This window comes from Amycolatopsis pretoriensis, assembly GCF_900107925.1.
Taxonomy (GTDB): domain Bacteria; phylum Actinomycetota; class Actinomycetes; order Mycobacteriales; family Pseudonocardiaceae; genus Amycolatopsis; species Amycolatopsis pretoriensis.
In genome coordinates, this window is sequence record NZ_FNUJ01000004.1 from 448,586 (window position 1) to 504,309 (window position 55,724).

Here is a 55,724-nt window from a genome sequence, read left to right on the forward strand (position 1 = left end):
GTCGGTGACGTGCTGACCGGCACCACGTCCGGTCCGGTCGAGTACAGCAACTTCGGTGGCTACACGCTGTTCGCGAGCGTGCTGGGGACCGAAAAGGACAACGGGCTGCAGGCCGAGAGCACGCGCAAGCAGCGTTCCGGCGAGCTGGCCGTCGCGACCTACAACGTCGAGAACCTGGCGCCGAGCGACCCGCAGGCGAAGTACGACCGGCTCGGCGAGGCGATCGTGACGCACCTCGCGACGCCGGACATCGTGAACCTGGAAGAGATCCAGGACAACACGGGCGCGACCGACGACGGGACCGTCGCGGCGGACCAGACGCTGCAGAAGTTCACCGACGCGATCGTCGCCAAGGGTGGCCCGCGCTACCAGTGGCGTTCGATCGACCCGGTCAACGACCAGGACGGTGGCCAGCCGGGCGGCAACATCCGCGTGGCGTTCCTGTTCAACCCGGCACGGGTGTCCTTTGTGGACAAGCCGGGCGGGACGTCGACGACGGCCGTCGGCGTCACGAAGGACCACGGGAAGACGCACCTGACGGCGTCCCCGGGCCGCGTCGACCCGACGAACGAAGCCTGGGGAAGCAGCCGCAAGCCGCTCGCCGGCGAGTTCGTCTTCAAGGGCCGCACGGTGTTCGTCATCGCCAACCACTTCAACTCCAAGGGCGGCGACCAGCCGACGCACGGCCGGTTCCAGCCGCCGGTGCGCAGTTCCGAGCTGCAGCGGGCGAAGCAGGCGACGGTGCTGCGCGGGTTCGTCGATTCGTTGCTGGCGTCGGATCGCAACGCGAACATCGTGGTGGCCGGTGACTTGAACGACTACCCGTTCTCGCCCGCGGTCCAGACGCTCACCGCCGGTGGCGCGCTGAAGGACCTGATCGCGACGGTGCCGGAAGCCGAGCGGTACAGCTACGTGTTCGAGGGCCAGTCGCAGGTGCTGGACCACATCCTGGCGTCGAAGGCGCCGCGCGGGGTGGACTACGACGTCGTCCACATCAACGCGGAGTTCGCCGACCAGGCCAGCGACCACGACCCGCAGGTGATCCGGTTCCGGCCGGGTTCGGGCAACGCGATCCAGGACGCGCTCAACGACCTGCTCGACTACCTGGAGCAGCTGCTGGGCAAGTACTTCCCGTAAGTCTCGCTGTTCGAAGGCCACCACCGGGTGCGTGCCCGGTGGTGGCCTTTTTTCTGGTCCACTCCTTTGGGTGACTGTGAAACCGCGGAGCGTGCGCGGCCGTCTTTACTGGTGACGGACCACAGGGGAGGGGTGGCGTGGACGGGTACGCGGTGAAGGCCGGCGAGCTGGGCAAGCTCATCGGCGACCTCGAAACGGCGGCGAGCCGGATGGCCGACGCGAACGAGAAGCTGGGCGGCGGTGGGGCGTTCGGCTCGCTGGGGACGGCCGAGCTGGGCCGTGCGGGCGTCGAGTTCGAGGAGGCCTGGGGGTATGGCATCGGGCGGCTCGGGGACGCGGCTTCGGGGATCAGTGAGCGGCTGAAGCAGGCGAAGGGGAAGTACGAGCAGATCGAGGCGGAGTTCGGCGAGGGGCTGTCGAAGTTCGGCTCGGCTGTGCTGGGTGCGGGCGGTGGGTTGGTTTCACGCGCCGACCTGGGCGATCCCGGCGGCGGGATGGTCGGCGGTGGGGCCACCGGCGGCATCACCGACCTCCTGAACGGCGGCCTCGACCGATGAGCGCCCGCGACTTCCCGGCCCTGGGCTTCGACCCGGCGCCCGGCGACCTCGACGGCATCACCGACCTGGCCGGCAAGTACCGCGCGGTGAGCACCGACCTCACCGAGGCCGACGACTCACTCCGCCGGATCGTCCGCAAGCAGGGCATCTGGCAAGGCGAGGCGAGCGAGGCCTTCGCCCGGCGCATCGGCCCGCTGCCGCAGTACCTCGAAGGCGCCGCGCGTTCGATGGGCGAGGCCGCGGTTGCCCTGGAGAGCTGGTCCCACGACCTCGGTGACCTGCAGAAACGTGCGGCAGACTTGGAGGCCCGAGCCGAGACGGCGGCCAGGGCGGCTGAAGCGGCGAGGGCGAATCCGGACCTCGCGCTGGCCAACCGGACGTTCCCGGACCAGCAGTCGTTGCAGATCGCTCAGCGGCTGCTCGACAACGCGGGTCAGCAGCTCCAGACCGCGATCGATGGTTGCCAGAACGTCCAAGACGCCGCGAAGCAGCTTCAGCAGGAGCACACGGAGGCGGCGGGCAGGGTCGCGGAGGCGCTGCGGAAGGCGAAGGAGCTGGCGCCTGAGGAGCCGGACGTCCTCGACAAGCTGAGCGACGCCGTCGGCGGGGCATTTGTCGACTTGTCGAACAGCATCGCCGATGGCGTGGATCAAGCTTGGGACTTCGTCCAGGACCACGCCGAGCTGATCAGCAAGGTCTCGGACGTGGTCGGTGACGTGGGCAACGTCCTCGGCGTGGTCGGGGACTGCTTCCCGGATCCGGCGGGGACGGTCGTCGGCGCGGTCGGGGCCGAGCTGGGGTTCGCCGCGCTGACCGGGCATGCCGTCGCGGCGGCGGCGGGGGCCGATGTCGCGCCCGAGACGCTGACCTTCGACGCGGCCGGGATCGCCTCCACCCTGATCGGCCTCGCACCCGGCATCCCGGACTGGGCGGTCAAGGTCGGCACCTACGGCTTGGTCCACGAGCAGGCCGTCGGCGAGCTGTTCGCCGGTGACGGCTTCGAAAGCCCCTTGGACGACTTCAAGAACTACTGGCTGCCGAAGAACGCCGAGCAGCTGGCCTTGGCCGGGGTGTCGTGGGCGGGTGTCGCCGTCCACAACGCCGCGGACGCCGGGACTCAGGCCGACAACACGCCGGAGCGCCGGCGCGCGCGGGCGGAAGACGAGGTGTGGAACTGATGCCTCTCCAGATCGACCTGCCGCCCGGGTTCGCGGGCCTGCCGGTGGGCGCCGACGACAGGATGAACCGCGGGCACGCCTGGACCATCGCCGGGAACGTGGCGTCCGGGACGTCCGTCGAGGAGTTCGGCAGCTACCTGATGGCCTTGGTCCCGGCCATGCGGGCCAATGGCATCCGCGTGTTCGGCAAGTTCGCGGTCGGCCGCCGGAAGGGTGACGTCGCCACGTTGACGCTCGGGGTGGCGCAGTGGCCGGACGCCGCGCCCGGGAACCGCGATGCCCTGGTGGCGGCGCTGGCCGAGCAGTACCGCGGCCGGCACAAGCACGCGGTGGTCCAGCCGGTACGGCTGCCGATCGGCCCAGCTCTCGTCGCGATCAGCGGGGGCGGGTTCCACCTGCCCGAACGCGATGTGCGCACGGAGATCAAGGCGGAGTACCAGATTCCCCTGCCGGACGACCGGTCCGTGGTGATCCTCTCCGTGGTCGCGGAGTCCGAGGACGCCTGGCCGGCGGTCGCGGAAGCGACAGCGAAGGTCGCCTGGAGCCTTCGCGCCGAGGAGGTCCGGTGACCAGCATCGTCGCGCACGTCTTCACCTACGTCTTCTTCGGCGGCCTGCTGGCCGCCGGGATGACGATGACCATCATTCGGTTCGTGCGGTCGACGAAATCGCGGGAACGGCAGATGGCGCGGGTGGCCGGCCTGCTCGACGGCCGGCGGCAGGTCTACATCGGCAAGATGGAGCTCTCGCTGGCCTTGGAAGACCTCGCGCGGGTCGCGTACAGCCGCGGCTATTCGGTGATCGACCACCGGTTCGGGAAGTACTACGAATTCGTCTACACGCCGTACCAGCCGGGGAGGGTGGCATGAGTGACAACGCGCAGCTGATCGAGGAAATGCGCTGGCAGCTCAAGCGAATCGAAGACCGCAGGGCCGAAAACCAGCGTCTCCTCACCGAAATCGACGAGAGCACGACCGTCACCGTGCTCACCGGGCCAGGTGGGGTCGTCAGCGAAGTGCGACTCGCGCCCGAAGCCATGCGGCTCGACGCCGGCACGCTCGGCCGCGCGATCACGGCCGCCATCAGGCAAGCCGGACGAAGGACCGCGCCGCCTCCCGCCGATGATGACGAGCCCTACGACACCGTCTACGACGTCTAGACCGGCGGCTGCTCCCCCCGTTTCGACGCCGCTCGCTTGGCGCGCCACCCCAACGCGAGCACCGCCTGCACCAGCTCCTGGTAACTCGGCTTGACCTCTTCGAGGTACCGGTCCAGATAAGCCGGACGCGCCGTCGTCACCGGGCGCGGCTCGTCGCCCGGGTCCAGCCACAGCAGGCCCTGGATGTTGTGCAGTGCCATCTTCCACCAGCGCGTTGCCCGCTCGGCCGCTCGCGCCTCGCGTTCGGCTGCCGCTTCGATTGCGGCCTGGGCCGCCTCGATCTCCGCTTCCAACGCCTCCGCGCGCTGGAGTTCCCAGTCGCGGAGGTTCTCCGCCGAGCCGCGGGACAGGGCGATGGTTTCCTTGTACCGCATGGCCGCGGTGGCGCCGTCGTCGGTCACTGTACGTTCTCCGGGCGCTGGAACGGGATGATCACTTCGGGAGCGCCGTGGGTCGTGCGGTCGAAGAACAACGCGCGGCCCGGGCGGGGGGACCAGTGCACCACCTGGCCCGCCGCGAACGGCGCCAGCTCGTTGCCCTGGACGTCGAGCGCCGCCCACGTGCCGATGTCGTCGGTGCCGGCGAACCCCAGCGTGTCCTTCAACCTCGCGATGCTGCGCCACCAGCCGATCGTGTGGATGCCGTGGCCCGGCCCCTGTTTCAGCACCATCCGCAGGTGGTCCAGACCGCTCTTCAGCTGGCCGACGGCCTTCGCCTCCAACGTCGGCAGCGCCGCGTCGACCCCGTACAGCAGCAGGATCTTCGCGCCGCCCGCCATCCCGCCCGTCATCGACTCCAGTACGCCGGTCAGGTCGTCGACCAGCGTCGCCGCGTGGCCGTCCGTGCGCAGGCGTTCGGTCAGCTCCAGCGCCGCCGGGGCGCACGCCTCGATCGGGCAGCTCAGCACGAACTCGACCTCGCCGGGTTCGTACTGCTTGGACAGCGACCGCGCCGCCGAGTCCATGATGGACAGTGCTTCGGCCGTCGCCGAGCCGAGCACCGCGACGTTTCGGCCCGGCGCCCGCGGCAGGTCCACCCCGCACGCCGTCTCGGTCACGTCGATCGACTGGCCGAGCAACGCCCGCGGCTTCGAGTTCGTCTTGAGGTCGAGGTACGCCGGGAACTGTTCCAGGATCGGCGAATGCGCGCCGTCGAACAGGCGCGGGCGCGGGAAGTACCCCGCGTACGACTCCCAGAGCCGGTGCTGCAGCCGGACGAACACGTTCTTGCTGCTCGCGTCCGGGATGTGCGCCAGCTGGTTGCCGTGCGCGACGCCGGAGTCGTGGTTGATCACCGCGTGCCACTTCGGGGCCGACACCGCCGCGTTGTTCGTCTCGGCCAGCACGCGCCGGGCCTTCGGCATCGCGATCCGCAGCGTGCACTGCTCGAACACCGCCGGCTTGCCCCAGAACGCCTCGATGCCGGCGACGTCCTGGCTGGCCAGCACCAGGTGGATGCCCTGGGACCGGCCGCGCCGCGCGATGTCCTCCAGCAGCTGGGTCGCCGCCGCCGTCACCTGGTCGCGGCCCGCGAACAGGTACTGGAACTCGTCGATCACCGCGACGATCCGCGGCCAGTGCCCGCCCGGGTCGGCTTCGCGCAGGTCGGCGAGGTTGGTGACCTCGTGCTCCTTCGCGGCCGCGGACCGGCGCCGCAGCTCGTCGGCCAGGAACCGCAGCAGCGCCAGGCCGAACTCGCGGTCGGTGTTGACGTTGACGCCGACGAGCCGCGCGTGCGGCAGCCAGCTCGCGTCCTTGCGCCCCGGCGCCAGCCCGGCGAACGAGACGCCTTCCTTGAAGTCCAGCAGGTACAACGCCAGCTCGTCCGGGGTGTACCGCGCGGCGAGGCTCCCCAACAGCGCGTAGAGGAAGTTCGTCTTGCCCGAACCGGACGGTCCGCCGATCAGGACGTGCGGGCTCGGGTCGCCGATGACGACCTCGACCGGCTCGCCTTCGAAGAACCCGACCGGCGCCCGCAGTTCCCGCGCGGAACTTTCGTGGCCCAGTTCGGCCGGGAGGAGGTCGTCGAACGACCGCGGCCCGCCCTGCTTGGCGATCAGCGCTTCCGCGATCTTGGCGACGGCGCGGATCACCTGCCCCGACGGCATCGCGGGGTCGAGGGCGACGGTCAGGTCGGTCCCGGTCATGCTGCTGATCGCGTGGCGGTCGTCGATGAGGCTCAGCGTCTCGACCGGCGCGCTCACCGCCGTCGGCACGTCGACCATGATCAGGCAGATGCCCGCGGCCAGCGCGCCGCTCGCGACGCGCTTGAGGTCGCGGGCGCGTTCCGGTTCGAGGGTTTCGCCGTTGCCGTACAGCACGACGACGCGGTACGGCTCGCCCCGCTGCCCGGTCTTCGCCCGCATTTCCCGCAGCGACGTGAACCCGGCGGACATGCAGCTGGCGTGGATGCGGCGGATGTGCCCGGCCAGCTCGTCGAGGAGGTCCTCGAGCCGGCCCGGGTCGTACAGCGAAAGCGCGCTCGTGCGGCTCAGCGGGTAGAGGTCGGGCAGGATCGCGGTCAGCTGCCCGACGTCCCACAGGTGCACGCGCACCGCGCCGGCTTCGAACGTCGAAAGCACGCGGAGCAGCAGGTTCTGCACGATGCCGTCGATGACGGGCCGCGTCTTCGGCGCCGACGTGATCGCCAGGTGCGACTCGTCGAGCAGCGGGACGGCGACGTCGAAGTTGCGGCTGGGGTCATTGCCCGCGGCCGTCGCCGAGCCGACGCGCCACAGACCCGGTGACGTGAGGCCGGCGTTGTGGCCGACACGCCCCAGCCAGTCGCCCGGTGGCAGCCCGGCCGGGCCCGGCGCGTTCTGCGCGACCAGCTCGCGCAGCGTCGACGGACCTTGGCTCCAGCCGGTGTAGAAAGCGCTTCGCGCGTTGCTCAGCGCACCGAACACCTCGTGTGCGGCGGGGTGTTTGGCCCATTCGTTCTGCTGCTCGGTGCTCGCGTGGTTCATGCCGACGCGGACGATGTCCCGCTCCAGCTCGAGCTTCGCGAGGTCGGCCTCCGCGGCTTGGCGCGCACCGGCCGCCGCGCCCAGCACCAGTCCGATCTGGTGGCGTACGCGGTCGAGCGCGGTTTCGACGCGGTTGCGTTGTTCGGCTGCCCTGTTGGCCATCGGCGTCCCCAAAAACGGTGTCCCCTGCAAGGATTACAAACGCGACCGGTATCCGCTCACCAGATCTTCCGCGGAAGCCAGGCGGCCGAGGAGCTGGTCCAGCCCCTCGCCGGCCTGTGCGTACTGCGAAGGGAGCCAGGGATCGGCCTTGGCCTGGGCGTCCACGAGAGCCTGTCGAGCTTCTCCGAGCAGGCTGGTGGCGCGCTCGGAGTGGGCGCGCGCGTCGGCGAGCCCGGTGACGACAGCGGTGAGCAGCTGGTGGAGTTCGGCTAGCGTCATCCCGCTAGAGACGCGCCGAGTAGGAGTCGGCGGAGGAAATGCTCGCTTGGACGGTGCTCTGCAGACCGTTGATGCCCTGCAGGGCTTCCGCGAGCAGACCGTGGGCCTGGCTCACTTCGTGCTGGCTGCTGCCTTGCGTCGCCTGCGACAGCGACTGCTGCGCTTCTTCGAGAGACTGCGCTGCCTGTTGCAGGGCGGCGATGCTCGCGGACGCCTTTTCGTTGGCGAGTGCGATGCCAGCGCGGATCTCTTCGACTCCGGCCATCGGGCCTCATACTCCTCGGAATCGGGGTGGTTGAGAGGGGGACTTCCATTGAAACAGATCCAACGACTGAGCGTGATCATCTGATTGTGCGGAGTGATCGCGATTGCGAAATCGACAAGGCCCCGGACGTGGGAACGTCCGGGGCCAGGCCGATCACGGTGTGTGCTGGGGGTGGCCCGGCGGCACGACCGCACGCGAAACGTCGTTGGCCAGCGCTGTCGCAGGTCAGAGCGGTTTTCGTGCCACTGCTGGCCTTTCTGGAAGCGTCGGGCTTGGTTCGGGGTGAGACTAGCGCGACCGGAGCAGCGGCCTGCGATCAGCCCCGCTCGTAACTCCCTGTGGGCGCAAGAATTTGTCCGTCAGTCTGTCGAAGACATTTCACCTTCCGGACCGGCGGCTTGCTCCGGTTGGCCGCACGGGCACTGGGCAGTTCGCCCCGGAACGACGAAACGCCGGGCGCGAGGCCCGGCGTTTCGACTGTTCAACGGCGGAGGATACAGGATTCGAACCTGCGAGGGCGTGAACCCAACACGCTTTCCAAGCGTGCGCCTTAGGCCGCTCGGCCAATCCTCCGCGGGAGACGATACCGGATGGCTCCGGCGTCTCCCGCACGTGGGTCAGCTCGTGACGTCGGCCACCACGCAGGTGATGTTGTCCGGGCCGCCGCCTTCGTTGGCCAGGCGGATCAGCTCCGGGATCGCGTCCGCCGGGTCGGGGATCGAATCCAGGACGTCGCGCAGGGTCGCTTCGGTAACCGGGCCGCTCAGGCCGTCGGAACACAGCAGGTACCGGTCGCGCGGCTTCGCCTTGAACGTCCAGATGTCGGGATCGCCGGAGCCCGTGGTCTGCAACGCTTTCATCAGCAGCGAACGCCGCGGGTGGGTCGCCGCGTCTTCGGCCGCGACCCGGCCGTCCTCGACCAGTGCCTGCACCAACGTGTGGTCGCGGGTCAGCCGGCGCAGGTCGCCCCCGCGCAGCAGGTAGCCGCGGGAGTCGCCGATGTGGGCCGCCGCGAACTCGGCGCCGTCGAACATCAGCGTCGTCAGCGTCGTGCCCATGCCTTCGGTCGCCGGCTCGTTCGAAGCGACCTCCGCGAGCCGCTCGCGGATCGACTTGACCACGCCGGTCAGCGTCGCCGCCAGGTCGACGCCCGTGAGGTCCATCCTTCGGAGGTCGACGTCGAGCTCGCGCAGCACGTCGACCGCGGTCGCGCTGGCGACTTCGCCGTGCGGCTGGCCGCCGATGCCGTCGGCGACGGCGAGCAGGCGGGAACTCGCGTACAGCGAGTCCTCGTTGACCTTGCGGCGCCTGCCGACGTCCGACCCCGCGGCGTACCGGAGGACGTACCGATCGTGTGTCATGCCACCCATGAAAGCATTGGTTGACTGAGTTCACAAGCAACTCGGCTGATTGGAGTACTCTCCGATAGAGTGCCCGCCATGGACGACGACGCCACGGTCAGCGCGGCCGACATCGCGCGACTCGCCGGGGTCGGGCGGGCCGCGGTGAGCAACTGGCGCCGTCGCTACCCGGACTTCCCGGCGCCCGTCGGCGGCACGGCGTCCAGCCCGTTGTTCGGCCTGTCCGCCGTCGCCGGCTGGTTCCGGGCCCGCGGCAAGAAGTTCGAGCTGTCCGCCGGCGAACGCGCGTGGCAGCGCCTGCGCGCGCTGGGCGACGACCTCGACCTCGCCGAGCGCGTGAACCGCGCCGGCGTCTTCTTCGCCTTCCAAGCCGGGCTCCTCGACAGCTTCGACAGCAAGCTCGACGACCCCGAGCTGATCACGCTGCTCAGCGAGATGACGCACCGGGCCGGCCCGCTCGAGTCGTTCGAGTTGTTGTGCCACCGGTACTTCGAGGCGCATTCGCGGCGGCTGTCGGCCACGCCGGAGCCGGTCGCCGAGCTGATGGCCCGGCTCGCCGGTCCGGTGGCCACGATCCTCGACCCCGCCTGCGGCTTCGGCGCGCTCGCGCTGGCGAGCGGCGCGAAAACCGTGCTGGGGCAGGACAGCGACCCGATGACGGCCTCGATCGCGACGCTGCGGCTGCGGTTGCGCGGCATCGAGGCCGAGGTCCACGCGGTCGACGCGCTGCGCGAAGACGCTTTCGCCGGCCGGACCGCCGAAGCCGTGCTCTGCGATCCGCCGTTCAACGAACGGGCGTGGGGGCACGACGAGCTCGTCGGCGACGCGCGCTGGGAGTACGGCCTGCCGCCGCGCGGCGAACCCGAGCTCGCCTGGGTTCAGCACTGCCTCGCGCACGTCGAACCCGGTGGCACGGTGGTGATCCTGATGCCGGGCGCGGCGGCCGGGCGGCGCAGCGGCAAGCGCATCCGCGGCAACCTGCTGCGCGCGGGCGCGGTCCGCGCGGTGATCACCCTGACCGGCTCCGACCTCTGGCTCCTGCGGCGGCCGGTGCCCGGGCAGCGCCCGCCGTCCACCGTGCTGCTCGCCGAGGCCGGCGACGATCCGTCCACAGTGGACGAGATGTGGCGGGAGTTCGGCGAGCGTCCCGAATCCGGCGTCCGGATCATCGACCTGCTCGACGACGACGTCGACCTCACGCCGGCCCGGCGCCGCGGCCGGGACGAGGACCTCGGCCGGGCTTTCCAGGCCGTGCACGGCCGGTTCGCCGAGCTGACGCCGCAGCTGCCGCCGCTCGAAGCGGCCGACGGCGAACCCGCGTTCACGACGATCGGCGAGCTGGTCAAGGCGGGGGTCGTCGAGGTCAAGCACGCCGCGCGCACCGACGGCGAGCACCCGATCGCCGAAGGCGGCGACGTCGTCGCGTCCGTGACCGGGATCGCCTACGTCCACAGTGGACCGCCGGCGCCGGTCGGTGCCGGGCTCACCGTGTACCGCGTCGACTCCGACCGGCTGGACGCGGACTTCCTGGCCGGCTGCCTGCGCGCGGCCGACCTGCCCGCCGCGTCGGCCTCGACGCGGATCGACGGCCGGCGCGTGCGGATCCCGCGGGTGGCGATCGACGTCCAGCGCGAGTACGGCCAGGTCTTCCGGCGCCTGGCCGAGTTCGACACCGTCCTGCGCCAGACGGCGGAAACGGGCCGCGAGCTGGTCCGGCTAGGCTTCGCGGGACTTGTCGAAGGACGGCTCAGGCCGGGCCGTTAGGGGAACGGATGCTGATCGCCGACCGCTACGAGCTCGACGAGCTGCCGCTCGGGCGCGGCGGGATGGGCGCGGTGCACGGCGGGCACGACCGCCGGCTGGGCCGGCGCGTGGCGATCAAGCTGCTCAGGCTGCCGGGTCGCGACGAAGAGCTCGAAGCCCGCTTCGCCCGCGAAGCGCGGATCCTGGCGACGCTCGACCACCCCGGCGTCCCGACGCTGTACGACTACGGCACCCACGACGACCGGTTGTTCCAGGTCATGCAGTTCGTCGACGGCGTGACGGTGGCCGACCTGCTCGCCGAGCACGGGCCGCTGCCGGTGCCGTGGGCCGCGGCGATCGCGGCGCAGGCGTGCGCGGTGCTCGCCGCCGCGCACGCGCTCGCGGTGTGCCACCGGGACCTCAAGCCGTCCAACCTGATGCTCGGGCCGGACGGCGACGTCAAGGTGATGGACTTCGGGCTCGCGGTGCTGCGCGAGGCGGACGCCGCGCAGTTCACGCGGGCCGGCCAGCTGCTGGGGACGCCGTCGTACATGGCGCCCGAGCAGATCCAGCGCGGCGGCGCCGAACCGCGCAGCGACCTCTACGCGCTCGGCTGCGTGCTGCACGAGATGCTCACCGGGCGGCGGCTCTTCGACGGGCCCACCGCGTACGCCGTGTTCGAGCGGCAGGTCAAGGAGCTGCCGCCGCCGGTGCCCGGGGTGCCGAAGCCGCTCAACGCGCTGCTCGCCGAGACGCTGGCGAAGGACCCGGAAGCACGGCCGCCGGGCGCGGCCGTGCTGTACGAGCGGCTGGGCGCGTTCGTCGGCGCGCTGCCGCCGCTGCCGGGGTTCCTGGTGCCGCCGTCGGTGCCCAGCCCGGGCCGGATGTACGCGCGGATGCTGGGACGCGTCAACGGCTGAGCGCCGCCGGCCGCTGGTCGGCGAGCGGCAGGCCCCGCCGCTGGATGCGGAGGTACGTCGTCGCGTTCTGCACCGCGATGCTGACGCCGAGGGTGAGCGCGATCGACGCCGTGGTCAGCGGGCCGGCGACCCCGAGCGCGGTGCCGAGCGCGGCCAGGCCGACGCGCACGGCGATCGTGAGCACCCAGAGCCCGATCGTGATGGCCGAGCCCTTCTGGAAGGTCGTGCCGTCGCGCGGGGTGAGCGTGGTGGTGGTGCTGCGCAGGACCCCGAGCCCGGCGAGGAGGACGAGGTCGGCGGCCAGCAGGCCCAGTTCGCCGGCTGAGGACCCGGGCAGCGCTTTCGCGGCGAGGTAGCCCCCGACGGCGACCAGGATCAGCGGCATGACCGTCAGCGTCCGGCGGTTGAGCAGCGTGCCGCGGACCTGCTTGTAGACGACCCGGTAGAAGACGTAGGCGGCGATGGCCACGTAGAGCAGGACGTTCGCGGCGCTGGGCATTTCGGGCTCCTCGGTTCGGTCGGTGCGCCCAGCTTCGGTGAACGGCCGCCCGGTTTCGTCGGCGTGGGGATCGGGGCGGGGTTGATCCCGGGGTCAACCCACGGGTGGAGGCTGACCGAATCGTGACCTTCGCGGACGAACCTCGACCGGGTGAACGCCGTCTTTACGGGTGTCCACAAGCGATGATCGAGCAGCTGGGGGTTACGGATCGTGAAGAGGCTTTTGGCGGGAGCGGCCGCACTGGCCACCGCGTTCGTGCTGGCCGCCTGCTCCGGGGGCGGGGCGGCGACGCCGAACGCGGGCGGCGGGGCCGTCGCCGCGGCCGGTACCGGGGGCGGGACGCCCACGACGTCGAGCACCACCGCGGCCCCCACGACGACCAGCGCCACCCCGACGCCGTCGACCACCAAGCCGGCGCCGGCCACCACCACGAGCAAGCCGAAGCCGAAGCCCACGCCGAAGCCGAAGCCCGCCGCTCCGGCGAGCGACCCCGGCGTCCCGTGCGCCGCCGCGGCGGCCGCGTCGGGCACCGCCGCCTGCGTCGACATCTCCGCGCACAAGGCGTGGATCCTGCAGGGCGGCAAGGTCGTCTACGGGCCGGTGCCGATGCTGCCGGGCCGCAAGGGCTACGCGACCCCGACCGGCACGTTCCACGTGCTGTCGAAGGAGAAGGTGCACCTGTCGAAGGAGTTCGACAACGCGCCGATGCCGAACTCGGTGTTCTTCTACCCGGGCGACGCCTTCCACACCGGCAGCCTGTCGGTCTACTCGCACGGCTGCATCCACCTGTCGGCGAGCGCGTCCCTGAAGTTCTTCAACACTTTGCACATCGGTGACGTCGTCCAGGTTGTCCCGTAATCACGCACTGACCAACACGGACAGTAGGTCACAAACAGATAAAATCACTCGGCCGAATGCAACTGGCCCCCCTGTTCAGGCGATAAGTGATCGCTTGGGAAGGGGGGCCAAATGGCCTTGGGAAAGCTCAGAGCAGTACGCCACGCCTTCGTGGCGGCAGTGCTGACCGGCGCGCTACTGCCCGTCGTGTCCACTGGGGAAGCGGCAGCGGCGACGACGCTGCCGGCAGGGTTCGTCCTGCGAGACACCAACACCGGAACGGGGCAGTACCAGCTCACCGACTTCGCGTACCTGCCGGACCAGTCCGTTCTCGCCACGGCGAAGAACGGCCGCGTCCAGTGGGTCCCGACCAGCGGGACGCCGCGGACCATCGCGACGCTGCCGACCCGCGAGATCAGTGACATCGGACTGGTCGGGCTGGCTGTCGCACCGGACTACGCGACGTCGCACGCCATCTACATCACCCGCTCGATCAACGTCACCGGCGGCTTCGTCTTCCGCCTTTCGAGGTTCACCGTGGGCCTGGACGCGGCCGGCGCGCCCGCGTCGCTGGGTGGTGAGCAGTCGCTGTTCGAGGTGCCGGGCATCTCCGAAGTCCACGCCATCAACGGCGTCATCCCCGCCGCCGACGGGACGCTGTGGCTGTCCATCGGGGACAACGGCGACTTCACGAAGGTGGACCCGGGCGCGCTGCGCTCGCAGGACATCAACCAGCCGTATGGCAAGATCTTCCACCTGGCCGCCGACGGCAAGGGCGTGCCGGCCAACCCGTACTACGACGCCGCCAACCCGGCGTCGACCGCCAGCAAGGTTTTCGCGCGCGGGTTCCGCAACCCGTTCCGGATGACCATCGACGCGAACTCCGGGCTGCCGGTCGTGGGTGACGTCGGCTGGAACACCTGGGAAGAGGTCGACGTCGTCCAGCGCGGGTCCAACCAGGGCTGGCCGTGCTGGGAAGGCAACCACGCGACCCCGGGCTACAGCACGCTCGCGGGCTGCGCCGGCGTGCCGAACCAGGCGCCGATCTTCGAGTACCAGCACGGGACCGGCCCCATGCAGGGCAACAGCGTCACCGGCGGGATCGTCTACAACGGATCCAGCTACCCGGCGGCCTACCGCGGCTCGTACTTCTTCGGCGACTACGTGACCAACAAGATCTGGACGTTGCGCTACGACGACCAGGGCAGGCTCACGCAGGCCCCGGAAAACCCGCCGGTCTTCACCGGCGTCGGCGGCCCGGTCAAGTTCGCGGCTGCGCCGAACGGTGACATCGTCTACGCCGACATCCTCAGCGGCAACCTGCGCCGGCTGAGCTACTCGGCGGGCAACACGGCGCCGGTCGCCAAGGCCACGACGACCACCGACCCGGACACCCGCACGGTGTCCTTCGACGGCTCGGCGTCGGTCGACTACGACAACGACCTGCTGAAGTACGACTGGGACTTCGGTGACGGGGCCACGGCGGCCGACGCCGGGCCCACCACCAGCCACCAGTACGCGGCGGGCACCGAGTCGTTCACCGCGAAACTGACGGTCCGGGACCCGCTCGGGCTCACCGGCACGGCCACCATCGCGGTCGCGCCCGGCAACCACACCCCGCAGCTCACGCTGACCACGCCCGGCGACACCGCGAAGTTCGCGGTCAACCAGCAGGTCGGCCTGAGCGCCACGGCGACCGACACCGAGGACGGCCCGCTCACGGTCACCTGGACCAGCGCGGTCCGGCACTGCCCGAGCGAGGCGACCTGCCACTCGCACCCCGGCGCCGGCGGCACCGGGGCGAGCTTCGCGCAGCCGTTCACCGAGCACCCGGACTCCCGGATGGAGTTCACCGCGGCGGTGACCGACAGCGCGGGCGTCACGACGTCCAAGACGTACACGGCGTGGCCGCGCCAGCACCGGATCACCCTGCTCAGCACGCAGCCCGCGGCGCTGAGCATCCCGGTCGAGGGCGGCGTGAACACCGCGCTGGTGACCGAGGGCGCCAGCTTCGACGTCGAGGCCTCGCCGCTGGGCACCGACGGCGTCTCGAAGTTCACCGGCTGGCAGGGCGGCCCCACGGACACGACGTGGGTCGTCACGGTCGGCACGAGCGACCTGACGCTGACGGCGAACTACGACACCCCGATCGACCAGCGCTACAACGGCGACGCCGCGTTGCGCACGACCCTGGGTGCGCCGACGGCGGCCGAGGTCACCGACGGCGCGGTCCACTACCGGGCGTACGCCAACGGCCGCCTGTACTGGAGTGCGGTGGGCGGTACGAAGTTCATCACCGGCCCGGTGCTGGACAAGTACGTCGCCATGGGCGGGCTCACCAAGCTCGGCCCGCCGACGAGCGACACGGCGTCCACTTCGGACGGTGCGCAGTTCAATGACTTCAACAACGGCGGCAACGTGGGCTCGATCTACTACACCGCCGCCACGGGTGCGCACGCGATCTACGGTGAGATCCGGAAGAAGTGGGCGGCGCTCGGCTACGGCGCGATCATCGGGTACCCGACGAACGACGAAGACGGGACGCCCGACGGCATCGGCCGGTTCAACCACTTCATCAAGGGCAACAACGTCGGTTCGATCTACTTCACGCCCTCGACGGGTGCGCACGCGATCTACGGCGAGATCCGCAAGAAGTGGGCGGCGTACGGGTACGAGCGCGGCCTCGGCTACCCGACGAACGACGAGGACGGCACGCCGGACGGCGTCGGCCGGTTCAACCACTTCAGCCTCGGCCACTCGATCTACTTCACGAACGCCACCGGGGCGCACGTGATCAAGGGCGAGATCCGCAAGCGCTGGGCGGCGCTGGGCTGGGAGCGGTCGTACCTGCGCTACCCGACGACGGACGAGTACGTGACGGGATCGGTGTACCGCAGCGACTTCCAGGGCGGTTACATCACGTACACGCCGCAGACGGGAGCGGTCGACCGTCCTTGGTGACGGGCTTCCTTTAGTTTCGAACGAAAAGCGGGCCGTCTCCGGGATTCCGGAGGCGGCCCGCTGTCCTTTCAGGACCGGAGGTCGGCGGGGGTCGTGCCGGGCGACGTCAGCGGCAGCCCGAGCGCGACCCGCTCGGTGAGCCACGGGCTCGGCCGGTACCGCGGGTCCCCGGTCGCCGCCGTCAGGCCGCGCAGGATGCGCACCACGATCTCGCCGCCCACCAGGTCGCCCCACTCCAGCGGGCCGCGCGGGTAGCCGAGGCCCAGCCGGACCGCCGTGTCGATGTCCGACGGCGTCGCCAGGTGCTGGCCCGCGATGAAGCACGCCGTGTTGACGATCGAGGCCAGGAGGCGCTGGGCGATCGGGGCCGGCCCGTCGCGGACCACCGTCACCGGGCGGCCCGTCGCCGCCAGGGCGCCCCAAGCCGCGCGGCCCGCCGCCGCGTCCAGTCCCGGGTGGACGGACATCGTCAGGCGCCTTTCGTAGCCGCCCAAGGGATCCACGCCCGCGACGCGGTCCAGCGGCAGCCCCGCGCGGGTGGCCGCGTCCACTGTGGACTCGCCATACAGGGGCACGAGCAGGACCGCGTCCGGGTACGCGTCCGACACCACCTGCACGCCGGCCGCCGTCAGCACGCGGGCGAGGTGCTCGTCCGCCGTGAACACCGGGCTCGTCGGCTTCGGCGGCGCGGCCGGCTCGTCGGTGACCTGCTGCTTCCCGTCGGCGTAGGAGTAGAAGCCTTCGCCGTTCTTGCGGCCGAACAGGCCGGCGGCGACTCGCGGCCGCGTCAGCCACGACGGCCGCAGCCGCGGGTCGCCGTGGAAGCCGCTCCAGATGCTCTCCAGCACGGCGTGCGAAACGTCGAGCCCGGTCAGGTCGAGCAGCTCGAACGGGCCGAGCTTCAGGCCGAGGACGTCCCGCGCGACGCGGTCGACGTCGGCGGGCTCGGCCAGCGCCTCGGCGAGGATCTGCAGCGCCTCGGTGTTCAGGCCGCGGCCGGCGTGGTTGACCAGGAAGCCCGGCGCGTCCTTCGCCAGCACCGGTTCGTGACCCCAGCTCCGGACCAGGTCGAGCGCCTCGGCGGGCAGCCAGTTGTGCGTGCGCGTGCCCGGGACCACCTCGACCAGGCGCATCAGCGGCACCGGGTTGAAGAAGTGCAGGCCGATCAGGCGGCCGGGGTCGGCCAGCTCGGCGGCGATCTCGGTGACCGACAGCGAGCTCGTGTTCGTCGCGAAGATCGTCTCCTGTGGACAGACGCGCTCGAGGCCGGCGAACAGGGCGCGCTTGGTCGCCAGGTCTTCCCGCACGGCCTCGACGACGAGGTCGACGCCGTCCGCGGGCGCGTCGGGCGCGTCCACCGCGACCAGCCGGTCTTTGACCGCCTGCGGGTTGTCGAGCTTGCCCTTCGCGGCCAGCTTGTCGACCATCCCGCCGACGAATTCGATCGCCTCGGCGACGGCCTCGCGCCGGACGTCGGCCAGCTCGACGGTCACCCCCGCGGTCGCGGCCAGCTGGACGATCCCGCGGCCCATCACCCCGGTCCCGATCACCCGGATCCTGCCGACCTTCCCGGCCCACCCCGTCACGTCGTGCCGCCTTCCGCCGTTGGACTCCGCCCTCAGCCTAGAGGCCGACGAACTCCGCCATCCGCCTCGCCGAGTGGGCGAAGAACGCGTCGGCCGGGTCGACGCTGCCGACGTACTGGCCGAACAGGTCGAAGCTGATCGCGCCGAACAGCTGGGTCCACGCCATGAGCAGTCGGGCCACGGTCTCGGGGCCGGCGACGAGCCCGAGGGCCTTCGTGAGCGTCTCGGCCTGGGCGCGCAGTTCGGGCGGGACTTCGCCCTCGGCCCGCAGTTCGGTCTGCGTGAGCACCTTGACCAGGGCGAGCGCGACGCGGGCGGCCGGCACGACCGTGTCCTGGGGTGCCGCGTAGCCGGGGATCGGGGAGCCGTAGATCAGTGCGTACTCGTGGGGGTGTGCGCGGGCCCAGTCGCGGGTGCCCTGCCAGACGGCCAGCCAGCGCTCCCTCGGCTCGCCTTCTCCCGGGTCCGCCTTCTCGGCGGCTTCGCCGATGGCGTTGTAGGCGTCGACGATCAGGTCGGTCAGCAGCCGGTCGCGGCTCGGGAAGTACCGGTAGAGGGCGGACGACACCATGCCCAGTTCCCGTGCCACCGCGCGCAGCGACAGCCCGTGCGCGCCGACCTCGGCGAGCTGGCGGCGGGCCTCGTCCTTGATCTCCTGGGTGAGTTCGGCGCGGGCTCGTTCGCGCGCGGTGCGGGTCGCGGTCATGCGGATCAGTGTGCCACGACGAGAGCGCCGCACAAAACCGAGAGCACTGCTCTTGACAGCAGTGCTCTCGTGGGTGTTCACTGCTCTTAACCGAGAGCACTGCTCTCCCAAACTTCCGGAGGACACCATGACCGCCGCCCGCTACATCGAGCCGAAGAAGTCGACCAACGCGTTCAACGAGGCGGTCGCGAAGCTGACCCGGCTGGGCTTCAGCGTCTGGGGCAGCCGGGTGCTGACCGTGGTCGGGCGAAAGAGCGGCGAGCCGCGCTCGGTGCCGGTGAACTTGCTGACCGTCGATGGCGTCCGCTACCTCGTCGCCCCGCGGGGCGAGACGCAGTGGGTGCGCAACCTGCGCGCCGCCGGCGAAGGCACGCTTCGCGTCGGGAAGCGCGTCGAGGCGTTCACGTTCCGCGAGCTGGCCGACGACGAGAAGCCGGGCATCCTGCGCGCGTACCTCAAGCGCTGGAAGTTCGAGGTCGGCGTGTTCTTCGACGGCGTCGACGCGAAGGCATCGGAAGAGAAGCTGCGCGAGATCGCGCCGGGCTACCCGATCTTCGAGATCTTCACGAAGTAGGTTTGCGCCGCGTCAGGTTCGCCGCGACCAGGACGACGCCCACCAGGAACGCGACGAGCCCGATCAGGAACCACAGTTTCTGGCCGGTCATGAAGCTGCCGGTGATGACGCCGACGCCCTGCAGCACCCAGACGGCGCCGACCAGCACGAACACAACCCCGACCGCGAGGGTGATCCACCGCCTCATCGGCCCAGCTTAGGCGGGCGGAGAGCCCGGCACGACCCCAAGCGGCGGCGGCCGGCGCCGGCTCGGCCGGGTGGCTGCGGCAGGCGGGGCCGGCTTGGCCGGGGAGCTGCTGCACACGGAACCAGTTCAGCTGGGCGGCTGCGGCGCGCGGGACGGGCTCGGCCGGGCGGCTGCCGCCCGTGGACCCGGCTTGGCTGGGCAACTGCCCGCCCGCGGACCCGGCTCGGCGGGGAAGCTGCCGCACGTGGGGTCGGCTTGCCGGGCGACTGCCGTCTGCGGGCCCGGCTTGGCCGGGGAGCTGCTGCACACGGAACCAGCTCAGCTGGGCGGCTGCGGCGCGCGGGGTCGGCTCGGCTCGGCAGCCGCCGCGCATGGACCGGCTTGGTCGGGCGGCTGCCCCCTGCGGAACCGGCTTGGCCCGGCGGCCGCCGCGCATGGACGGGCTTGGCCGGGCAGCTGCCGCGCGTGGGGTCCGGCTTGCCGGGCGATTGCCGTCTGCGGGCCCGGCTTGGCCGGGGAGCTGCTACACACGGAACCAGCTCAGCTGGGCGGCTGCGGCGCGCGGGGTCGGCTCGGCTCGGCAGCCGCCGCGCATGGACCGGCTTGGTCGGGCGGCTGCCCCCTGCGGAACCGGCTTGGCCCGGCGGCCGCCGCGCATGGACGGGCTTGGCCGGGCAGCTGCCGCGCGTGGGGTCCGGCTTGCCGGGCGATTGCCGTCTGCGGGCCCGGCTTGGCCGGGGAGCTGCTACACACGGAACCAGCTCAGCTGGGCGGCTGCGGCGGGCGGCCGGCTCGGCCAGGCGGCTGCCGCCCGCGGACACGGCTTGGCCCGCGGCCGCCGCGCATGGACGGGCTCGGCCGGGCAGCTGCCGCGCGGGAGGTCGGCTCGCCGGGCGACTGCCGCCCGCGGAACCGGCTTGGCCGGGCAACCGCCGCGCGGGGAACCCGGGTCGTCGATGAGCCGGACCTCGTCGGCGCCCGCCCGCCAGGCCCCCAGCCGGCCGGGTTTCGGCTCGCAGATGGCCAACTCCACTCCCTCCGGCCGGCGCCTTCGGGCACAGTGGCAGCTGTGCACGACATCAGCGGCTCCCTGCGACGCCAGTCGCTGCTGGTCGCGCTCGTCTGTGTTGTTGCCGATGCCTCCCTCTTCGGGCTTCGCTCTCCCCTCGCCGACGTCGGCTGGCGGGCCTGGGTTGTCCTGCTCTGCGGGGTTGCCGTCAACGCCGCCCTCGCCGGGCCCGCCCGGTACTCCGGCTGGGTCGCCCTCGCGCACGCCGTCCTCTTCGCCGGGGCGCCTCTTCTGCTCTGCACCTGCAACGGCTATGTCGTCGGCAACAACGCCGGCATCCTCATCGCCGGCTACCGGGCCGGGGCCTGGCTGCGTCCGAAACCCGCCGTTCTCGCGCTCTTCGCCCTGCTCGCCGGGGTTGTCGCCGGGTGCATCGAAGGGGGCGGGCGCACCGCGTCCGACTGGCGGCTGATCGCCATCAGCGTCAGCGTCAGCGGCCTGCTGCCCTGGCTGGTCGGCCGGTACACGACCGCCCGCCGCGCCTACATCGCCGATCTCGAACGCGTCGCCGACGAACGCCGGCAGCACGAAGAAGAAGCCGTCAAACGGGCCGTCCTCGAGGAGCGCACCACCATCGCGCGCGACCTGCACGACGTCATCTCCCACCACGTCAGCGCCATCGGCGTGCACGCCGGCGCGGCCCGGCTCGGCCTGCCCGACGGGGACGGCCCGGTGCGCAAGTCCCTCGGCGCCGTCGAGTCCGCGAGCCGTTCGGCGATGGCCGACCTGCGCCGGCTCCTCGACCTCCTGCACGCCCAGCCCGACGCCGAACAACCCGGCCTCGACAACCTCGACGAGCTGGTCGAGACCGTCCGCGCGGCCGGCCTGCCGACCCGGCTGACCCTGCGCGGCGAACCCCGCGAGCTCCCCGGCTCGCTCGACGTCGCCCTGTACCGGATCGCGCAGGAAGCCCTGACCAACGCGCTGCGCCACGGCGAAGGCCCGGTCGAGGTCGAGCTGAACCACGGCCGCACCGAGGTCGTGCTCACAGTGACCAACGGCCTGCGCGCCGGTCGCCGCGAAGAAAAGGAGCACGCCCACCGCGGCCTGGCCGGCATCCGCCAGCGCGTCACCCTGTTCGGCGGCCAGGTCTCCTACGGCGAATCCGGCGACCGGTGGCAGCTGCGCACGACCTTCCCGGTGGAGAGCACATGATCCGCGTCCTGCTGGCCGACGACCACGCGATGTTCCGCTCCGGGATGCGCGCGCTCCTCGACACCCAGCCCGACTTCACCTGCGTCGGCGAAGCGTCCGACGGCCGCGAAGCCGTCGCCGAGACCGCGCGCCTGCGTCCGGACGTCGCCGTCCTCGACGTCCGGATGCCCCGCCTCGACGGCCTCGCCGCGACCGAAGCGATCCTCGCCGCGCCGGGCAACGACACCCGCGTCCTCGTGCTCACGACCTACGACGCGGACGAGTACGTCTACCGCGCGCTGCGTGCCGGGGCGAGCGGGTTCCTGCTGAAGAGCCTGGCGCCGGAGGAACTGGTCGCCGCGATGCGGGTCGCCGCGCGCGGGGACGCGCTGATCGACCCGTCCGTGACCCGGCGGCTGGTCGCGAAGTTCGCCGCGGTGCTCGAACCCGCGGCCGCCGAACCGCCCGAGCTGGCGAGGCTGACTTCCCGCGAACGCGAGGTCCTGCTCCTGATCGCCGGCGCCTGCAGCAACGCGGAGATCGCGCGGCAGCTGCACGTCGGCGAGGAAACGGTCAAGACGCACGTCTCCCGCGTGCTCAGCAAGCTCGGGCTCCCCGACCGCGTGCACGCCGTCGTCTACGCCTACCGCCACAAACTCGTGCCGGACGGCTGAGGTGGCGGGAACGCCCCGGTGCGGCGGGAGGGGGACGCGGCACCGGGACGTTCCCTGGCGGTGGGGGGCGGTGGCCGGCCCGTCAGTTGGTCGGGCGGGCCGAATAGTCCCCGCCGCGACGCTGGCCCCGTTGCCCCTGGCCCGGTTCGAACCCCTGGCCCAGCGAGGTCGCCGTGGCCGTGGTGCCCTCGACCTTCGCCACGACCGTCACGTTCGTGTCGCCCTGCTTCACATCGCCCGTCTTCTGCGTCGACGACCCGATCGTGTACGTCTGCTTGTAGCCGTCCTTGCTCGTCAACGTCACCGAGGTCGCGCTCAGCTCCGTCACGTCGCCCGTCTGCAGCCGCTCGGTCGTGTAGCCGCCGTTGCCGTTCGACACCACGAAATCACCGTGCAGTGCTTCGCGCAGGGCTGCCATTCCGCCGCCCATGCCTCCGCCCGGGAAGCCCTGGCCCTGGCCGCCGCGGGGGAACTGGCCGCCGCCGAAACCGCCCGGGCCCTGCTGGGCCGTGTTGTCCGCGCTGCTCGTTCCCGCCCAGATCGCCGCTCCGCCGCCGGCCGCGATCACCACGGCGATGCCCGCCGCGATCGCCGTCTTCTTGCCGGACCAGCCCTTCTTCGGTGCGGCCGGGGCCGGGTCGCCCCAGTTGGCCGGGGCCGGCTCACCCCAGGCCGGGGTGTTCGCGGCGCCTTCGGGAGGCGTGTTCGGCTCGGTCGTCATCGTGTCCTCCGGTGGTGCCCACACTGGTCCCGGCCAGGTTCGCCGCCGTGGCTGTGTTTGAGCTGTGCGCGGCGTCAGCGGGCGCTGTGGCTCCCTTACCCGGGCGAACGACTCTCACAGGAAACGCACAGCGGTGTCACAGTGAGCACTGAAGAGCCGCCGAGAAGATGGCACTATGACCGCTATGAACGCCACGTCACCCGGCCCTGGCAAGGCCGACCTGCGCCGCGCCGACGGGAGCCCGGTGCGGGTCCTCGTCGTCGACGACGAGGCGACGCTGGCCGAGCTCGTGTCGATGGCCCTGCGCATGGAGGGCTGGGAGGTGCGCAGCGCGGGCGACGGCACGGAGGCCGTCCGGATCGCGCGCGACTTCCGGCCCGACGCCGTCGTCCTCGACGTCATGCTCCCCGACTTCAGCGGCCTCGAAGTGCTGCGGCGGATGCGGTCCGAGGCGCCGAACCTGCCGGTGCTCTTCCTGACGGCGAAGGACGCGGTCGAAGACCGCATCGCCGGGCTCACCGCGGGCGGCGACGACTACGTCACCAAGCCCTTCAGCCTCGAAGAGGTAGCCCTGCGGCTGCGCGCGCTGCTGCGCCGGGCGGGCGGGGTGACCGGCGCGAGCGGGTCGACGCTCGTCGTCGGCGACCTCACCCTCGACGAGGACAGCCGCGAGGTCCACCGCGGCGGCGACCTCGTGCCGCTCACCGCGACCGAGTTCGAACTGCTGCGCTACCTCATGCGCAACCCCAAGCGCGTGCTGTCGAAGGCCCAGATCCTGGACCGCGTGTGGAGCTACGACTTCGGCGGCCAGGCCAACATCGTCGAGCTCTACATCTCCTACCTGCGCAAGAAGATCGACGCCGACCGCGAGCCGATGATCCACACCATGCGGGGCGCCGGGTATGTCCTCAAGCCAGCGGGCTGAACCGAAGCGCGTGCGACGGCCGTGGTCGCTGCGGCGGCGGCTGATCGTCCAGCTCGCCGCGCTGCTCGCGTTGGTGTGCCTGGTCGTCGGCGTGGTCACGGAGTTCGCGCTGAGCGAGTTCCTCGTCGGCCAGCAGGACAAGCGGCTGGCCGCGGCGAGCGACCGCGCCGCGCACGGCGGGGAACGGCCACCGCCGTGGACGTACGGCGAAACGCCACCGCCGCCGGACGCGCTGCGCGTGCTCGGGCAGGGCGACGGCACGCTCGCCGTCGTCCAGTCCGGCTCGACCGCCACCGCGGGGGTGCTCGATTCCAGCGTGGGCGCGCCGTCGAAGCGCAAGCCGCCGTTCAAGAGCGTGCCGAAGGAGCAGGTGCTGACCCTGCTCGCGCTGCCGTCCGACGGGAAGCAGCGCAGCGTCGACCTCGGCGGCACCCTCGGCGAGTACCGCGTGGTCTCGACGATGTCGCCGAACGGCGAGAAGACGGTCATCGGCCTGCCGCTGAAGGACGTCAACGAGACGCTCTGGCGGCTGGGTTTCATCCTCGGCGGCGTCGCGCTCGCCGGGATCCTGGTCGCGGGCGCGGTCGGCGCGGCGACGATCCGGCGCACGATGAAGCCGCTCGACCGGCTGGCCGCGACGGCGACGCGCGTCTCCGAACTGCCGCTGGACCGCGGCGAAGTCGCGTTGTCGGAACGGGTTCCCGAGGCGGACACCGACCCGGGCACCGAGGTCGGCAAGGTCGGCTCGGCGCTGAACCGGATGCTGCAGCACGTCGCGAACGCGCTGTCGGCGCGGCACGCGAGCGAGAACCGCGTCCGCCAGTTCGTCGCGGACGCGAGCCACGAGCTGCGCACGCCGCTGGCGGCGATCCGCGGCTACGCGGAGCTGACCCGGCGCAGCGGCGAGCAGGTGCCGCCGGACGTCGCGTTCGCGATGGGCCGCGTCGAGTCCGAGTCACGCCGGATGACGACGCTGGTGGAGGACCTGCTGCTGCTCGCGCGCCTGGACTCCGGGCGTCCGGTGGTGCACGAGTGGGTGGACCTGTGCCGGCTGGTGGCCGACGCGGTCGCGGACGCGCACGTCGCGGGCCCGGACCACAAGTGGCTGATGGACGTCCCCGGCGAGCCGATCGGCGTCCTCGGCGACGCGGGCCAGCTGCACCAGGTGGTGATCAACGTGCTGGCCAACGCGCGCACGCACACCCCGGCGGGCACGACGGTGACGACGACACTGTCCACATCGGACGGATCGGTGCGGCTGCGCGTGGCCGACGACGGCCCGGGCATCCCACCGGACGTGCTCCCGGACGTCTTCGAGCGCTTCGCCCGCGGGGACAACTCGCGGTCCCGCGCGGCGGGGAGCACGGGCCTGGGGCTGGCGATCGTGGCGGCGGTGGTCGCCGCGCACGGCGGCCGAGTCTGGGTGCAGAGCCGGCCGGGGCGCACGGAGTTCGAGATCACCTTCCCGGCGGCGCCCACCCCGTCGTGAGTGGTAATTAGGGTTCTAACCCGAATTACCACTCACGACCGCGGGCCGATGCACAGCGCGCGCACAGGTTCGGCACAAGTTCACCACATGCGGCGCCGACACGGTGAACGCCATGACGACCACGCTGTCGGCGCCCGAACACGCCCAGCCCGCTCCCGCGCCCGTCCGGAAACCACGGTGGGTCACGCCTTCCGTGGCCGCGCTCCTGGTCGGGACCGGCCTGCTCTACCTGTGGGACCTGGCGAAGACCGGCTGGGCCAACGACTTCTACGCCATGGCCGCCCAGGCCGGCACGTGGAGCTGGAAGGCGCTGTTCTTCGGTTCGCTCGACCCGGGCAACGTCGTCACCGTCGACAAACCGCCGTTCTCGCTGTGGGTCATGGGGCTGTCCGGCCGGCTCTTCGGCTTCTCCAGCTGGAGCCTGCTCGTGCCGAACGCGCTCGCCGGGGTCGCGTCGGTCGGCCTGCTCTACCTCGCCGTGCGGCGGCTTTCCGGCCCCGGCGCCGGCCTGCTCGCCGGGTCGGCGCTCGCGTTGACGCCGGTCGCCGCGCTCATGTTCCGGTACGACAACCCCGATGCCTTCCTCGTGCTGCTGCTCGTCGCCGGCGCCTACTGCGTCGTGCGGGCGCTCGAGCGTGGGAGCACGACGTGGCTGGTGCTCGCCGGGGTCGCGATCGGGTTCGGCTTCCTCGACAAGATGCTGCAGGCGTTCCTCGTCCTGCCCGCCTTCGTGCTGGCGTACGCCGTCGCGGCGCCGACGTCGCCCGGCCGCCGCGTCGGGCAGCTTTTCGCGGCGGCCGGGGCGGTCGTCGTTTCGGCGGGCTGGTGGATCGCGGCCGTCGCGCTGTGGCCGGTCGCCGACCGGCCGTACATCAGCGGGTCGACCGACAACACCGTGCTGGAGCTGGCTTTCGGCTACAACGGCCTCGGCCGCATCTTCGGGGAAGGCCGCGGCGGTGGCGGGGCGCCGACGGGTGGCTTCGGTGGCCGCGGCTTCGGCGGCGAAACCGGCCTGACGCGGCTGTTCAGCGGTGAGTTCGGCGCGGAAGCTTCGTGGCTGCTGCCCGCCGCGGTCCTCGGCCTGGTCGCCGGCCTGTGGTTCACGCGGCGCGCGCCCCGCACCGACCGGACGCGGGCGGCGCTGCTGCTGTGGGGCGGCTGGCTGGTCGTCACCACGCTCGTCTTCAGCTACATGAGCGGGATCATCCACCCGTACTACACGGTCGCGCTGGCCCCGGGGATCGCCGGCACGCTGGGCATCTCCGCGCGGGAGCTCTGGCGCGGCCGGGCGAACTTCGCGGCCCGCGCGGTGCTGGCCGTCATGCTCGCGGTCTCCGCGGTGTGGGGGTTCGTGCTCCTGGCGCGGACGCCGGAGTGGCAGCCGTGGATCCGCTACGCGCTGCTCGTGCTCGGCGCGGCCGCCGTCGTGGCGCTGCTCTTCGGCGCCGACCGCGTCCGGCGGCTGGGTCCGGTCGTGGCCGTGGCCGGCCTGTGCGGCGCGCTGCTCGGGACGGCGTCGTTCACCCTCGCCACGGCGGCGACCGCGCACTCCGGCGGCACGCCGTCGTCCGGCCCGCCCGTCGCGAGTGGACGCGGTTTCGGCGGCGGCTTCGGTGGGGGACAGACGGACGCGGCGGTGATCGACCTGCTGAAGAGCACGACGACGAAGTGGGCCGCGGCGCAGAGCGGGGCGATGCAGTCGGCCGGGCTGGCGCTCTCGAGCGGGCGACCGGTGCTCGCGATCGGCGGTTTCAGCGGCAGTGACCCGGCTCCGACGCTCGCGCAGTTCGAGCAGTACGTCGACGCCGGCGACATCCACTACTACGTCGCCGGCGGGCGTGGCGGGTTCGGTGGCGGCCGCGGGACCTCGGGCGAGATCCAGTCCTGGGTCGAGCAAAATTTCGCGCCGGTCACCGTCGGGGAGACCACGATTTACGACCTGACAAAATCGGTCAATTGATCGAAATTCGGCCGAATGTTTCAGGCGTGTTAACAGTCGAGGAATCGTTCGCGCCACCGATAGCGCATGCGCTATCGGTGGAGACGAACACCTGTTCGAAACCCGGTCTCGCTGAACGGGTAATTACGAACGATTGTTCGGTTCCCATTCGTAGCGCTCGGTGATGATCACGGCGCGGCGTAACGATGAGGGACTACGGCCCGTGCAACTGCACGGGACCGCGGCCCGGATCTTGGCCGGGCGGCCGACAGAAACACGCGCGTACTTGATCTCCGGGACGGCCGATGTTGCTGGTTGACACGGTTGTTGGTCACTCGTTCGGATGCACTGGTGAGGCGTTGTGGGGATCTTGTGCTACTCGCTAGGCTCTCCGCCGGGTGAGGGACAAGGGGTGGCCGATCCGGTGTGCTGACCAACCGGATCTCACTGGGTGTGGGTGCTCCCGGTGCGTGTTCTCTTGCCCGTGACCCGATCAGGTGCGTCTGGAAGAGAGCAGCGATGACTGTGCGCTTTCGGCGCCGCAACACTCCACTTCCCCCGCCATTGGGAGTTTCGCTGTGACTTTCCGCCCCCGTCGGCTGACGGTGCTCCTGACTTTGCTGACCCTCGCCGGCGTAACCGCCCTTTCCGGGTGCAGCGACAGCGACGCCTCCGGCACCGGCGGCAAGATCACCCTCGGGTTCAGCGCGTGGCCGGGCTGGTTCCCCTGGCAGGTGGCGCAGGAACAGGGACTGTTCGCGAAGAACGGCGTGAACGTCGACCTGAAGTACTTCGACAACTACACCGACAGCATCAACGCGCTTTCCAGCGGCGCCATCGACGCGAACAGCCAGACCCTCAACGACACGCTTTCCTCGGCCTCCGGCGGCGCCAAGCTGTCGATCGTGCTGGTGAACGACAACTCCACCGGCAACGACAAGATCATCGCCCGCGAGGGCATCAACGCCGTCGCCGACCTGAAGGGCAAGAAGGTCGCGGTCGAGCAGGGCACGGTCGACCACTACCTCCTGCTGCTCGCGCTGCAGGAAGCGAAACTGACCGAAAAGGACATCGAGCTGGTCAACCTGCCGACCGACGCCGCCGCGGCCGCGTTCGTCGCCGGCCAGGTCGACGCGGTGGGCGCGTTCGCGCCCTTCACCTCGAAGGCCCTCGAACGCCAGGGCAGCCGCGCGATCTCGACGTCGGCGGAGTTCCCCGGTGCGATCCCGGACCACCTCGTCACGTCGCAGAAGCTGGTCAAGGAGCGCCCGAAGGACGTCCAGGCGCTGGTCGACACCTGGTTCGAGACGCTGACCTGGATCAAGAACAACAAGGACGCGGCCGTCGGGATCATGGCCAAGCGCGGCGGCGTCTCCGACGCCGACTACAAGACCTACGACGCCGGCACCACGATCTTCACCCGCCAGCAGAACATCGACGCGTTCACACCCGGGGTCACCGCGCAGCACCTCGACTTCCAGGCGAACAAGATCATCGACTTCATCGTGAACACCGGGCTCGCGCAGCAGCGGCCGGCGCTGGACGGGCTGTTCGACGACCAGTTCGTGAAGGCCGCGCCGCAGTGACCGGGCCGACCCAGCAGCTCGCCGAACGCCGGGAGTCGGGGCGCCCGGCCTGGGCCCCGCTCCCGCGCCGGGCCGCGCCCAGGACCGCGTCCGCGCTGTTTTCCTTGCGCACGCCCATTTCCGCTGGTGCGCGCTGGACGCTCGCGGTGCTGTCGTTCGCGATCCCGTTCGTCGCCTGGGTCGTGCTGAGCGTCAGCGGGGCCGTCGACTCGACGTTCCTGCCGTCGCCGGCCGCGGTGGTCAAGGCCGGCGTCGACATGGCGGGCACCGGTGAGCTCTTCGACGACCTCTGGGCGACGACCCAGCGGGTGCTCGAAGGCTTCGGCCTCGCCGTGCTCGTCTCGGTGCCGCTCGGCATCCTGATGGGCACGTTCACCGCCGGACAGGCGTTCTTCGAGCCGCTGATCGGGCTGCTGCGCTACCTGCCGGCGAGCGCGTTCATCCCGCTGCTGATCATCTGGCTCGGCCTCGGCGAGCCGTCGAAGATCGCCATCCTCTTCATCGGCACGGTCTTCTTCAACACGCTGATGACCGCCGACGTCGTCCGCGGCGTGCCGGGCGCGCTCATCGACGTCTCCTACACCCTCGGCGCGCGCCGCGGCGAAGTGCTGCGCAAGGTCGTCGTGCCGCATTCGCTGCCGGGCATGCTCGACGCCATCCGCGTCAACGCCGCCGCGGCGTGGAACTTCGTGGTCGTCGCCGAGCTGATCAACTCCTCGGCCGGCCTCGGCTACCGGATCGTCCGCGCGCAGCGGTTCCTGCAGACCGACAAGATCTTCGCCGTGCTCGTGGTCATCGGGATCGCCGGGCTGGTCATCGACGTCCTGCTGCGCCTGCTGCGCACGCGGGTCGGGAAGTGGGCGGCATGACGCTGGAACTGCGGAACGTCGCCAAGGACTACACCGTGCGCGGCAAGGTGACCCGCGCGCTCGACGGCGTCGACCTCGAGGTGCTGCGCGGCGAGTTCGTCTGCGTCGTCGGCGCGAGCGGCTCGGGCAAGTCGACGCTGCTTTCGCTGGTGGCCGGGCTCGGCAAGCCGACCGAGGGCGAGATCGTGCTCGACGGCGTCCCGGTGACCGGCCCCGGCCCGGACCGCGGGCTCGTCTTCCAGGCGGGTGCGCTCTACCCGTGGCGCACCGTCGAGAAGAACGTCGCGTTCGGACTGGAGCTGCTGCCGGTCGACGCGGCCGAGCGCGCCAAGCGCGTGGACTGGTACCTCGCCGAAACCGGCCTGCACGCCGTGCGCAAGTCGCTGCCGAAACAGCTTTCGGGCGGCCAGAAGCAGCGCGTCGCGATCGCGCGGGCGCTGGCGTGCGAACCGGACGTTCTGCTGCTGGACGAACCCTTCGGCGCCTTGGACGTCCAGACCAAAGAGGACATGCAGGTGCTCATCCGCCAGGTGTGGGCCGACACCGGCACCACGGTGCTGATGGTCACCCACGACGTCGAGGAAGCGGTTTTCCTGGGCGGCCGGGTGGTGGTGCTCGCCTCCGACCCCGGCCGCATCGCCGCCGACGTCGAGGTGACGCTGCCCGCGGAGCGGGACCTGGCGGTGAAGCGCGAACCGCGGTTCCTCGCGCTGCGCGCCCGGATCGAGGACCTGGTCCGGGAGCAGCACCGCGGGCACGTGAGCCGGGTGGCCGCGGACGGGTGAGAACGGAAGACGGGAAGGTGGCGGGATGAGGCACGGCGGGGCGACCGCGGAACGGGCCGGCGGCGGGGGGATCCTGGCCCGGCTCGGCATTCGCGGCAAGCTGAACCTGCTGCTCCTGCCCCCGCTGGCCGCGGTGGTGCTGGTGTCGGTGCCGTTCGTGCTGACGCAGGCGAGCAGCGCGATGGCCGCGTCGCAGTCGGCGACGGTGGCGCGGCACACGCAGCAGCTCGGCGGCCTGGTCTGGCAGCTGCAGCGCGAACGGCTGCTCACCGGCGCCTTCGTCGCGACGCCGTCGGCGCCACCGGACCAGATGCTCCAGCAGCAGAAGACGGTGGACGCGACCGTCGAGAGCGTCCGGTCGGCACTGGGTTCCGGCGCGCCGGACGAGCTTTCCGCGGCCCTGACCCGGATCGGCTCGCTGAACGAGCTGCGGCACAACGCGCAGCTGCGCGGCGTCGCGCTCGACAGCGTCGCCCGGACCTACCACGCGGTGATCGGAGCGGTGATCGACTCGCTGCGGCTGGTCCCGCAGCTCACCAGCGACGCCGAGGGCACCCGGGAGCTGACCGCGCTGGAGGCGCTGCTGCGCGCGAACGAGGAGAACTCGTTGCGCGGCATGGCGTTGATCGTGACGGCGGTGTCGCCCGACGCCGGCCGGTCCATCCTGGACGACGCGACCCAGCAGGCGCCGATCTTCACCGAGCGGTTCGTCCAGCAGGCCGACGACGAAGAGGACCGCGACCAGTCCGCGCTGGTCGTCAACGTCGAGGGCAGCGATGCCGGCCGCCGGATCGACGAGCTCGCCGGCCAGATCGACAACCCGCGGGACGCGGCCGGCACCACGCGGTACGTCACCGACGTCCTCACCGCGTCCGAAAGCCAGGCGGGCCAGCGGAAACTCGTGCAGGAGCGGGTCACCGGCGAGATCGCCGACGCGGCGACCGGGCGAGCCGACGCCGGCGCCCGGCTGGCCTGGACGGTCGGCATCGGGGCCGGGCTGCTGTTCCTGCTGGTCGCCTTCCTCGCCGTCGCGGTCTCCCGCTCGATCGCCCGGCCGCTGCGACGGCTGACCACCGCGGCGACGTCGGTCGCCGACCTCGCCGGCACGGAACTCGTCCGCGTGACCGACACCGAGGAGGCCGAGCAGCAGGTCCCGCGGCTGGCCACCATCGACGTCGTCTCGAGCGACGAGCTCGGCAAGCTGGCCGCCGCGTTCAACCGGGTCCAGACCACCGCGGCCGAACTGGTCGAACGGCAGGCGCTCACCCGGCGCAACACCAGCCTGATGTTCGCGAACGTCGCCAAGCGCACGCAGAACCTCGTCGGCCGCCAGCTCGCGCTGATCGACGAGGTCGAGCGCAACGAGCAGGACACCCGGCTGCTGGCCAGCCTCTACCGGCTCGACCACCTCTCGACCCGCCTGCGCCGCAACGCCGACAACCTGCTCGTGGTGTCCGGCACCCGCGACGAAACCCGGATCGCCGGCCCGATCGAGCTGTCCACGGCCCTGCGTTCCGCGCTCGCCGAGATCGAGGACTACCAGCGCGTCAAGCTCGGGGTCGTCGCGGAGATCCTGCTGTCCTCGGCCCTCGGCGCCGACCTGGTGCTGGTGTTCGCCGAGCTGCTCGAGAACGCGACGTCGTTCTCGCCGCCGGGGTCGATGGTCGAGGTCGACACGATGCTGCTGGCCGGCGGGTCGTGCCTGGTGAACATCGTCGACCACGGCATCGGCATGACCGCCGAGAAGCTGGCCGAGGAGAACCAGCGGCTCGTCGAGCGCGAACGCCTCGAGCTGGCCCCGACCAGTGTGCTCGGCCTGTTCGTGGTGGGCCGCCTCGCGCGGCGGCACGACCTGGGCGTCGAACTGCTCGCGACGCCGACCACCGGCGGCGTGACCGCGCGGCTGACGATCCCGCCGTCGCTGTTCAGCCACCGCTCGGGGCTGCGGCAGCCGAACCCCGCGCCGACGCCGATCGAGGCGCGGCCCGCCGAGGCCGTCGCGGTGTCCACTTCGGACGTTCCGCGGCCGGCCGAGCCGTTGCCGGCGCCGGCGATCCCGGCGCTGCTCAGCGTCGCGCACGCCAACGGCTTCCGCTGGTTCAACCAGCTGGAACCGGTGTGGCCGGACGCCGAACCCGCCGAGCCCGCGGCCGAACCGGAAGCCGAGAGCCGCGGTGGCCTGCGCCGCCGGGTCCGCGGCGCCCAGCTGCCCGGCCCCGGCGCGACCGCGCCGGTGGCCGCGGAGAAACCGCGCCACGACCCGGAGGCGACCCGCGCCGCGATGGACGGCTTCGAGAGCGCCTTCGTCAAAGCGTCACTTTCACGTGAAAGTGCCCACCAGGGGACGGAGCTTTCACGTGAAAGCTCCGACCTGGGACCCGAGCTTTCACGTGAAAGCTCCGTCCCGCCCTCGCCGGGTGACGGCGCCTCGCTGCCGGTGCGCGTGCCCGGGGACTCGGCGATGCCCGCGTCCCACCCGGCGCGCGGCCTCGCCACCCCGCCGGCCGGTGTCCCGGCCGCCCCGCAGTCCCGGGACGGCCTGGTCCGCCGGGTCCCCGGTGCCCAGCTCGCCCCCGGCCTGCGCCCGCAGGCCACGGGCAGGCCGATCGCCCGCGCCGTCGTGAACCGCACCAGGCGGGACCCGGCGGCCGAGCGAGCGGCGTTCGACGCGTTCGCCGCCGGCCTCGCCAAGGCGGACGTGGTGACGGCAGACAGCCCGCCGCCTGGCGTGGTCGCCGGTCGTGTGACGGAACGAGCAGAAGAGAGCAGGAAATGAGCATCCCCGCAGCCGGTGTCAGCGTCGAAGCCCAGAACTTCAACTGGCTGGTGAGCCGCTTCGCCCAGCACACGGCGGGCGCGATCGCCGCCATCGCGGTTTCGGCCGACGGCTTGCTGATCGCGATGTCGTCGGAGCTCGAGCGGTCCAACGCCGACCGCCTCGCCGCGATCTCCTCCGCCATGCTCGGCCTCGCCCACGGCGTCTCCGAGAGCCACCCGCTCGGCTCGCCGGACAAGGTGATCATCGAGCTGGAGCACGGCTACCTGCTGGTCTGCACCATCAGCATCGGCTGTTCGCTCGGCGTGCTGGCCAACAAGCAGGCGAGCCTCGGCACGATCGCCTACGAGATGGCGATGTTCGCCAACCGCGCCACCGAAGTCCTCACGCCGGGGCTCATCGAGGAGCTGAAGAACACCGTGGGTGCGTGATGACCGAAGAGCCTTCGCTGCTGCGGCCGTACCTGATGACCTCGGGGCGGGCCCAGCCGGTCGACCAGAGCCTGGAGATCGAGGCGCAGGTGATGACGTCCCGCCTGGGCGCGAAGTCGCACCCGAAGCTCACCTTCGAACGGCAGGAAATCGTTTCCCTCTGCCGCAACACCATGTCGGTCGCCGAGGTGGCGGCCATGCTCGGCCTCCACATCGGCGTCGCCCGCGTGCTGGTGGCCGACCTCGCCGAGCTGGGCTACGTCGTCGTCCGGCGGCCGGCGAACCACACGTCGCAAGACCTCGGCATGATCGAAAGGGTCATTCGTGGACTCGAAGCCATTCACTGAACCGGCGCCCCGCCCACCGGCCCCGGTCAAGATCGTCATCGCGGGCGGCTTCGGCGTCGGCAAGACGACGGCGGTCGGCGCCATTTCGGAGATCAAGCCGCTGACGACGGAGGCGGCGATCACGTCGGTGGCGGCTTCGGTGGACAGCACCGGCCACGTCCCGGCGAAGACCACGACGACGGTGGCGCTCGACTTCGGCTGCATCACGATCGACGACGAGGTCAAGCTGTACCTGTTCGGCACACCCGGCCAGGACCGCTTCGGCTTCATGTGGCAGGACCTGGTCCACGGCGCCCTGGGCGCGCTGGTGATCGTGGACACCCGCCGCATGGACGACTGCTACCCGGCGGTCGACTACTTCGAGAACGCGGGCCTGCCGTTCGTGGTGGCGGTGAACATGTTCGACGGGTCGTTGGGGCACGACCTGGAGGACATCCGCTGGGCGCTGGCGGTCAGCGAGGACGTCCCGCTGATCACGTTCGACGCCCGGCAGAAGCTTTCGGTGCGCGACGCGCTGCTGGCGGTCCTGCGCAACACGTTCAAGAAGGCCCGAGCCCAGGCGGGCGCGGGCTCTTCGCTACACTGATCCACGGACCCCGCGCGGCGTCCACCCTGTGAACCTCCCCAGGGCCGGAAGGCAGCAAGGATAAGCAGGCTCTGACGGGTGCGCGGGGTCCCCTTTGTTCACTGGCTCCGGCTCTCGGGGCTTCGCCCCTTCGCCGGGCCACCTCACTTCGTCCCTTCACCCGGGGGGCCGAGCCCCCCGGACCCCCACGGTGCCTCGCTCACAGGTCTTCGGGTCTTCCGCGGCCTTCCTCGCGAGTTCGCTGGTCTGCCGCGACCTCTTCAGAACAGGCCCAGCACGTCTTCCGGCGGCTGCGGCGACGGCGGCCGGTCCTCGTCCGTGATCGGGGTCGCCCTCCCCGCCAGCTTTCGCAGCTCCGCCCCCTCCACGCACCTCGTCGGGAACGCCGCCGAGGCCGTCCGGCGGGCTATCTCCGCCGTCGGCAGCGGCGCGGCCGAGGCCGCGAACACCAAGTTGCCGAAGCGGCGGCCCTTCAGCACCGCCGGGTCCGCCAGCAGCAAGACTTCCGGGAACACCGATAGCAGCGTCGCCAGGAAACGGCGGGCGAACGGCAGGCCCGAGCCGTCCGTGATGTTCGCCAGGTAGATCCCCGCCGGCCGGAGGATTCCGCCGATCGCCCGCGTCGCCTCCACCGTGGCCAGGCCGCCCGCCAGCGTCGCTCGCTCGAACGCGTCCACCACCGCCAGGTCCGCCGTGTCCTCGCGGCGGGTCGCCAGGCCCGCGCGGCCGTCCGTGATGCGGACGCGCAGCCCCGGTATCCGCAGCCCGAGCTGGGCGCGGACCAGCTCCACCAGCTCGCCGTCCGCGTCGAACACCAGCTGCCGCGAACCCGGGCGCGACGCCGCCACGTACCGCGGCAGCGTGCACGCCGCCCCGCCGATGTGCAGTGCGTCCACTGGGCCCGGCGGGAGGTGGTCCACGACGTCGCCGAAGCGCCGGACGTAGTCGAACTCCAGGTTGGCCGGGTCGTCGAGGTCGACGTACGACTGGGCGACCCCGTCCACCGACACCAGCCACGCGTTGCCGCGGTCGGCGTCGCGCAGCAGCTCCGCCGTCCCGAACCGGACCGGGTACCGCCCGGGCACCGGACCGGGTTTTCGAGAACGGCTCACGAAGTCGGAGCGTATCGGAAACATTCCGCCCGGCCTGGCGATAAGTGAGCGGAACGATCATCGATCGAGGGGGTTTTCCTTGCGTGCGAACGCAGTAATCGTCGCCGCGGCGCTCGCCGCCGGTGTCTTCGCGACGCCGGCGGCCGCGGACGTGCTGCCCGACCGGGCCCAGGCCGTCGGGTATCTGGAAACCGGTGGCCCCGGCGTCGCCAGAGCCGCCGAAGCGGCCCTGCTCGGCAGCCCGGCCGACCTGCAGACCTTCCTGGCGACCGGCCGTCAGCAGGCCCGGGACGACGACGACCGGGTGCTGGTCACCCAGGTCCTGTCGACCGGCGGCCCGGTCGCCAAGCGCGCCGCCCAGCAGGCGCTCGGCGGCACGATCGAGGACGTCCGCGCCTTCCTGGCCACCGGCCTCGCCCAGGCCCGGGTCGCCGACGACCGCATCGCCGTCGGCCAGGCCATGAGCACCGGCGGCCCGGTCGTCAACGAGCGCGCGCAGAAGGCGCTCGACGGCACACCCGCCGACGTCCGGGCGTTCCTCGAGACCGGCCTGCAGCAGGCGCGCGACACCGACGACCGGATCACGACGGACCAGGCGCTCGCCGCCGGCGGTCCGGAGGTCCAGGCCGCCGCGCAGACCGCGCTCGACGGCACCCCGGCCGACGTCCGGTACTTCCTGTCCGTCTGGCGCCAGGTTGCCGCGGACGGCGACGCCGAGCTCGCCGCGGTCCAGGGCCAGCTCGACGGCGCCAAGGCCGGCGCGGCCGCCCACCACCCGCTCATCGTGCGGCTCGCCGGGGAGCGGGCGCGGAAGCTCGCTTCGGACGCGCGGACGGCGAACACCACCCGGCTCGCGACCCAGCAGTCCGCGGCGCAGCACGACGCCCAGGTCGCGCGCGGCGCGGCCGCCGACGCCGAGCAGCAGGCCAAGGACGCCGCCGCCCGCGCGGCGCAGGCCAAGACGGACAACGACAAGCTGCTCGCCGACGCGGCCGACCCGGCGCTGACCGTGCCGAACGGCCGGCGCGCGTCGGTCTACCTGCTGCGCAACGGCGGCACCGCCGTCAAGAACGCCGCCCGCGCCGCGCTGAGCGGCTCGGACGACGACGTCGTCACGTTCGTGCGCAGCGGTCTCGCCGTCGCGCAGGAGTCGGACGACCGCGCCGCCGTCGCCGCGATCGCGGCCGACACCACGGCTCGCCCGGGCTTGCGTCAGGCCGCTCGTGACGCGCTCGCCGGCCCGTACGCCGGCGTCGCCGCGCTGCTGCGCACCGGGGACTACCCGGGCCGCGACACCGACGACCGCGTCGAGGTCAACCAGATCATGGCCACCGGCGGTCCGGCGACGAAGTCGGCCGCGCAGCAGGCGCTGGACGGCACCGTCGCCGACGTCCGGGCGTTCCTGGCCACCGGCCGGTACGTCGCGCGGACGCACGACCTGCGGATCCGGGTGGCGCAGTCGTTGTCGGAGGGCCCGGAGGTCAACGCGGTCGCGCAGGGCGTCCTGGACGGCCCGGACTCGTACCTGCAGCCGTACCTGGACGGCGAACTGGGCAAGGCGCGGGCGCGGGACGCCTTCACCGCGGCGCACGTCGCGAAGGTGAACGGCCTGCTGGCCCAGCTGCCCTGACCGCACGGCGAAGGTTGTCGGACCCTGCCGGTACCCTCGCGAGGTGGCTCTCGCGCTGTACCGCAAGTACCGTCCGGCAACCTTCGCCGAGGTCGTCGGGCAGGAGCATGTGACCGAACCCCTCCGCACGGCGCTGTCCGCCGGGCGGATCAACCACGCCTACCTCTTCTCCGGTCCACGCGGCTGCGGGAAGACGTCGAGCGCGCGCATCATGGCGCGCTCGCTGAACTGCGTGAAGGGGCCGACGCCGGACCCGTGCGGCGAGTGCAACTCGTGCAAGGCGCTCGCGCCGGAGGGCTCGGGCAGCGTCGACGTCACGGAGCTGGACGCGGCGAGCCACGGTGGCGTCGACGACGCCCGTGAGCTGCGGGACAAGGCGTTCTACGCGCCGGCCGAGTCGCGGTACCGGGTGTTCATCATCGACGAGGCGCACATGGTCACCACGCAGGGCTTCAACGCCCTGCTGAAGATCGTGGAAGAGCCGCCCGAGCACGTCATCTTCATCTTCGCGACGACCGAACCGGAGAAGGTGCTCACGACCATCCGGTCGCGGACGCACCACTACCCGTTCCGGCTGATCCCACCGAGCTCGATGCGCACGCTGCTGGAGAGCAACGTCGCGGCCGAGGGCGTCCAGGTCGAGCAGGCGGTGTTCCCGCTGGTCATCCGCGCGGGCGGCGGCTCGGCGCGCGACACGCAGTCGGTGCTGGACCAGCTGCTGGCGGGCGCGGGCCCGGACGGCGTTTCGTACTCGCGCGCGGTGGCGCTGCTGGGCGTCACGGACGTAGCGCTGATCGACGACATGGTCGACGCGCTGTCGACGGAGGACGCCGCGACGGTGTTCTCGACGGTGGAGAAGCTCGCGGAGGCGGGCCACGACCCGCGCCGCTTCGCGACGGACCTGCTGGATCGCCTGCGTGACCTGGTGCTGCTGCGCGCGGTGCCGGACTCCGCGGGCGGGCTGGTGTCCGCGCCGGAGGAAGAGTTGTCCCGGATGGTGGCGCAGGCGGAGCGCATCGGCCTGGCGACGCTGTCCCGGTACGCGGACATAGTCCACAATGGACTGCTGGAGATGCGCGGCGCGACTTCGCCGCGGCTGGTGCTCGAGCTGTTGTGCGCGCGGATGCTGCTGCCGTCGGTGACGGACGCGGAGAAGGCGCTGCTGGCCCGCATCGAGCGGCTGGAACGCCGCGCGACGGTGGCCGGCGGCGGTGGGGCGCCCGCGGAGGGTGGCGTGGAGCCCCCGATGCGGGCGGCGCCGGAGAGGGAGTTTTCCCGGCCTTCCCAACGGGCGGCATCGGCTGGGCCGGCCCCGGTGGCGGCTCCGGAACCCGCCACGCGACCCGCTCCCGCGGTGGCCCCTGAGCCTGCCCCGGCGGCTGTTGCCACGGCTACCAGCGCGCCGGCGACCCGTTCCGCGGACAGCGGCTGGGGAACGCCGCGCACCCCGGGTGGCGGTACTCCCGCGCCGGCAGCTGCGAACGCCGACGCTCCGGCCCAACCCGTTGCGGCTCCCGCCTCCAAGCCGGTCCCGAGCACCCCGGCCCCGGCCCCGGCCCCGGCCGAGCCCAGCGCCCCCGCGGCGTCCGGTGCGCTCGATGCCGCCGGGATCCGGAACGTCTGGCCGGAGCTCATGACCGCCCTGCGCAAGTTCACCGGCGGCCGGAGCCTCGAGGCGATGCTCACCCAGGCCACCGTCGCGAGCGTCGAGGGCAACTCCCTCACCCTCACCCACAAGTCCGAACCGCTGGCCCGCCGCCTGTCCGACCAGGACAACGCCCGCAAGATCGCCGGCGCGCTGTCGGACGTCCTCGGCGGCGACTGGCAGGTCCGCTGCGTCCACGGCAACGCCCCCGCCGCGCCCGCCGCGCGTGCCCAGCAGGCCGCGCCCGCGCCGGAACGGTCGTTCACCCGGCAGTCCGCGGCCGCCCCGGCGCCCGCCGCGGCCCCCACGCGGCCCGCGCCCGCTCCGGCGCCCGCCGCGCCGTCGCGGCCGAAGGTCACCACCGCCGAGCCGGACATCCCGCTGCCCCCGGAACCCGCCGACGAGGACGACGACGACCTCTACAACGAGGACGCCAGCCCCGCCCCGCCGCCGCCCCCACCGCCGCCGGAGCAGGACCCGGACGAGCTCGCCCGCAAGCTCATCTCCGACCACCTCGGCGCCCGCCCCCTGGACTAGGCCCAGGGGCCGATGCCCGTCACCCGGTCGGCGGTGACCCGCACGATCACCGCGGTCGGCGAGCCCTGGTTGCCCAGCAGGTACTTCGGAACACCGAGGTACCGCTGGGCCTGCCGGTCCATCAAGGCCGTGAACTCCTCGGCGATGTCCGGGCCGACGATCCGGGCGGTGCCGCGAACCAGCAGGTACTGCGGCAGCCCACGCTCGTCGTGCCCGTCGTGGTCTTCGATCAGCACGGTCACCCGCGGATCGCGCCGGATGTTGCGCACCTTGGGCCGCCGCCCTTCCATGCCCATCACGATCTCGTCGCCGTCGCGGCTGGCCCAGACCATCGAGGTCTGCGGCGAGCCGTCGGGGTTGATCGTCGTCAGCACGGCGTTGAACGGCCGCTCGAACAGGCGGTGAGTGCTTTCGGGAAGTTCCATGTCTTCGAGACTAGAAATCCGATAGGTACCGCTGGGTACCTTGGTTCCCGTGGGTGACTTCTCCGGTGACGTCTTCCTCGCCGACTGCCCCGCCCGGCTGGCGATCGAGATCATCGCCGACAAGTGGGCGGTCGTCGTCGTGTTCGCGCTCAGCCGCGGGCCGCGGCGGCACGGCGAGCTCGTCGACCTCATCGGCGGCATCTCCCGCAAGGTCCTCACCCAGACCCTGCGCAAGCTCCAGGGCTACGGCCTCGTCGACCGCCGCGCGTACGCAGAGGCGCCGCCGCGGGTCGAGTACCGGCTGACCGGCCTCGGGCAGACCCTCGTCGAACCCATCGGCGTCCTCACGAAGTGGGCGACCGTCAACGGTGACGCCGTCGTCGCGGCTCAGGAAGCCAGGTAGGCCTCGATCGCCGCCGCGATCGCGGACGCGTACTGCTGGCGCCCCTCCGCGCTCGTCATGCGGGCCGCCTCCGCCGCGTTGCGCATGTTGCCGCACTCGACCAGCACCGCCGGGCGCGTCGACAAGTTCAACCCGCCGAGGTCCGACCGCGCCGACAAGCCGTTGCCGCCGATGTAGTTCGACGTGCTGAAGCCGCCCGTGCGCAGCGTGTCCCGGACCACCTGGGCCAGCCGGGTCGACGGCTCGCCCTGCGCCGCGTTCAACGGCGGTGACGAGTACGCCACGTGGAAGCCGTTCGCGCCCGCCGCGGTCGAGCCGTCCGCGTGGATCGAGACCACCGCGTCCGCGTCGGCCTCGTTGCCGATCGCCGCGCGGCGGTCGACGCAGGGGCCGACCCCGCTGTCGTTCTGTCGCGTGTAGACAACGCGGATTCCCTTGCCCGCCAACGCCTTTCCGACCCGCTGGGCGACGTCCCAGGTGAACTCGTGCTCGGGGTAGCCGGCGTTGGTCGCGGTGCCCGTGGTGTTGCACGGCTTGGTCTGCCCGCGCCCCGCCGGCACCTTCCGGTTGATCTCGGCCGGGTGCGAGGCGTTCCCGCCGTTGTGCCCCGGATCCAGCACGACGACCTTCCCGGACGTGATCGGCGGGGCGGACGGCGGCGTCACCGACGAAGAAGAAGGCGGAGGAGATGGAGCAGACGTCACGGTCGTCGGCGTGACCGTCCTCGTCGTGACGGGAACGGGCGCCGGCGCCGCCGGGACGTCGCCGGAGCAGCCGGTGAGCGGCAGGGCACCGGCCAGCAGGAGGGGGACAATCACGCGTCGCACGGCGACCACGGTGCCACAGCCCGGCACCCCGCGTGGCGCGACTACCCTGGTGGCTGACACAGGCGTGCAGAGAGGACCGAGCGAATCATGGCGCAACCCGGCGGCGGCTTCGACATTTCCCAGCTCATGCAGCAGGCGCAGCAGATGCAGCAGAAGCTCGTCGAGGCCCAGGAAGAGCTCGCCAACACCGAGGTCACCGGCACCGCCGGCGGCGGGCTGGTCACCGCGACCGTCTCCGGTGACAGCCAGCTGAAGAGCCTCAAGATCGACCCGAAGGTGGTCGACCCGGACGACGTCGAGACGCTGGCCGACCTGGTCGTCGCGGCGGTGCGCGACGCGTCGGCGAGCGCGCAGAAGCTCACCGAGCAGAAGCTCGGCCCGCTGGCCGGCGGCCTCGGCGGCGGTGGCGGCATGCCGGACCTCGGCAGCCTCGGCTTCGGCGGCTGACGAACTTGTACGAAGGTGTCGTCCAGGACCTGATCGACGAGCTCGGGCGGCTGCCCGGGGTCGGGCCGAAGAGCGCCCAGCGGATCGCGTTCCACCTGCTGGCCACCGACCCGGCCGACATCGCGCGGCTGCAGGACGTGCTCGGCAAGGTCAAGGAGGGCGTGCAGTTCTGCGAGGTGTGCGGCAACGTCTCCGAGCAGCAGAAGTGCCGCATCTGCCGCGACGAGCGCCGCGACCTCACGGTCATCTGCGTGGTCGAGGAGCCGAAGGACGTCCTGGCGGTCGAGCGGACGCGCGAGTTCAAGGGCCGCTACCACGTCCTGGGCGGCGCGCTCGACCCGCTGTCGGGCATCGGGCCGGAGCAGCTGCGGATGCGCGAGCTGCTCAAGCGCATCGGCGAGGCGGACATCAAGGAGATCATCATCGCCACGGACCCCAACACGGAGGGCGAGGCGACGGCGACGTACCTGGTCCGCATGCTGAGGGACTTCCCGGGGCTGAGCGTGACGCGGCTGGCGTCGGGCCTGCCGATGGGCGGTGACTTGGAGTTCGCGGACGAGCTGACCCTGGGTCGCGCGCTTTCGGGCCGCCGTGCCCTTTGACGGGCGGCCGGTTCCGCGGATCCGGACGCTCCTGCTGATCGGGCGGGGGCGGAAGGGGCGGTACGTCGACATCCTCGACTGCACCGAGCTGCCCGGGACCGCGAAGTCCGGCCTCGTGGAAGGCTCGATCGAGCTGCCGTTCGGTGAGCCCGCCGTCATCGGCCGGACCACGCTCGACACCGAGGTGAAGATGATGTGGTCGCACATCGCCGGCCTCGTGGCCGGCTACCGCGAGGCGGGCAAGGCCACCACGGACCTGCCCGACCAGCCGGGCGAGCTTCGGCTCGAGGCGATCCCCGGCGGTCTGGCGCGGCTCACGCTGGCGTACAGCGAAGACACGAGCCTGAGCAACGTCGCCGGCGAGGAGGACCTGCTCGCGGCCCTCGCCATGGGCGGTGTCGAGTTCTTCGAGAAGCTGGCGGAGCTGACCGGCCGCTTCCACGACCGGGAGGTCGAACAGCTCACCGGTCGAAGCGGCGCAGGTCGTACAGGTCCATCAACCTGATCACCTTGTTCGCGTACTCCGGGTCGGTGGCGTACTTCCGCGCCACCGCCCGGACGAACGCGTCGGGATCGTCCCGCACCGGCAACGCCGCCGCGTAGTTCGACGACGTCGTCAACAGCCGGCCGTAGTCGCGGAAAGAGTCGGAAATCGACGCGTACGAGCGGAAAAACGCATCCACCGGATGACAAGGCGCCGGAATGCACTCCGTCGTCGGGTAGGAAGCGCACCGCAACGCGATCGGGCCCGGGCTCGTCGGCGTCACGCACTTGAAGCCGAAGTAGTTGAGCTCGTTCACCGACAGTTTGCTGCGGCCCCAGTTCGACTCCAGGATCGACTGCGCCACCGTCACCGACGCCGGGATGTCGTACGCCGCGTGGATCGCGCGCGCGATCGGGCCCGCCGAACCGACGTACGCTTCCTGGAAGCCCGACGAAAGCGCCGCGTCACGCACCGACGCCTGGTCGATGGGCGGCGGGACCACCGCCAGCAGCGCCGCCAGTCCGATGTGGATCATGGCGACACTCTGCCCGGCTCACCCCCGGCGAAACCGGAAGTCACTCCAAAGTGGCCTCAGCAGTAGCCGAGCTGCGCCAGCGTGTCCACGACGATCTCGGACGGGTGGTACTTGTCCATCCAGGACTCGCCGCGCCGGTTCTGGTACGTGTCGAGGAAGTTCTGCAGCTTGTCGCCGCGCATTTCCGTGAGCACGACCGTCTCGCCGAGGTGCTGCGGCGTCTCCGTGCGCTCGCGGTGCACCGCACACGGCAGCCCGAGGTAGTAGCACTCCGCCGAAAGACCACCCGAGTCGGTGACGACGTACTCGGCGCGCGCGACCAGCGGGAGGAACTTCAGGTAACGCATCTTCGGCTGGACGATGAACTGGTCGTCGAAGATGTTCCCGATGCCCAGCGCGCGGATCTTCTCGCGCTCCGGCGCGCCGGCCATGTACAGGATCGGCATCTTGCGGCTCTGCTCGCGCAGGATCTCCAGCACCTCGCGGTACTTGTCCGGGCGCGAGACCAGCTCGAAGCGGTGCAGCGTGGCGAGGCCGAACTTCTCCGGCAGGTTCGGCACGTCCAGCGGCCCGTTGATGGCCAGGCGCATCGCGTCGATCGCCGTGTTCGCCTCGGTGTCGACGACCACGCCGCGGGCGTTGCGGAGGTTGTTCACCTCACGCGCGCTCGGCGCGAAGTGGATGTCGACGATCTTCGCCGCGATCTTGCGGTTGAGCTCCTCGGGCAGCGGCGACAGGATGCTGCCCGACCGCGCGCCCGCCTCGACGTGGCCGACGCGGGACTTGAGGATGCGCTTCCCGATCAGCGAGCCGTACGGCGTGGTGAACGTGTCGCCGTGCACCAGCACCAGCGGGGGACGGCCGTCCTCGGTCAGCGCGGCGCGCAGCTCGTGGCGGCGGCTCCAGGCGGTGCGCATGACCTGCGCGGCCCAGCCCGGCACCTGCGCCGGCGACTCGAGGTTGTGGGCCTTCTCCTCCGGCACCAGCCAGACGTCCGGCGCCGGCATGTCCAGGTCCGCGAGGACGTCCGCGACCTCGTCGACGTGCTGCGCGGTGAACCAGATCTTCGGCCGCATCCCGCGCTCGCGGATCCCGTGGTAGACGGGCGCGATCTTGATCAGTTCCGCGGTGGTGCCGAGAATGAAGGAAATCACCGTGAAAGCCCATTTCTGGTCGGGTGCGGTGGCGTAAGGATACTGGCCGACCTCCCGCGGGGGCCGCCGGGTAGCCTCGGCCCGGTGAGTGCGAACCCGCTCCTCCCCTCGCTCAGCGTCGTGATCCCGGTCTACAACGAGCAGGACTGGATCGAACGCAGTGTCGGCGCGCTGCTCGCCTCGGCCGAGACGGCGAACTGGCCGATCGAGGTCGTCGTCGTCGACGACGGCAGCACCGACGCCACCCCGGCGCGGCTCGACGAGCTGCGCGAACGCCACGGCATCACCGTCGTCAGCCAGGCCAATTCGGGTCGCTTCGAGGCCCGGCGGGCGGGCATCGCCAAGGCCGGCGGGAACCAGATCCTGCTGCTCGACAGCCGGGTCGTGGTGGACGACGGCGCCCTGACCTTCCTGCGCGACCAGCTCGTCGACCACCCCGAGCGCACGGTGTGGAACGGGCACGTCAACGTCGCCTCCGAAAACAACCCGTACGCCGGTTTCATGGCCGGGCTGGTGAAGATTCCGTGGCGCCGCTACTGCGCCGACCCGCGCCTGATGTCCTTCGGCATCGAGGAGTTCGACCTCTTCCCGAAGGGCACCGGATTCTTTTCCGCGCCGCGCGGCGTTCTCGAAGCCGCTTCGGACGCTTTCGTCTCGTTGTTCGACGACGTCCGCTTCGCCAGTGACGACACCGGTGTCCTGCGCTGGATCGCCGAGCGCCACCGCATCTTCCTCGCGCCGGAGTTCTCCGCGACCTACCACGGGCGCGACAGCTTCAAGAAGTTCGCCGCGCAGGCCTACTTCCGCGGGACGACCTTCGTGGACTCCTACCTCGGTTCGCCCGGACCGGCCCGCAACGGCCTGTTCGCCGCGTTCGGCGTCGGCCTGCTCGGCCTCGGTGTCGCGGTCAAGCGCCCGAAGACGGCCGTGCTGCTCGCGGCCGCCGGTTCGGCCGCGGCCGGGGCCGCCGTGACGCGCTTCGGCGCGACGAACGCGGAGGCCAAGGCCGTCGCCAAGCTCGCCCCGGTGTTCGGGGCCGGGTTCGGCGCCGGTGCCGTCCGCGGCCTCGTCATGGCGCTGCGCGCCCGCCGGCGGCGGGGACGATGAGCTCACCGGTGACCCACGAGCCAGACGAGACGGACGGGCGCAGCCTGGCGAAGGAAACCGGGCGCTCGGCCGGGAAGATCGGCGTCTCGCTGCTCGTCGCGATCGCGCTGGGTTACGTGCTGACCGTGGTCGCGACGCGCTGGCTCGGCCCGGTGGACAGTAAGGTCTACCTCTCGTTCTGGGGCATCCTGATGGGCCTCGGCAGCGCGCTGTCGCCGCTCGAGCAGGAGCTGTCCCGCCAGTCCGCGGTCGCCGCGCTCGACGGCGGCAAGGCCGGCAAGCCCGCGTTGCGCGCCCTGACCGTCGGCGCGGTGGCCGTCGCCGTGGTCGCGGCGCTGACGATGGCCGTGCCGGTGCTGTCGGACCGGCTCTACGGCGGGAACACCGCGCTGGGTGTCATCGTGCTGTGCGGGGCGATCTCGTTCGCCTGCCAGTTCGCCGCGCGTGGCTTGCTCGTCGGGCAGCAGCGGATCAAGCCGTACTCGGGCCTGGTCGTCGCCGAAGCGGTGGTCCGGGTGGTCGTGCTGCTGGGGATCGTCGCCGCCGGGCTCACCGGCGTGACGTCGTTCGCGATCGCGGCCGCCACCGGCTCGTTCGCCTGGCTGCTGTTCGTCCGGCCGATCAGCCGGCTGGTCGACCCGCACGCCGACGGCGAGGGCTGGGCCCCGGTGACCGGCCGGATCCTCGTCCTGATGGCCGGCGCCGCGCTCACCGCGAGCGTCATCACCGGCTACCCGGCGATGGTCAGCCTGCTCGCGCCGGGCGGGTCCGCGCGGGACGTCGGCGTCCTGTTCGCGACGCTCACCGTGTCCCGGGTGCCGCTGCTGCTGCTGTCGCCGCTCCAGGCGCTCGCCGTGCCGACGGTCGTCCGGCTTTCGGGCACCGAAGAGGGGCGGCACCGGCTGCGGAAGCTGCTCGCCGTCGGCGCGCTCGGCACGATCGTGGTCGGCGTGGTCGGCGCCCTGGTCGGCTGGCTGATCGGGCCGTGGCTGGTCTCGTTGCTCTACGACAAGGACTTCGTCGCCCAGGGCTGGTGGGTGGCGTGGATGGTGTGGGGCGCGGTGCTGCTCACGGCGCTGCAGCTGATGACCGCCGTGCTCGTGGCGCGCAAGGAAGCGAACAAGGTGCTGGTCACCTGGGCCGTGGTCGCGGTCGCCACTGCCGCGACGCTGCTGCTCGTGCCGGGCGACCCGATCCTCAAGGCGGTCGCCGGGCTGGCCGGGGGCCCCACGCTGGGCCTGGTGGTCGTGTTGATGTTCGTCCTGCGGCGGCCGGGCAACGTGCGGCCCGCCTCGGACGTCCCAGTAGGGTGACCCGGCCGGAACCGGGACAGGATCGGCGTGAAACGCCGGTGAGGTTGGACAGCGGAAAACCATGAACGTACTTCTGGTCGTGCTCGCCTTCTGGCTGCCGGGCCTCGTCTTCGGGGCCGCGATCCGGCTGCGCGGCTGGCTGCTCGCCGCGGCCGCGCCGATCCTGACGTTCGGCATCGTCAGCCTGGGCGTCCCGGTGCTCGGCGGGCTCGGCATCCGCTGGACCACGCTCGACGTCGCGCTGTGGACGCTCGTGCTGTCGATCATCGGCTTCGGGCTCGCCTTCGGAGTGCAGCGCTTCACCGCGCGCCGCCACCCGGACTGGGCCGAGCGGGAGGCCGAGGCGGCCGCGCCCGCCCGCTCGCTGCGCGAGCACCTGCTGATCGGCGCCGGCGTCGGGGCCGGCAGCCTCGTCGGGATCGTCACGTTCCTGCGCGGGGCCCGCGGCCTCAACCAGGTCCAGCAGGGCTGGGACGCGCCGTTCCACGCCAACCTGGTCCGCTGGATCGCCGAGCACGGCGACGCCCGGCCCTCGACCGTCGGCACCATCGCGAACCTGCCGGACCAGACGAACTACTTCTACCCGGACACCTACCACGCCCTGCTCGCGCTGGTCTTCGACAAGGCCGGCCTGGCGATGATGCCGACGCTGAACATGGGCGCGCTCACCGTCATCCTGTGCGTGCCGATCGGTGTCGCGGCGATGGGCCACGTCTGGCGGATGCCCGCGCTGGCGGTCGCCGCGGCCGCCGCGGTGTCGGCGTCCTTCACCAACTTCCCGTACGACTCGCTGTGGCGCGGCCCGCTCTGGCCGTACGTCGCCGGTGTCGCGCTGATCCCGGCGATGCTCGCGCTCGCGCGCCGGCTGCTGGAGCCGCGCGGGATCTCCGGCCCGGTCGCGATCGGCGTCGGCGTCGCGGGCCTGATCGGCCTGCACACCAGCGTCGCGTTCGTCGTTGTCGTGTACTTCCTGCTGATCCTGCTCGCCGTGCTCTTCAAGTTCGAGCGGATCGACTGGCGCCGGTCGGCGGCCTCGCTCGGGGCCACCGTCGCGCTCGCCGTCGTCTGCGGGCTGCCGCTGGCGTTGCCTTCGCTGTACAACGCGGGTGGCGTGACGAGCGCGTTCTGGGCTTCGGAGGCCACCGTCTCCGGCGGTCTCGGCGAAACCCTCACCTTCTCGCCGATGGCCGCGTTCCCGCAGTGGTGGATCGGCGTACCGGCCCTGATCGGCATCTTCCTGCTGGTGAAGCACCGCCGGATGCTGTGGATGGTCGCCGCCTACGTCGTGTTCGGCGGGCTGTTCGCAGCCACGGTGTCGCTCGAGACGCCGCTCATCCACACCCTCACCGGCATCTTCTACAACGACCACTGGCGGATCGGCGCGCTGGTCCCGCTGGCCGGCGCGGTCGCGTTCGGCGAGTTCACCGACACCGCCGCCCGCTGGATCGCGCGCAAGGCGGGCGGCCGGCTGCCGAACGTCTCCCCGACGACGCTGACCGCGGTCGGCGTCGTGCTGCTGGTCGTCGTCATCGGCGGGTTGAGCCGCGGCGGCTACATCGGCCGCAACACCGCCCGCCTGCAGATCAACTACAGCGGCGGCCCGACGGTCAGCAACGACGAGCGCGCCGCGTTCGACTGGCTCGCCGGGCACGTCGGGCCGGGCGAGCGCGTGATGAACGGCAAGGCCGACGGCTCGGTCTGGATGTACGCCCTCGACGGCGTCCAGCCGGTCGAGTGGACGTTCTACGGCGCCGAAATGGACACCCCAGCCGGCTACCTCAGCGTCTACCTCGACGACATCGACCGGTTCCCGCACGTGCGGGAACTGCTCACCGACCTCAAGGTCCGGTACGTCTTCGTCGGCAAGGGCAAGGTCACGTCGGGGACGAACAGCGGGCCCGGCCTGATGCACCTCGACACCACCCCCGGCTTCAAGGTCGTGTTCCGCAACCCCGGCGCGACCGTGTACGAGATCGAGGGCCAGCAGGGGGTCGTCGCAGCTGGGGCCGCTCCAGGGTCCGGGGCCGGTAACGGGCAGTGAAAGGCTAGAGTGATCGCGTGTCCAGCACCTCCGTGACCAGCCGCCGCGTGCTCATCGTGATGCCCGCGCTGAACGAGTCCGCGAGCGTCGCTTCGGTCATCGACCAGGTGAAACGCGCCCTGCCGGGTGGCGACCTGCTGGTCGTCGACGACGGCTCGGTCGACGACACCGCCAAGCTCGCCCGCGCGGCCGGGGCCGAAGTGGCCCGCCTCGCGGTCAACCTGGGTGTCGGTGGCGCGATGCGCACCGGCTTCCGCTACGCCGCCGCCCGCGGGTACGACGTCGTCGTGCAGGTGGACGCGGACGGCCAGCACGACCCCGACGAGCTCGACGCGCTGCTGCGCGGGCTCGACGACGCCGACATCGTGATCGGCTCCCGGTTCGCCGGCAAGGGCTCCTACAAGGCGAGCGGGCCGCGCAAGTACGCGATGGTCGCGCTCTCGCTCGTGTTCTCGCGGCTCGGCAAGACCAAGCTCACCGACGTCACGTCGGGGTTCAAGGCGATGGGGCCGCGCGCGATCCGGCTGTTCGCCGGCTACTACCCGGCGGAGTACCTGGGCGACACCGTGGAATCCCTGGTGATGGCCATCCGGGCCAAGCTGGTCATCAAGGAGATCCCGGTCGTCATGCGGGAGCGCGCGGGCGGCACGCCCAGCCACTCACCCGTCAAATCCGCCGTCTACCTGGGCCGGGCCGGGCTCGCGCTGCTGCTGGCGCTGGTGCGCCGCCGCCCGGCGGTCGACTCGTCCGACTCGGCGTAAGGGGAAGCAGAACATGGACGGTTGGCGCATCCTCAGCATCGTCGTCGCCGGCGTCGTGCTCTTCGTCGTCATCGAGATGATGCGGCGGCGGAAGCTGCGCGAGAAGTACGCGGGCGTGTGGCTCGTCGTCGCGGTCGGCGTGGTCGTCCTCGCGGTGCTGCCGCAGGCGGCCGAATTCCTCGCCAAGCACACCGGCGTGCAGACGCCGTCGAACTTCGTCTTCCTCCTCGCCGGCGTCGTGCTGGCCCTGGTGTCGCTGCACCTCTCGACCGAGGTCGGGCACCTGGAGGAGGAGGTGCGCACGTCGGTCGAGGAGATCGCGCTGCTGCGCTGCGAGCTCGAGGACGCCAAGCGCGAGCTGGCGGGCCGGATCAGCGAACTGGAGGCGCGCACGACCGCGCCCGACGACGTCAAAGGGCTTCCCGAGGTCGAGCGCGTCAGCAAGTGACCGCGTGATCGACGCCCTGCTCGCCGCGCCCGCGCGGCTGGGCGGGGTGCGCCTGCTGGCCATCGACGGCCCGTCGGGTGCGGGGAAGTCGACACTGGCCGCCCAGGTCGTCGCCGAACTCCGCCGGCGCGGCTGCCGCACCGAGCTGGTGAGCACCGATGCCTTCGCGACCTGGGACGATCCGGTTTCGTGGTGGCCGCGGCTGGTGGCCGGCGTCCTGCGGCCCCTCTCCGGCGGCGTCGAAGGCGCTTACCGGCGGCTGGACTGGACGAGCGGGACGCCCCGGCCGGGCGAGCTCGTCCGGGTGCCGGTGCCGGACGTCCTGGTGCTGGAGGGCGTTTCCAGCGGCCGCACTTCGGCAAGACCCCTGCTTTCGCACCTCTGCTGGCTTTCCGGCGGCCCGGAAGCCGAGCGGCTGGCCCGGGCCGTCGAGCGCGACGGCGCGGCCGCGCAGGCGGAACTGCGCCGCTGGCAACGCTTCGAGCGGGGCTGGTTCGCCGTCGACGGCACCGCCGAGGCCGCCGGGACCCGACTTTCGTAGGAGGTCGTTCGGTCACCGTGCGTGAACACTGGACTCCGGATCGATCAAGGTGCAACGGTTGCGCCACCACGACCGGGCTAACGTTGGTACCGCCATCTGAGTTAGTGATCCGGCACCGGGTGCAGTTGCGGGCCGCAAACGGTCACAGTTTGTCACGATTTACGGACACATTGCGGTCAAATCGGTGCCCACGTAGCGCGATCGTAACCTCACGTACTTAAGCCTGGGCCGAGTTCCCGCTAGTGTCGCGGGGCACACCGATCGTCCGTCGAGTTCCTGACCGACCGGACGGTGACTTTGAAACCCGAACATCTCCCAAGGGGTGCCAGATGCAGCAATTGCGGCTGACCCGAACACGCCGCGTGGCCCTGATCGGGCTCGCCGGCGCGCTCGCGGTTTCGCTGTCCGCTTGTGCGGAATCCAAGCGTGAAGAGGGCGCGGGGGGTGGTTCCGGGGGCACGATGATCTTCGGTGCGGCCGGTAACCCGAAGTTGTTCGACCCGATCTTCAACGACGAGGGCGAGACCTTCCGGATCACGCGGCAGATCTTCGACACGCTGATCCAGAACAAGCCGGGCACCGCCGACCTCGAGCCTTCCCTCGCCGAGAAGTGGGAGCCGAGCAACGACGGCAAGACGTGGACCTTCAGCCTGAAGCAAGGCGTGAAGTTCTCCGACGGCACCCCGTTCGACGCCACCGCGGTCTGCTACAACTTCGACCGCTGGTACAACATGAAGGGCGCCGCCGCCCAGAGCCAGATGATCTACTACGCCGACGTCTTCGGCGGCTTCGCGAAGAACGAGAGCGACGACTACAGCGACCCGGTCTACAAGAGCTGCGAGGCGAAGGACCCGGGCACCGCGGTCGTCAACCTGAACAAGGCCAAGGGCGCGTTCCCGGCGGCGTTCACCCTGCCGTCGTTCGCGATGCAGAGCCCGACCGCGCTGAAGCAGTACAACGCGGACCAGGTCACCCAGAGCGGCGACTCGTTCACCTACAGCGAGTACGCGAACAAGCACCCGGTCGGCACCGCGCCGTTCAAGTTCGACAGCTGGGACCAGGGCAAGGGTGAGATCACCCTGCTCAAGAACGACACCAGCCCGACGCAGACGGCGAAGCTCGACAAGCTGATCTTCAAGGTCATCCCGGACGAGAACGCCCGCAAGCAGGCCCTCAAGGCCGGCGACATCCAGGGTTACGACTACCCGGCGCCCGCCGACTACAACCTGCTGCGCGGGGACGGCGAGCAGGTGCTCGTGCGGCCGCCATTCAACGTGCTGTACCTGGGCATCAACCAGTCCGGCCCGGCCGGGGAGAAGCTGAAGGACGTCCGCGTCCGCCAGGCGCTGGCCTACGGCATCAACCGCGAGCAGTTCGTCAAGAGCAAGCTGCCCGAGGGCTCCGAGGTCGCCACCGAGTTCGTCCCCAAGACGATCTCCGGCTACACCGACGACGTCACCAAGTACCCGTACGACCAGCAGAAGGCCAAGGATCTGCTGCAGCAGGCGGGCGCGACGAACCTGACGCTGAAGTTCTACTACCCGACCGAGGTCACGCGTCCGTACATGCCGAACCCGGCGGACGTCTTCACGTCGATCTCCGAGGACCTGAAGGCCATCGGCATCAAGGTCGAGGCCGTCGCCAAGCCGTGGAACGGTGGCTACAAGGACGACGTCCAGAAGTTCGGCAAGCAGGACCTGCACCTGCTCGGCTGGACCGGTGACTACAACGACGCGGGCAACTTCGTCGGCACCTTCTTCGGCCGCAAGAAGCCGGAGTTCGGGTTCGACAACCCGCAGCTGTTCCAGGCGCTGGCCGCCGCGGACGCTTCGCCCGCCGGCGACGCGCACGCCAAGGCGTACCAGGACGTGAACAAGCAGATCATGGACTACCTGCCCGCGATCCCGATCTCCTACGGCCCGCCCGCCATCGTGGTCGGCCCGAAGGTCAAGGGTCTGGTGGCCAGTCCGCTGACCGACGAGCGGTTCAACACCGTGACTGTGAACTGACGTTCCACCACGTGAGGCATGGGGTGGGTGCTACCGCGCCCACCCCATGCCCGTACTCAGCGGGCTCGCCCCAAAGGACTGCAAGTGCTCCGTTTTCTCGTGCGCCGGCTGCTACAAGCGATACCGACGCTCCTAATCCTGTCCATCCTGGTCTTCGCCTGGCTCCGCTCGCTGCCCGGAGGGCCCGCGGCCGCCCTCCTCGGTGACAAGGCCACGCCGGAGAAGATCGCCAACCTCAACCACGTGCTGGGGCTCGACCAGCCGGTCGTCATCCAGTACTTCAAGTTCCTCGGCCGCGCGATCACCGGTGACTTCGGCGCCTCGCTGGTCTCCACCCAGCCGGTGATGTCGGAGATCGGCACGTTCCTGCCCGCCACCATCGAGCTGGGCGTCTCCGCGATGATCGTCGCGGTGCTCATCGGCATCCCGGCGGGCTACCTCTCGGCCCGCTACCGCGGTGGTACCGCTGACAACGTCATCATCGTGCTGACGCTGATCGGTGTCGCGGTCCCCGTCTTCTTCCTCGGCTACATGATGCAGGACCTGCTCGCCGGCCCCCTGGGCCTGCCGTCGCAGGGCCGGCAGACCGCCGGGCTCGACGCCACCGCCATCACGAACTTCGCCGTCCTCGACGGCATCATGACCAGCGAGTGGGACGCCGTCTGGGACGCGATCAAGCACCTGATCCTCCCGGCGTTCGCCCTCGCGACCATCCCGCTCGCGGTGATCACCCGGATCACCCGCGCGTCGGTGCTGGAAGTGCTCAACGAGGACTTCATCCGCACGGCCAACTCGAAGGGCCTCACGCAGCCGGTGGTCCGCCGCCGGCACGTGCTGCGCAACGGCCTGCTCCCGGTGGTCACCACGATCGGCCTGCAGACCGGCGCGCTGCTCGGCGGCGCCGTGCTGACCGAGCGCGTGTTCAACTTCCGCGGCCTCGGGTTCCTGCTGGCCGAAGGCATCGAACGGCGTGACTACCCCCGGCTCCAGGCGCTGCTGCTGTTCGGGGCTCTGGTGTACGTGCTGGTGAACATGCTGGTCGACGTCTCGTACGGGATCATCGACCCGAGGGTGCGTGTGCGATGAACACTCTGCTGAGCAAGAAGAAAGAGCCGATCGACAAGCTCGCCGCGGCGAGCGGGCACAGCCTCGGCGGCGAAGCCCTGCGGCGCATGCTGCGCAGCCCGGTCGCCATCACCGGCGCCGCGATCACCGGCCTGTTCGTGCTGCTGGCGGTGTTCGCGCCGCTGATCGCGCCCAAGGACCCGTTCGAGCGGTACCTGCAGGACAAGGTCGCCCTCGGCCAGGGGATCATCCCCGGCGCCCAGCCGGGTTTCCCGCTCGGCGTGGACGACTTCGGCCGCGACGAGCTGTCGCGGCTGATCGTCGGTGCGCAGAACACGCTGCTGGTCGGCGTGCTGGCCACCGTGATCGGCGTGCTCCTCGGCGTCATCATCGGCGGTCTCGCCGGCGCGTTCGGCGGCTGGGTCGACACCGTCCTCATGCGACTGGTCGACGTCATGCTGTCGGTGCCGTCGCTGCTGCTGGCGATCTCGGTCGCGGCGCTGTTCGCCAAGCCCAGCCAGTGGACGGTGATCCTCGCCGTCTCGCTGATCGGGGTGCCGATCTTCGCGCGGCTGCTGCGCGGCTCGATGCTGGTGCAGCGGGGCAGCGACCACGTCCTCGCGGCGACGTCGCTGGGTGTGAAGCGCGGCGCGATCGTGTTCCGGCACATGCTGCCGAACTCGCTCGGCCCGGTCATCGTGCAGGCGACGCTGACCCTGGCGACCGCCATCCTGGAAGCCGCGGCGCTGTCGTTCCTCGGGCTGGGCGACCCGGACCCGAACCGGGCGGAGTGGGGCATCATGCTGAGCAAGGGTGCCCGGCAGTTCCTCGACGTCCGGCCCGAGCTGGCGTACTACCCCGCGATCGCGATCATCGTCGTCGCACTCGGGTTCACGCTGCTCGGCGAGTCCCTCCGCGAAGCCCTCGACCCGAAGAACAGGCGGTGAACCCCCATGGCACTCCTTGAGGTCCGTGATCTCACGGTCCAGTTCGTCCGCCGTGGCGAGCAGTCGTTCACCGCGGTGGACAACGTCAGCTTCGACGTCGAGCCGGGCCAGACGGTCGGCCTGGTCGGCGAGTCCGGCTGCGGCAAGTCCGTGACGTCGCTGGCGATCATGCGGCTGCTCGCCAAGCGCGGCAACAAGGTCAGCGGTTCAGTGCGCTTCGAAGGCACGGATCTGCTCAAGCTGTCCAACAAGGAAATGAGCGACCGCCGCGGCCGCGACCTCGGCATGGTGTTCCAGGACCCGCTGTCCTCGCTGAACCCGGTCATCCCGATCGGGCTGCAGATCACCGAGGTCCTGGAGCGCCACCGCGGGATGTCGCGCAAGGCGGCGTCCGTCGAAGCGGTGGACCTGCTCGACAAGGTCGGCATCCCCGACCCGTCGCGGCGGCTTTCCGAGTACCCGCACCAGCTTTCCGGCGGGATGCGGCAGCGCGCGCTGATCGCGATCGCGCTGGCGTGCCGGCCGCGGCTGCTCATCGCCGACGAGCCGACCACCGCGCTGGACGTCACCATCCAGGCGCAGATCCTGGCGCTGCTGCGGGAACTGGTGCAGGACACCGGCACCGCGCTGATCATGATCACGCACGACCTCGGCGTCGTCGCCGGGCTCTGCGACGAGGTCAACGTGCTCTACGGCGGCAAGATCGTCGAGCGCGCGCAGCGGCACCAGCTGTTCGCCGAGCCGCGGCACCCGTACACGCACGGCCTGCTCGCCTCGATCCCGCGTTTGGACGCGGGCCGCGGCGAGAAGCTGATCCCCATCCGGGGCTCGGTGGCCGACAACATCCCGTGGGACCACGGGTGCGCGTTCGCGCCGCGCTGCCCCAACGCGGTCCAGGCCTGCCGCGAGGTCCAGCCGCAGCTGGTGCCCGACCACGGCGGGCTGCTGCGCTGCCACAACCCCGTGCGGCCCGCGGTCGCCGCGGGAGGAGGAACCCGATGACCCGTCCTGCTGGTGACGTGCTGCTCGAGGTCGACGACCTCAAGGTGCACTTCCCGATCAAGCGCGGCGTCGTGTTCGACCGGACGGTCGGGCACGTGTACGCGGTCGACGGCGTCGACCTGGCCATCCGCCGCGGCGAAACCTACGGCCTGGTGGGCGAATCGGGCTGCGGCAAGTCCACTTTGGGCCGGGCGATCCTGCGGCTCAACGAGCCGACCTCGGGTTCGGTGAAGTTCGACGGCACCGATGTCGCGCAGCTCAAGGGAGAGGAGCTGCGGAAGGC

The 55,724-nt window shown here is 71.3% G+C and carries 55 protein-coding genes, 1 tRNA gene and 1 other RNA gene (2 of these 57 running past the window's edge); 41 read left to right on the forward strand and 16 right to left on the reverse strand.

What is annotated here, in order from left to right:
* The 6 genes from BLV96_RS19675 to BLV96_RS19700 form a co-directional block, all read left to right on the forward strand.
* Positions 1–1,137: the 3' end of an endonuclease/exonuclease/phosphatase family protein gene (locus BLV96_RS19675; RefSeq protein WP_086677288.1), read on the forward strand. The gene continues 1,341 nt to the left of window position 1, outside the view; 1,137 of the gene's 2,478 nt are visible here — the last part of the coding sequence; its start codon lies beyond the left edge, outside the window; its stop codon occupies positions 1,135–1,137.
* Between the two features lie 137 nt (positions 1,138–1,274).
* Positions 1,275–1,694 (forward strand): hypothetical protein, encoded by a 420-nt coding sequence (locus BLV96_RS19680; RefSeq protein WP_086677290.1) that lies wholly within the window; start codon positions 1,275–1,277, stop codon positions 1,692–1,694.
* Positions 1,691–2,872, forward strand: a complete 1,182-nt coding sequence (locus BLV96_RS19685; RefSeq protein ID WP_086677293.1) for a putative T7SS-secreted protein — start codon at positions 1,691–1,693, stop codon at positions 2,870–2,872. The genes BLV96_RS19680 and BLV96_RS19685 overlap by 4 nt, the downstream gene beginning before the upstream one ends.
* Positions 2,872–3,441 carry a hypothetical protein gene (locus tag BLV96_RS19690; RefSeq protein WP_244180329.1) on the forward strand — a complete coding sequence of 190 codons (570 nt, stop codon included), beginning with the start codon at positions 2,872–2,874 and terminating at the stop codon, positions 3,439–3,441. Before BLV96_RS19685 ends, BLV96_RS19690 begins: the two co-directional genes overlap by 1 nt.
* Positions 3,438–3,740, forward strand: coding sequence for a hypothetical protein (locus tag BLV96_RS19695; RefSeq protein WP_086677297.1), 303 nt, complete (start codon positions 3,438–3,440; stop codon positions 3,738–3,740). Before BLV96_RS19690 ends, BLV96_RS19695 begins: the two co-directional genes overlap by 4 nt.
* Positions 3,737–4,030, forward strand: coding sequence for a hypothetical protein (locus tag BLV96_RS19700; protein WP_086677299.1), 294 nt, complete (start codon positions 3,737–3,739; stop codon positions 4,028–4,030). Before BLV96_RS19695 ends, BLV96_RS19700 begins: the two co-directional genes overlap by 4 nt.
* Here the strand turns inward: BLV96_RS19700 and BLV96_RS19705 are convergent.
* The 6 genes from BLV96_RS19705 to BLV96_RS19730 form a co-directional block, all read right to left on the reverse strand.
* A complete protein-coding gene (locus BLV96_RS19705) occupies positions 4,027–4,431 on the reverse strand; it encodes a hypothetical protein (RefSeq protein ID WP_086677301.1) in 405 nt (134 codons plus the stop codon). The two genes, BLV96_RS19700 and BLV96_RS19705, sit on opposite strands and share 4 nt — an antisense overlap.
* Positions 4,428–7,157, reverse strand: a complete 2,730-nt coding sequence (locus tag BLV96_RS19710; protein ID WP_086677302.1) for an FtsK/SpoIIIE domain-containing protein — start codon at positions 7,155–7,157, stop codon at positions 4,428–4,430. The genes BLV96_RS19705 and BLV96_RS19710 overlap by 4 nt, the downstream gene beginning before the upstream one ends.
* 33 nt (positions 7,158–7,190) lie before the next feature.
* Complete coding sequence (locus BLV96_RS19715) at positions 7,191–7,436, reverse strand: hypothetical protein (protein WP_086677304.1); 246 nt, start codon at positions 7,434–7,436, stop codon at positions 7,191–7,193.
* A 4-nt stretch (positions 7,437–7,440) separates the two neighbouring features.
* A complete protein-coding gene (locus tag BLV96_RS19720) occupies positions 7,441–7,701 on the reverse strand; it encodes a hypothetical protein (RefSeq protein ID WP_086677306.1) in 261 nt (86 codons plus the stop codon).
* Between the two features lie 488 nt (positions 7,702–8,189).
* Positions 8,190–8,274, reverse strand: a tRNA-Ser gene (locus BLV96_RS19725).
* Between the two features lie 44 nt (positions 8,275–8,318).
* Entirely contained in the window at positions 8,319–9,062 is a 744-nt protein-coding gene (locus BLV96_RS19730) for a PP2C family protein-serine/threonine phosphatase (RefSeq protein WP_208608273.1), read from the reverse strand.
* A 78-nt stretch (positions 9,063–9,140) separates the two neighbouring features.
* Here BLV96_RS19730 and BLV96_RS19735 point away from each other — a divergent pair, with 78 nt between their 5' ends.
* Together BLV96_RS19735 and BLV96_RS19740 are read left to right on the forward strand one after the other, a co-directional pair.
* On the forward strand, positions 9,141–10,826 hold the full coding sequence (locus BLV96_RS19735; RefSeq protein WP_086677310.1) for an HsdM family class I SAM-dependent methyltransferase: 1,686 nt from the start codon (positions 9,141–9,143) through the stop codon (positions 10,824–10,826).
* Positions 10,827–10,834: 8 nt separating this feature from the next.
* The gene (locus tag BLV96_RS19740; RefSeq protein ID WP_086677312.1) at positions 10,835–11,725 is read left to right on the forward strand and encodes a serine/threonine-protein kinase; all 891 of its coding nucleotides are present in this window, start codon (positions 10,835–10,837) and stop codon (positions 11,723–11,725) included.
* Here BLV96_RS19740 and BLV96_RS19745 read toward each other — a convergent pair.
* A complete protein-coding gene (locus tag BLV96_RS19745) occupies positions 11,715–12,224 on the reverse strand; it encodes a hypothetical protein (protein ID WP_086677314.1) in 510 nt (169 codons plus the stop codon). The two genes, BLV96_RS19740 and BLV96_RS19745, sit on opposite strands and share 11 nt — an antisense overlap.
* A 210-nt stretch (positions 12,225–12,434) precedes the next feature.
* On the opposite strand from BLV96_RS19745, the gene BLV96_RS19750 reads away from it, so the two are divergent.
* Together BLV96_RS19750 and BLV96_RS19755 are read left to right on the forward strand one after the other, a co-directional pair.
* Entirely contained in the window at positions 12,435–13,082 is a 648-nt protein-coding gene (locus BLV96_RS19750) for a L,D-transpeptidase (protein ID WP_091389351.1), read from the forward strand.
* 111 nt (positions 13,083–13,193) lie between these two features.
* Positions 13,194–16,022 carry a PQQ-dependent sugar dehydrogenase gene (locus BLV96_RS19755; RefSeq protein ID WP_086678933.1) on the forward strand — a complete coding sequence of 943 codons (2,829 nt, stop codon included), beginning with the start codon at positions 13,194–13,196 and terminating at the stop codon, positions 16,020–16,022.
* Positions 16,023–16,090: 68 nt separating this feature from the next.
* Here the strand turns inward: BLV96_RS19755 and BLV96_RS19760 are convergent, their stop codons facing one another.
* Positions 16,091–17,608: a 3-hydroxyacyl-CoA dehydrogenase gene (locus BLV96_RS19760; protein WP_086678934.1), complete on the reverse strand. Its 1,518-nt coding sequence runs from the start codon at positions 17,606–17,608 to the stop codon at positions 16,091–16,093.
* A gap of 37 nt (positions 17,609–17,645) precedes the next feature.
* Positions 17,646–18,314, reverse strand: coding sequence for a TetR/AcrR family transcriptional regulator (locus BLV96_RS19765; protein WP_086678935.1), 669 nt, complete (start codon positions 18,312–18,314; stop codon positions 17,646–17,648).
* Between the two features lie 127 nt (positions 18,315–18,441).
* On the opposite strand from BLV96_RS19765, the gene BLV96_RS19770 reads away from it, so the two are divergent.
* Positions 18,442–18,888 (forward strand): nitroreductase family deazaflavin-dependent oxidoreductase, encoded by a 447-nt coding sequence (locus BLV96_RS19770; RefSeq protein ID WP_091389354.1) that lies wholly within the window; start codon positions 18,442–18,444, stop codon positions 18,886–18,888.
* On the opposite strand, the gene BLV96_RS19775 is transcribed toward BLV96_RS19770, so the two are convergent.
* Positions 18,878–19,075, reverse strand: coding sequence for a hypothetical protein (locus tag BLV96_RS19775; RefSeq protein ID WP_086684643.1), 198 nt, complete (start codon positions 19,073–19,075; stop codon positions 18,878–18,880). The two genes, BLV96_RS19770 and BLV96_RS19775, sit on opposite strands and share 11 nt — an antisense overlap.
* 1,069 nt (positions 19,076–20,144) lie before the next feature.
* Here BLV96_RS19775 and BLV96_RS19780 point away from each other — a divergent pair.
* Both BLV96_RS19780 and BLV96_RS19785 read left to right on the forward strand, forming a co-directional pair.
* Positions 20,145–21,299, forward strand: a complete 1,155-nt coding sequence (locus BLV96_RS19780) for a sensor histidine kinase (protein ID WP_086685024.1) — start codon at positions 20,145–20,147, stop codon at positions 21,297–21,299.
* On the forward strand, positions 21,296–21,952 hold the full coding sequence (locus tag BLV96_RS19785) for a response regulator (protein ID WP_086685027.1): 657 nt from the start codon (positions 21,296–21,298) through the stop codon (positions 21,950–21,952). Before BLV96_RS19780 ends, BLV96_RS19785 begins: the two co-directional genes overlap by 4 nt.
* Positions 21,953–22,034: 82 nt before the next feature.
* Here BLV96_RS19785 and BLV96_RS19790 read toward each other — a convergent pair whose 3' ends face one another.
* Positions 22,035–22,673, reverse strand: a complete 639-nt coding sequence (locus tag BLV96_RS19790) for a hypothetical protein (protein WP_086685030.1) — start codon at positions 22,671–22,673, stop codon at positions 22,035–22,037.
* A gap of 175 nt (positions 22,674–22,848) precedes the next feature.
* Between BLV96_RS19790 and BLV96_RS19795 the strand changes: the two genes are divergently transcribed.
* The 11 genes from BLV96_RS19795 to ffs all read left to right on the forward strand — a co-directional run bounded on the left by BLV96_RS19795 (position 22,849) and on the right by ffs (position 34,503).
* The gene (locus BLV96_RS19795) at positions 22,849–23,598 is read left to right on the forward strand and encodes a response regulator transcription factor (protein WP_033261680.1); all 750 of its coding nucleotides are present in this window, start codon (positions 22,849–22,851) and stop codon (positions 23,596–23,598) included.
* Complete coding sequence (locus tag BLV96_RS19800) at positions 23,576–25,087, forward strand: sensor histidine kinase (protein WP_208608274.1); 1,512 nt, start codon at positions 23,576–23,578, stop codon at positions 25,085–25,087. The genes BLV96_RS19795 and BLV96_RS19800 overlap by 23 nt, the downstream gene beginning before the upstream one ends.
* A gap of 112 nt (positions 25,088–25,199) precedes the next feature.
* Positions 25,200–27,047: a glycosyltransferase family 39 protein gene (locus BLV96_RS19805; RefSeq protein ID WP_208608275.1), complete on the forward strand. Its 1,848-nt coding sequence runs from the start codon at positions 25,200–25,202 to the stop codon at positions 27,045–27,047.
* Between the two features lie 557 nt (positions 27,048–27,604).
* Positions 27,605–28,612 (forward strand): ABC transporter substrate-binding protein, encoded by a 1,008-nt coding sequence (locus tag BLV96_RS19810; protein WP_208608276.1) that lies wholly within the window; start codon positions 27,605–27,607, stop codon positions 28,610–28,612.
* Positions 28,609–29,481 (forward strand): ABC transporter permease, encoded by an 873-nt coding sequence (locus BLV96_RS19815; RefSeq protein WP_244180331.1) that lies wholly within the window; start codon positions 28,609–28,611, stop codon positions 29,479–29,481. Before BLV96_RS19810 ends, BLV96_RS19815 begins: the two co-directional genes overlap by 4 nt.
* Entirely contained in the window at positions 29,478–30,266 is a 789-nt protein-coding gene (locus BLV96_RS19820; RefSeq protein WP_086678320.1) for an ABC transporter ATP-binding protein, read from the forward strand. Before BLV96_RS19815 ends, BLV96_RS19820 begins: the two co-directional genes overlap by 4 nt.
* A gap of 25 nt (positions 30,267–30,291) precedes the next feature.
* Positions 30,292–33,042, forward strand: coding sequence for a sensor histidine kinase (locus tag BLV96_RS19825; RefSeq protein WP_086678318.1), 2,751 nt, complete (start codon positions 30,292–30,294; stop codon positions 33,040–33,042).
* The gene (locus BLV96_RS19830) at positions 33,039–33,473 is read left to right on the forward strand and encodes a roadblock/LC7 domain-containing protein (RefSeq protein ID WP_086678317.1); all 435 of its coding nucleotides are present in this window, start codon (positions 33,039–33,041) and stop codon (positions 33,471–33,473) included. Before BLV96_RS19825 ends, BLV96_RS19830 begins: the two co-directional genes overlap by 4 nt.
* A complete protein-coding gene (locus BLV96_RS19835; RefSeq protein WP_086678316.1) occupies positions 33,473–33,820 on the forward strand; it encodes a DUF742 domain-containing protein in 348 nt (115 codons plus the stop codon). Before BLV96_RS19830 ends, BLV96_RS19835 begins: the two co-directional genes overlap by 1 nt.
* Positions 33,798–34,406: a GTP-binding protein gene (locus BLV96_RS19840; protein ID WP_086678315.1), complete on the forward strand. Its 609-nt coding sequence runs from the start codon at positions 33,798–33,800 to the stop codon at positions 34,404–34,406. The genes BLV96_RS19835 and BLV96_RS19840 overlap by 23 nt, the downstream gene beginning before the upstream one ends.
* 2 nt (positions 34,407–34,408) lie before the next feature.
* Positions 34,409–34,503: signal recognition particle sRNA small type (ffs, locus tag BLV96_RS19845), an RNA gene on the forward strand.
* Positions 34,504–34,666: 163 nt separating this feature from the next.
* On the opposite strand, the gene BLV96_RS19850 is transcribed toward ffs, so the two are convergent.
* Positions 34,667–35,542 (reverse strand): spermidine synthase, encoded by an 876-nt coding sequence (locus BLV96_RS19850; protein ID WP_167379657.1) that lies wholly within the window; start codon positions 35,540–35,542, stop codon positions 34,667–34,669.
* A 55-nt stretch (positions 35,543–35,597) separates the two neighbouring features.
* On the opposite strand from BLV96_RS19850, the gene BLV96_RS19855 reads away from it, so the two are divergent.
* Together BLV96_RS19855 and BLV96_RS19860 are read left to right on the forward strand one after the other, a co-directional pair.
* Positions 35,598–37,148 carry an ALF repeat-containing protein gene (locus tag BLV96_RS19855; protein WP_143050999.1) on the forward strand — a complete coding sequence of 517 codons (1,551 nt, stop codon included), beginning with the start codon at positions 35,598–35,600 and terminating at the stop codon, positions 37,146–37,148.
* A gap of 43 nt (positions 37,149–37,191) precedes the next feature.
* Positions 37,192–39,330 carry a DNA polymerase III subunit gamma and tau gene (locus BLV96_RS19860; RefSeq protein ID WP_091389357.1) on the forward strand — a complete coding sequence of 713 codons (2,139 nt, stop codon included), beginning with the start codon at positions 37,192–37,194 and terminating at the stop codon, positions 39,328–39,330.
* Here BLV96_RS19860 and BLV96_RS19865 read toward each other — a convergent pair.
* The gene (locus BLV96_RS19865) at positions 39,327–39,755 is read right to left on the reverse strand and encodes a TIGR03618 family F420-dependent PPOX class oxidoreductase (protein WP_086671618.1); all 429 of its coding nucleotides are present in this window, start codon (positions 39,753–39,755) and stop codon (positions 39,327–39,329) included. The genes BLV96_RS19860 and BLV96_RS19865 overlap by 4 nt on opposite strands.
* Positions 39,756–39,804: 49 nt before the next feature.
* Between BLV96_RS19865 and BLV96_RS19870 the strand changes: the two genes are divergently transcribed.
* A complete protein-coding gene (locus BLV96_RS19870; protein ID WP_086671621.1) occupies positions 39,805–40,158 on the forward strand; it encodes a winged helix-turn-helix transcriptional regulator in 354 nt (117 codons plus the stop codon).
* On the opposite strand, the gene BLV96_RS19875 is transcribed toward BLV96_RS19870, so the two are convergent.
* The gene (locus tag BLV96_RS19875; protein WP_244180333.1) at positions 40,143–40,994 is read right to left on the reverse strand and encodes an N-acetylmuramoyl-L-alanine amidase; all 852 of its coding nucleotides are present in this window, start codon (positions 40,992–40,994) and stop codon (positions 40,143–40,145) included. The genes BLV96_RS19870 and BLV96_RS19875 overlap by 16 nt on opposite strands.
* A 78-nt stretch (positions 40,995–41,072) precedes the next feature.
* Between BLV96_RS19875 and BLV96_RS19880 the strand changes: the two genes are divergently transcribed.
* From BLV96_RS19880 to BLV96_RS19890, 3 genes are read left to right on the forward strand one after another with little or no spacing between them, the layout of a single operon-like run.
* A complete protein-coding gene (locus BLV96_RS19880; RefSeq protein WP_086671623.1) occupies positions 41,073–41,432 on the forward strand; it encodes a YbaB/EbfC family nucleoid-associated protein in 360 nt (119 codons plus the stop codon).
* A 5-nt stretch (positions 41,433–41,437) separates the two neighbouring features.
* The gene (gene recR / locus BLV96_RS19885) at positions 41,438–42,034 is read left to right on the forward strand and encodes a recombination mediator RecR (RefSeq protein ID WP_086671624.1); all 597 of its coding nucleotides are present in this window, start codon (positions 41,438–41,440) and stop codon (positions 42,032–42,034) included.
* Positions 42,024–42,539: a hypothetical protein gene (locus BLV96_RS19890; RefSeq protein ID WP_086671626.1), complete on the forward strand. Its 516-nt coding sequence runs from the start codon at positions 42,024–42,026 to the stop codon at positions 42,537–42,539. Before recR ends, BLV96_RS19890 begins: the two co-directional genes overlap by 11 nt.
* Here the strand turns inward: BLV96_RS19890 and BLV96_RS19895 are convergent.
* A complete protein-coding gene (locus BLV96_RS19895; RefSeq protein ID WP_086671627.1) occupies positions 42,496–43,053 on the reverse strand; it encodes a glucosaminidase domain-containing protein in 558 nt (185 codons plus the stop codon). The genes BLV96_RS19890 and BLV96_RS19895 overlap by 44 nt on opposite strands.
* 56 nt (positions 43,054–43,109) lie before the next feature.
* Positions 43,110–44,207 carry a UDP-N-acetylglucosamine 2-epimerase gene (locus BLV96_RS19900; RefSeq protein ID WP_086671629.1) on the reverse strand — a complete coding sequence of 366 codons (1,098 nt, stop codon included), beginning with the start codon at positions 44,205–44,207 and terminating at the stop codon, positions 43,110–43,112.
* A gap of 84 nt (positions 44,208–44,291) precedes the next feature.
* Between BLV96_RS19900 and BLV96_RS19905 the strand changes: the two genes are divergently transcribed.
* The 11 genes from BLV96_RS19905 to BLV96_RS19960 all read left to right on the forward strand — a co-directional run.
* Positions 44,292–45,314: a glycosyltransferase family 2 protein gene (locus BLV96_RS19905; protein ID WP_086671631.1), complete on the forward strand. Its 1,023-nt coding sequence runs from the start codon at positions 44,292–44,294 to the stop codon at positions 45,312–45,314.
* An 8-nt stretch (positions 45,315–45,322) separates the two neighbouring features.
* Complete coding sequence (locus BLV96_RS19910) at positions 45,323–46,627, forward strand: polysaccharide biosynthesis protein (RefSeq protein WP_244180335.1); 1,305 nt, start codon at positions 45,323–45,325, stop codon at positions 46,625–46,627.
* 61 nt (positions 46,628–46,688) lie between these two features.
* Positions 46,689–48,668: a DUF6541 family protein gene (locus BLV96_RS19915; protein ID WP_086671635.1), complete on the forward strand. Its 1,980-nt coding sequence runs from the start codon at positions 46,689–46,691 to the stop codon at positions 48,666–48,668.
* A 59-nt stretch (positions 48,669–48,727) separates the two neighbouring features.
* The gene (locus BLV96_RS19920; RefSeq protein ID WP_086671672.1) at positions 48,728–49,429 is read left to right on the forward strand and encodes a glycosyltransferase family 2 protein; all 702 of its coding nucleotides are present in this window, start codon (positions 48,728–48,730) and stop codon (positions 49,427–49,429) included.
* 13 nt (positions 49,430–49,442) lie between these two features.
* Entirely contained in the window at positions 49,443–49,877 is a 435-nt protein-coding gene (locus BLV96_RS19925; protein WP_086671639.1) for a DUF2304 domain-containing protein, read from the forward strand.
* A gap of 4 nt (positions 49,878–49,881) precedes the next feature.
* Positions 49,882–50,418, forward strand: coding sequence for a uridine kinase family protein (locus tag BLV96_RS19930; RefSeq protein ID WP_086671641.1), 537 nt, complete (start codon positions 49,882–49,884; stop codon positions 50,416–50,418).
* 329 nt (positions 50,419–50,747) lie between these two features.
* Positions 50,748–52,427, forward strand: coding sequence for an ABC transporter substrate-binding protein (locus BLV96_RS19940; protein WP_244180337.1), 1,680 nt, complete (start codon positions 50,748–50,750; stop codon positions 52,425–52,427).
* 84 nt (positions 52,428–52,511) lie between these two features.
* Complete coding sequence (locus BLV96_RS19945) at positions 52,512–53,513, forward strand: ABC transporter permease (RefSeq protein ID WP_086671644.1); 1,002 nt, start codon at positions 52,512–52,514, stop codon at positions 53,511–53,513.
* Entirely contained in the window at positions 53,510–54,439 is a 930-nt protein-coding gene (locus BLV96_RS19950; protein WP_086671646.1) for an ABC transporter permease, read from the forward strand. Before BLV96_RS19945 ends, BLV96_RS19950 begins: the two co-directional genes overlap by 4 nt.
* A 6-nt stretch (positions 54,440–54,445) precedes the next feature.
* Complete coding sequence (locus BLV96_RS19955; RefSeq protein ID WP_086671648.1) at positions 54,446–55,441, forward strand: ABC transporter ATP-binding protein; 996 nt, start codon at positions 54,446–54,448, stop codon at positions 55,439–55,441.
* Positions 55,438–55,724, forward strand: partial view of an ABC transporter ATP-binding protein gene (locus BLV96_RS19960; protein WP_086671650.1) — the 5' portion only. It continues 826 nt past the right edge of the window; only the first 287 of its 1,113 coding nucleotides appear in the window; its start codon is at positions 55,438–55,440; the stop codon falls past the right edge of the window. Before BLV96_RS19955 ends, BLV96_RS19960 begins: the two co-directional genes overlap by 4 nt.

Bases quoted from the DNA above. Each gene is read 5' to 3' on its own strand.
- BLV96_RS19835 (WP_086678316.1), top strand. From the start codon at position 33,473: ATGACCGAAGAGCCTTCGCTGCTGCGGCCGTACCTGATGACCTCGGGG.
- BLV96_RS19820 (WP_086678320.1), top strand. From the start codon at position 29,478: ATGACGCTGGAACTGCGGAACGTCGCCAAGGACTACACCGTGCGCGGC.
- BLV96_RS19690 (WP_244180329.1), top strand. From the start codon at position 2,872: ATGCCTCTCCAGATCGACCTGCCGCCCGGGTTCGCGGGCCTGCCGGTG.
- BLV96_RS19955 (WP_086671648.1), top strand. From the start codon at position 54,446: ATGGCACTCCTTGAGGTCCGTGATCTCACGGTCCAGTTCGTCCGCCGT.
- BLV96_RS19715 (WP_086677304.1), bottom strand. From the start codon at position 7,436: ATGACGCTAGCCGAACTCCACCAGCTGCTCACCGCTGTCGTCACCGGG.
- BLV96_RS19830 (WP_086678317.1), top strand. From the start codon at position 33,039: ATGAGCATCCCCGCAGCCGGTGTCAGCGTCGAAGCCCAGAACTTCAAC.
- BLV96_RS19865 (WP_086671618.1), bottom strand. From the start codon at position 39,755: ATGGAACTTCCCGAAAGCACTCACCGCCTGTTCGAGCGGCCGTTCAAC.
- BLV96_RS19685 (WP_086677293.1), top strand. From the start codon at position 1,691: ATGAGCGCCCGCGACTTCCCGGCCCTGGGCTTCGACCCGGCGCCCGGC.
- BLV96_RS19745 (WP_086677314.1), bottom strand. From the start codon at position 12,224: ATGCCCAGCGCCGCGAACGTCCTGCTCTACGTGGCCATCGCCGCCTAC.
- BLV96_RS19920 (WP_086671672.1), top strand. From the start codon at position 48,728: ATGCCCGCGCTGAACGAGTCCGCGAGCGTCGCTTCGGTCATCGACCAG.
- BLV96_RS19915 (WP_086671635.1), top strand. From the start codon at position 46,689: ATGAACGTACTTCTGGTCGTGCTCGCCTTCTGGCTGCCGGGCCTCGTC.
- BLV96_RS19755 (WP_086678933.1), top strand. From the start codon at position 13,194: ATGGCCTTGGGAAAGCTCAGAGCAGTACGCCACGCCTTCGTGGCGGCA.
- BLV96_RS19790 (WP_086685030.1), bottom strand. From the start codon at position 22,673: ATGACGACCGAGCCGAACACGCCTCCCGAAGGCGCCGCGAACACCCCG.
- BLV96_RS19765 (WP_086678935.1), bottom strand. From the start codon at position 18,314: ATGACCGCGACCCGCACCGCGCGCGAACGAGCCCGCGCCGAACTCACC.
- BLV96_RS19850 (WP_167379657.1), bottom strand. From the start codon at position 35,542: ATGTTTCCGATACGCTCCGACTTCGTGAGCCGTTCTCGAAAACCCGGT.
- BLV96_RS19895 (WP_086671627.1), bottom strand. From the start codon at position 43,053: ATGATCCACATCGGACTGGCGGCGCTGCTGGCGGTGGTCCCGCCGCCC.
- BLV96_RS19925 (WP_086671639.1), top strand. From the start codon at position 49,443: ATGGACGGTTGGCGCATCCTCAGCATCGTCGTCGCCGGCGTCGTGCTC.
- BLV96_RS19805 (WP_208608275.1), top strand. From the start codon at position 25,200: ATGACGACCACGCTGTCGGCGCCCGAACACGCCCAGCCCGCTCCCGCG.
- BLV96_RS19775 (WP_086684643.1), bottom strand. From the start codon at position 19,075: ATGAGGCGGTGGATCACCCTCGCGGTCGGGGTTGTGTTCGTGCTGGTC.
- BLV96_RS19720 (WP_086677306.1), bottom strand. From the start codon at position 7,701: ATGGCCGGAGTCGAAGAGATCCGCGCTGGCATCGCACTCGCCAACGAA.
- BLV96_RS19795 (WP_033261680.1), top strand. From the start codon at position 22,849: ATGACCGCTATGAACGCCACGTCACCCGGCCCTGGCAAGGCCGACCTG.
- BLV96_RS19740 (WP_086677312.1), top strand. From the start codon at position 10,835: ATGCTGATCGCCGACCGCTACGAGCTCGACGAGCTGCCGCTCGGGCGC.
- BLV96_RS19700 (WP_086677299.1), top strand. From the start codon at position 3,737: ATGAGTGACAACGCGCAGCTGATCGAGGAAATGCGCTGGCAGCTCAAG.
- BLV96_RS19730 (WP_208608273.1), bottom strand. From the start codon at position 9,062: ATGACACACGATCGGTACGTCCTCCGGTACGCCGCGGGGTCGGACGTC.
- BLV96_RS19785 (WP_086685027.1), top strand. From the start codon at position 21,296: ATGATCCGCGTCCTGCTGGCCGACGACCACGCGATGTTCCGCTCCGGG.
- BLV96_RS19825 (WP_086678318.1), top strand. From the start codon at position 30,292: ATGAGGCACGGCGGGGCGACCGCGGAACGGGCCGGCGGCGGGGGGATC.
- BLV96_RS19710 (WP_086677302.1), bottom strand. From the start codon at position 7,157: ATGGCCAACAGGGCAGCCGAACAACGCAACCGCGTCGAAACCGCGCTC.
- BLV96_RS19770 (WP_091389354.1), top strand. From the start codon at position 18,442: ATGACCGCCGCCCGCTACATCGAGCCGAAGAAGTCGACCAACGCGTTC.
- BLV96_RS19940 (WP_244180337.1), top strand. From the start codon at position 50,748: ATGCAGCAATTGCGGCTGACCCGAACACGCCGCGTGGCCCTGATCGGG.
- BLV96_RS19800 (WP_208608274.1), top strand. From the start codon at position 23,576: ATGTCCTCAAGCCAGCGGGCTGAACCGAAGCGCGTGCGACGGCCGTGG.
- BLV96_RS19950 (WP_086671646.1), top strand. From the start codon at position 53,510: ATGAACACTCTGCTGAGCAAGAAGAAAGAGCCGATCGACAAGCTCGCC.
- BLV96_RS19880 (WP_086671623.1), top strand. From the start codon at position 41,073: ATGGCGCAACCCGGCGGCGGCTTCGACATTTCCCAGCTCATGCAGCAG.
- BLV96_RS19735 (WP_086677310.1), top strand. From the start codon at position 9,141: ATGGACGACGACGCCACGGTCAGCGCGGCCGACATCGCGCGACTCGCC.